This is a genomic window from Paenibacillus sp. IHBB 10380 (assembly GCF_000949425.1).
In the GTDB taxonomy this organism is placed as follows: Bacteria; Bacillota; Bacilli; order Paenibacillales; family Paenibacillaceae; genus Paenibacillus_AQ.
Map to the genome: position 1 here is coordinate 4,611,917 of NZ_CP010976.1, position 57,671 is coordinate 4,669,587.

Genomic DNA, 57,671 nt, shown 5'->3' on the forward strand with positions numbered 1-57,671 from the left:
TCATGCTCGTAACCTGGAACCCAATCATGTCCATTTACATGACGTTCAGGAGATATGAACACAATTTCTACCCCTAGCTCCCTACCTATTTGCTGTAGCCGATCCGCAAATACACGAGGTCCCTGAGCTTCAGTAAACTGAATTTTCCTCATGACCAAACCCACTTTTTTCATAAATCCCCCACCCGTTCCTAATCATTATTCGTTAGTAAAGAAGCTATATCTCTGTAGACTCTACAGGTATTCTCGTGAAATAACGTTCGATCTTTTTACTTATGAATAATGACAGACCAATAAACAAGAAGACATATAGCAATTGAAAGGGGTGCTCTACAAATCTTCTCAGATCATAACCAATATAAGAAACATAAAATATCATGATAGCTTTACCAAAACATACAGCGATAAGAAAGGAAAGAACCCGCATACGTGCTACTCCAGCAGCTATATTAATAACAACAAAAGGTCCTACGGGAAATATACTAAGCAGAAATACATAACTGAAAGCATTACGGCGTACCCATATCATACTTTTCTGTACCTTAGGCTTCTGAGCCCACCTCTGGAGATAAGGCGTTGACGCTACCTTGCGGACAACCAAGAAAGTCACCATACAACCACCGATCATACCGATCCAAGAATATAGGAATCCGAGCCAGAGTCCGTATACAGCAGCATTTACACCTACAATCACAAAGGTGGGTAGAGGGGGAATGAATGATTTCATGAACGTCAATAAAATGCCTGGCAGAGGGCCGAAATCACGGTATCTATCCAGCATCTCCTTTATATTCTCTTCTGTCAGAATCGACATAATGTCTAGCGTACCCATTTACTTTACACACCTACTTTTATCTCAATCATTTGAGTTTCTTATATTCATTATAATCATTTTATCTGTAATCATCCTTTAAAGATATCTAATTTGTGTCATCCTTGTAGCTACCCTATGTATAATCCGTTACAGCTTCACAGAAGATCATGGTAAACTAAACTAAGATAAGGCTTGTTGACCACAGGAGGTAACCATGGTGAATGATACAAACCATACGCAGCTTGAGAACCTATTAATTCTAGATCGAATGGATGACCTAACGGTAAGTGATGCGCTATATCCATTCGCTTTGGACGAGCTTCTATGTAGACATACAGGCAAAGGCGGACCGGCCATATGCCATATTTGGCGTCATCCAAGAGCCTTTATTATGGGAATTCGTGACAGCCGACTACCTCAAGTAGAGCAGTCCAGACAATGGCTAGAATCACAAGACTATGAAGTCGCCATACGTAATTCTGGCGGTGCGGCTGTTCCGCTAGACCTCGGAGTAGTCAATATATCCCTGATTTTACCCAAGCAAGAACAAGCAGATCTCCACTTCCATCGTGATTTCGAAATGATGTACAAGCTCATTCAGATGGCTTTACTAGAAACAGGATTATGCGTGGATAAAGGCGAAATCGCCGGGGCATATTGCCCAGGCGATTTCGATTTAAGTATTCATGGACGTAAGTTCTGCGGCATTGCCCAACGCCGTCAAGCACATGCTTACATTGTACAGGCGTTTATCATTGCTGAAGGCTCAGGCCAAGAACGTGCACAGCTCGTGCATGAATTTTATAAGCAAGCGGCTACAGGTGCAGAAGCTTCAGATTATCCGCAGGTAGCTGCAAGCAGCACAGCCAGTCTGGAGGAATTAACTGACTTGAAACAAGACGCGGCTCATACCTTCGCCGATGCTGTGAAACGAGTCATTCAGGCTCATCAGACTCCGTCTGTCTTATCGGGTACGACTAGCGAGCTACACTTGCCAGAGTTAGTCGAGGTTCTGAACATGACCAAGACGCTACGTTCTCGCTATGAAGTGAAGTCTTAACAATTACTGCCCTGACGCAGAAAATAAAGAATATGCTGAAAAAGAACAAATTAATTCTCAGATTAAAGTTATTGTTGTTCCCCATCCTAATCAGGACGATTTGTTGGATACAACATTGGCTTTGTCTCCTTTAAAACATCTAAGTCTGAAAGGGATAGACAACTTCAATAGGAACACTATATTTGGTTATATATGGTTTATTGCCAGCGTTCATTGTACCATAATATTCGTTTCATTGGGAAATAATGGGTATTTTTAATCCTGTTAATCCCTTTAAATCTTAATAACCTAAAGAGCAGCCCAGACTATGAAATCATAGTGTGGACTGCTCCTTGTTTCAAACGCTTCTATCTAATTTATGGCTTATCGAAATAACCAACAGCAATAGCATGATCAATCATGAGTTGAAAGAATGACTCATTGGGTTCCTGACATTTCACATTCGAGGGTAATAAATACTCAGTCGTCTGTGTACAAGTGTATCTGTATATGGAGTGTTTCGCGCCATCCCCTTCTAATTGGGCCATAGCTAACTCCAATCCAGCCTGTTCCTTCGGTTGACTACTATCAAGTACCCACGCTTCGTACTCCGACCAATCCATCAGGGTGATATCATACCCGTATTTGTGGAAAAAGCCTATCATTTCTTCATATGGAATCTGTACAGGATTGCAAATATGAAACATCTTGCCTACGGTATCATCATTGTGCATCAATGCCGTAATGGCTTGTCCCGCATAGTCAATTGGCGTAATATCAACCTGCCAACTGACCTGAGGTGCCCTCTTCAACACGAGCATTCCTTTGAGCATTCTATAGAATGCATTACTATCAATGTTACTCTGAAATGCCCCTGTGCGAGAATGACAAGACAAGTTGCCCACACGGTATACCGTTACTGCAACGCCTTCCTCCTGACAAGTTCTGACTACAAGCTTCTCTGCTTCCAGCTTGCTGTTCGTATACACATTATCAATACTCACCGTATAATCGTAGGCGCCATGATCCATAAACGTTTGCCACTGATCACTGAGCGCCAAGTCCTCAGGGATTCCAAGTGTAGATACAAAGTGAAACCGGATATGCGATTTCCTTCTGGCGATATCAAGAAGTCGATTTGTACTCTCCACATTGACTCTAGCGAAATACTCGGGTTCTCCGAAATGCTTCACTTCAGCCGCGCAATGAATGATCGAATCAATCTTATCATGCAATATAGCCATAACCGTATCATTTATTCCTAAATGTTCTTTCTCCAAATCACCTTGAACCGCAACGATTCGCCCATCCATCTTGTCTGCAATGCTACTTCCAAAATAAGACCTCATTGTGTTTGTCAGACGCTTATATGGATCTTCAAGCCCTGAAGAACGGACCAGACAGTAAATAACAGCGTCGGATGTATACAACAGCTCATGCAGTAGATGTGAACCCAAGTAACCCGTAGCTCCGGTTAACAAGATATTGTTGTAGGTATACTCATGAGTCTCACTTGAAGAATTCAGCCCAAATGAACGCGGATATTCCTCTAAATCTTGAATCATAGCATGATCAACGATGCTGTTATTGACCACAGCAGTGGACTTTAATTCGAGAACTCGCTCTGCCAATTGTGCAATGGTAGGAAAGGCGAAGAAGTCGTTGATTTTTAAATTTGGGAACTTCGGCTTCAATACAACAAGAATCTCTAATATCTTCAGCGAGTGTCCCCCAATTTCGAAGAAATCATCATGAATACTGATTCGGGTACGTTTTATCGCTTTCTCCCATGCCGCAGAGATTTCCTGCTCCAATTCATTCCGGGGAGCATCATAATGCGTAGTTTCTTCCTCCACGATCTCCACTTCATACACCGCTAGCTGTTTGCGATCTATTTTGCCAGTAGGAGATACAGGCATCACTTCCAAATAACTAAAATGACTCGGAATCATATAGGACGGTACCCTCGTGCTTAGAAATTGAACAAGTTCATGCTTAACTATCGCCGCTCCATCCTTCGATGTATAGAAAGCGACCAATATTTTCGTTCCATCCGCTTCCTCTTTGGCAATAATAGCAACGTCTTTGATATTATCGAATTTGACTAGGTTATCCTCTATTTCTCCAATTTCGATCCGATACCCTCTGATCTTAACTTGTAAATCCTTTCTACCCATGTACTGTATTCCATTCTCCTGTAAAGTGACCATATCACCAGAACGGTAATATCTTTTGCCGGAATTAGGATTCACAGGATCGGGGATGAACACTTCATCCGTCTTGACCCGTTGGTTCAAATAGCCCTTAGCCAAGCCAACAGAGCTGATAAGCAACTCGCCCATGACGTTCAACGGACAAAGTTGATCATTCTCGTTCACAATAAGCACTTCGTAATTCGAGATCGGGGTTCCGATGCAAATGTTGGATAAATGATCTGGAACTACATAATCAATAGTATGCGTAGTCGTAACGACCGTTGCCTCTGTTGGACCATAGGCATTTACGATGATGGGTCTGTGATCAAGCTTCTTCTGGAATACCCGAACGGACTCTCCAGTCAAGGCTTCACCACCAATTACAAAGCTCTTAATATTGCTATGTTTCGGAGCATCCTCATCACTGAGATATGCTGATAATTGATTGAAGAATACAGTAGGTAAAATACCAATACGCGTTGCCTTAACCTCTTCTATAGCTGCTGTAAATGATTCTATTGAGAAACGCTGTTCATTCGAAAGCAAGTGTAACCTAGCACCACTACTGATCGAACTAAATATGTCATACACCGATGCATCGAAGCTAAAAGTAGAATACTGCATAATCACATCTTCTTCGTTCAACTGTAGATGGTTAACGGTTGAAGCCGCGAGGTTTATAACACCCGTATGCGCGATCATAACGCCTTTGGGTTTGCCTGTAGAGCCAGAGGTGTAGATAATATAAGCCAGATCATCTCCATCTATCTGCACATCAATAGGTTCCTGAGGATACAAATGAAGTTCAGTATCTATACGAAAGATAGCGTCATCTGAAACATTATGATCTAATAACATGGATAACTTACCTGTATATTGATCTTTTGTAATGACCAATTGCGATTTCGTATCCGTTATAATGTAGGCGTTCCGATCATCCGGATGCTCTGGATCGAGAGGGACATAAGCTCCTCCAGCTTTCAGAACCCCCAGCATCCCTATGATGGCTTCGATACTTCTCTCCATGAAAATAGAGACAAATCCACCTTTAACGAGCCCTTTTGCTACCAACATATGAGCTACTTGATTCGATAATTGATCCAGCTGTCTGTAGGTTAAGTGCGTAAGCCCGGAAGAAAGAGCAACTCTATCGGGAAAGCGACTTAGCACCGATTGCAGCATCGCAGGGACGCTCATCGCAAGGGGAAGCTCCATCGCCGTATCATTAAGCACATCATAGGCTTCCACATCTTCTTCAGTTAGAATAGGTATACTTCCAATGGAGATATCTTCTCTAACCAATACAGCATTTACAATGTGCTGGAAGTGACGAGCAAATTTACGAATAGTGCTCTCTTTGAACAGATTTTTATGATAAGCAATGTGGATTACCCATTGACCTTTTTCTTCCTGTACAGACCAGTTTAGCGAACTAGCCTCAAGGGTGCTATCCACCCCATAGATCGTCTTCACAATGGCGGATTGTCCTACCATTTCTTCAATCACCGATACGGGTAAGCTAGCAGCATAGGTATGCTGCAGTTTATCCGTAATCTGCTTAAATAACTGTTGGAATGAAATATCCCCTTCACAAGCTATCCGAAACGGCAATACATTCCCTTGGCTATCGTTTACTCCTATAATCAGATCATTCTCACCTGTCATTCTATACAGAAACGCTATATAGCAGCTAAGCATCCAACCCTTCATATCGAACCGATCTTTACAAGTGTTAATCTGCTCTGCATGTACATCCAACAAAAAAGTCGTTTTCTGAACCTCTCTGACCGTGGGATGTTTAGGAAAATCCGTATATATATCGAATATGGATAGAGGAGCTCGGAGCTCCTCCAGCCAGTAATTTTTATTCTGCTCTGCCATCAACAGAGTGTTCATAGTATCCGCTCCTTACTTATCTCTCTATAGAAGTGAAGTGTAGAATCTAGAAACCTACACTATAGTCAACTATCATTAGCAGAAGACCCATTGTTTCTAAAGTTTCAATCCGTCGACTACGTCCTCTAATCTATCGGAAATCTGATTCAAATGCTCTGCTGATTCAACAAGTTTATCAGAGGATGAACGTTGTCCCTGAGCACTTTCCTTGATCTGATCTGCCACTACCGAATTCTTCTCTGCCAATACGGCTAGTTGCTTGATTGAGGATGTGATCTGTTCTGTCTCAGCCACCATTTCCTCCGTTGCAGCAGAAACCTCTTGAATCTGACTTGTAACTGACTCTGTAGCTGCTAGTATTCCGTCAAACAACATTCCCGTCTCTTTCACAATCTCAATACCCACTTCAACGTTCTGCTCTCCCTCGCTAATCGCTGATACGGCTACTAAAGTTTCCTGCTGAATATGGTGGATTAACTCCGTAATTTTCTCAGCTGATCTCCCAGACTGTTCAGATAACTTCTTCACCTCATTAGCAACAACTGCGAATCCACGTCCCTCTTCACCTGCTCTAGCCGCTTCAATGCTCGCATTTAAAGACAGTAGGTTGGTTTGTGAAGCAATCTCTGTAATCACTTGTACGATCTCACCGATTTCTCCCGAACGCTTCTGAAGCTGTTCAATGGAATGCACCGAATTTAGAACAGACTTTTGAATTGAATTCATCTGCGTCATAACTTTGTCTACATTGTCAGTACCTTGCTCAGATTGGTCCCTCATTTGCATCGATGTATCAGATAACGTAGTGGTACTTGCAGCAATTGTAGTTACTCCTGAGGAAATTTCCTCAAGTGAGGTTACACTCTCCGATATGGACTTACTTTGCTGAGACACTCGATCCGATATCTCCTCAATATTCGCTGTAATTGCCATTGCGTTCTCATGACTATCCTCCACAGTAGAGAATAATATTTTAGATTCCTCAGCAGATTCTGTTGATACTGTTTTGATAGTCGCAACTAATCTATTCATGTTATTCACCGTCATATTGAACTTCTCAGCTACTTTACCAAGTTCGTCAGTACTCGTCGGTAATTGAACACTAAAATCTCCTTGGCTTAGCTTATCCAAGGCAGCCATCAAGCCTTTCACAGGAGCAAAAGTTTGCTTTATGGTGAAATATTGCATAGTTAACACAACAATCAATGTGGCCAGTAAAGCTAGTATCGTATATTTAACTAATTCATGCTGACCTTGTGTAATTAAGCTTGCATCGATATCCATGGCCATATAAGCAAATACAGTTCCTTCACTATCTTGGAAAGGGTACAGAACTGTTACCCAAGTTCCATAATCATCAGAATAAGGTTTAGTGAAGCTCATCTGCTTCGTCTTCAACATATCCTTAACGCCATCTACGTGAATAGCAGCCTGTTCATACATATCTCCTAACTTCATGCCTTCTCCTTCAAATATATCCAATACTGCTGTTGGAAAAGAAATATTAGACGTCTTATTACCGTCTTCAAGTTCAGAACCATAGATATAGCCTTGCGCAACGTTAGGGTGTATAACGGATAGTTCATCAAATATCCCCATTAATTTCTTCTGAATCGGTGAATTACGATCCTTGTTCGCTTTGGCCTCAGCTGCCTCTTCGGGTGATATTTTGTTGATCCATGCAGTCATAATTTTTCCTGAATCCGAATTTAATTGGTTTGTCAGAACCTCGCCCTGAATATAATAACTGGATGCGATTAATATAACGCCCGTCAAAATGATGAATAGACTCGTCAGTAACATATTTTTAGTAACAATACTTCGTCTGGTAATAACGTTAATCATTCGTGGTAACTTCATTATCGGTCTCCTCTTATTATGTAATTTTGATTTCAAAATATGACCACCTAGCTACATAGTCTTACGTGATATTAAGTCCCCCCTTTCTTGATCTGATAGGTTTGATAGATTTGATAGGTTCTCCCTTGTGAAAGCAAAAAAAAGATGCCCATATCGCATAAATAGCCATAGGTCACCACTCCATATGCAACTGGCTGACTTTTCCTTCGAGGAAGTAGTCCCTATAGTTTTGCGTCACTACTTTTCAGTAGCTTTGCCGATATGTATTAAATGATAAAAACGCCATTACGGGAATCACAAACAAGTAGTTCTATTTTACTACTAATATGAAAATTTTTCTATATTATTTCACTATCTTCTGAAAATCTGTCGAATTGGACCCATTTTACTCATAATTTCGACAAAGTGAAAACAAAAATAGGACCTTGAAAATACTCCGCTCCTACTAATCCATCCTTAAGCACTAACCCCCGTACCCATGCTCCACAAAAATTAATGTACCTACCGCTGTTAACCATTGAATTGCAGTAGATTGGACACTTGAAGGGTTGGTTTATGTATGAGTAAATTGTGTTACCTATTAGAGGAGGTCATGCAAATGAGCCTATCGCAATCACCGGATATACAAACCTTCTACTTCGAAGATGACGCCGTAGCTTTAAAATAAATCCATACTTAAGTAACGCTCACCTGTATCAGGTGCGATACATACTACTCTTTTGCCAGAGCCTAACTTCTTAGCTACTTGAATCGCCGCATACACAGATGCACCTGAGGATGGACCGACCAGAATACCTTCCAGACGCGCTAAATCCTTCATCATTCCAATGGCATGATCATCCGAAATTTGAATGATTTCATCGTATACATCTATGTTTAGGATACTTGGTACAAATCCCGGGCTTGTTCCTACCAATTTATGTGGACCGGGTGTGCCCCCAGATAAAACGGGCGATCCTTGCGGTTCAACAACAGCGATATGAAGATTCGGCAAAACCTTTCGCAACGTCTCACCTGTACCGGTAATTGTACCCCCAGTACCTGCTGTAGCTACGAACGCATCAAGCCGATGCTCCATTTGTTCCAGAATTTCCGGCGCTGTCGTTATACGGTGAATATCGGGATTAGCTGGATTCTCGAACTGCTGTGGAATGAAACTGCCCGGAATCCCTTCCTGTAACTCCAATGCCTTAGCAATAGAACCTGGCATTCTTTCACTGCTTGGAGACAGAACTACATCGGCCCCGTAAGCTTTCAGTATATTGATTCTTTCCTTGGACATATTATCTGGCATCACAAGAATCGCCTTGTACCCTTTGGCCGCTGCAATCATCGCAATGCCAATGCCCGTGTTGCCACTCGTAGGTTCAATAATCGTTCCTCCAGCGGTTAGCAGACCTTTCTCCTCAGCCGTCTCAATCAGATTAAACGCAGCTCGATCCTTCACACTTCCCGAGGGATTGAACATTTCCAATTTCACATATACATCAGCAGCGCCATCCGGAACCGTGCGATTCAATCGCACCATCGGCGTATGTCCAATAAGCTCTGTTATACTCTGAGCAACAAGCACTGTTCATCTCTCCTCAGCTGTCTGTTTTTCTCATGATAAATTTAATTACTAGAATAACATAAAACCTATGGATGTACTAGGAATATTGGCGACGGTGAACTGGGATATGACGGATTGTCAAGCCAAGTGCGACAGAGCATCCGTGAATGATTCGTGAGCGGTCTTCCAACCCAGACATTTCCTGGGTCGGTTGTTAATCAGATTGAGGGCCTTAGCCAGTTCAATATCAGTCACCTCTGCGAAGTCTTTGCCTTTGGGAAAGAACTCTCGAAGGAGGCCATTTCCATTCTCGTTGGAACCACGTTGCCAAGATGAGTAGGGATCAGCAAAGTAGACATCTATGTTGTGAGTAAACTCAAGCGAGCTAAAGCAGGCAAACTCTTTCCCTCGATCCGTAGTTGCGCTCTTGAAAGTGCCCTGTGGGTACTGAGATGCGGCGGCACCAAAGGCAATCTCCATAGTACTACACCTAATACAACGAACACTGCTAAAACTAAAAATTGATGGTTCATTTGCTTTCATCCTCCTCAGGTACAAATACTTCATTAATAGATACATTAAATGCCTTTGCAATATTGAAAACTAACTCTAACGAAGGTGTATATTTATATTTTCCAATGGATATGACTGCTTGTCGCGAAATCCCAACATGTTCTGCCAAATCTAATTGTCTCCAGTCACGTTCAGCTCTCAAAATTTTGATTCGATTTTCAATCAACGTAACAGTCTCCTTTCTGTTTATAATCAACTAATTACATATTGTGAATAAAAGGATTAAGTTCCATAAAAAAATTCAATTACCATAAGTCAGGGATAACAAAATTAATGTTCATTTTTTAGGCGAAGTCGTAGAAATAAATGGCTATCATTTCGTTAACTAGCTCCTCCTCTTAATGAATATTCGCTCGTCAACCCCAAGTTGTTGTGATGAACCATAAAAATAATCTATATACTTATATTAATTTAATTCACATACAAAAAACGAACGAAATCTTCCCTAAAAGAAAGATACCGCTCGCTTTGATTAATATGTTATTTTTTCTCAATATATATAATTACTGAGCAACTGAAAATGTATAAGTCGGAATTAGACCATACGCATCAGATACTTGAGGTAAGCCATATCCATATGAGGTATCTTTCCCAGCGACCCCCAGATCCAGTGCTGTAGATGATAAGTCATTTTTTATACCTTCTATGGTTGGACGTTCTCCAGTCATTTTTTGATAGTAAGCATAGTAATCTGCTATTGCTGCACTAACTGCTGGAGCAGACAAGCTAGTTCCTGTACTGAACATATAACCTTGAGGAACCCCTATACTTCCAAGCATATTATCCATATCTGTTGGATACGCAGTATATATTAATTTTGTAACATCTAGATATCCATCTTCGATTACATAATCGCCTCCAGGTGCGGCAAACTGAATATTAGAACCAATATTACTATAAGATGCTAATGCATTCTCCCTTGTTAGAGCACTCACTGAAAAAACTCCTGGTATACTGCCTGGTAAATGTCGTATTCCTTCTTCTTGAAACTTTAAATCTAAATCCAAACCTTTATTTCCAGAAGAGGATACAATCATTACATTATTCTGTAATGCATATTGAACCGCTCTCTCATAGGCTTCTATAGTAATCTGCTCATTTTCATCATTACTATATTTATAGGTTCCCAAACTCATATTCAAAATATCCTGCTCATCTTGAACGGCTTGTATCATTGCTTGTATCGTGAAATAAGAATCACCCGTTGCATCTCCTATAACTCTGTAAGGTGTAATAACAGCTTTCGGTGAAATTTGAGCAATAACACCTGCAACCATCGTTCCATGTCCATTGGTATCACGTATAGAATTATCACCTTCTATATATGACTTTGCATTGGATAAATCTAATACAGGTGAAATGAGCGGATGATATATATCAACTCCACTATCAATTAAGCCAATACGTACTCCCTGTCCTTCTGAAAATTCAAATGATTGTTGATTTTTAATCATTGTATACTTATACCAAGCTAAATTATCTAAGAGGTCAAAATCGTCAATTGTATTTTGAAGAGTAAGGGATCTTGACATAGAAATGTTTCGAAGTGGAATTTTTTGATCTATTAATCTTTTATCTTCAATTAAAATCTCTGTGAGTTTCCCAGACATTTCAACATTTTTATTTTTATAAATTTCTTGCTCAATTTTTGGAGAAGGTTGATTAATTCTTAGTAAGTAGATTTCAGGAATTTCATAAAATTCAACATCACTGTCTATGGATAATAGCTTTTCTTTAAATACTTCAACACTAGCAACATCATTAAATAATACGTCAATGCTGCCTTCAGATGCTTCAGCATGAACCTCGGAAATTGACCCAAAACCAACCAAAACAAATAATATAATTACAAAGAATATTTTTTTCTGTTTAAACCACATTATCTTCACCTACATTCTCGTATTTGTAATTGTGCGAATAACATCCGTATTAGATTTACACAGTACTGCATTCTTTGTTATATAACCTTTGGTAATAAATGTTATATTTTAATAGGTAACTATGTGTACCAACACCTACTATTTCGCCGTGATCCATTACGACAATCTTATCGAATTGCTCAATCGTAGAGAGTCGATGTGCAACAACAATTAAAGTTGCCTGTATATCAAACAAAAACTCCATCACTATTTTTTCTGAAATATTATCAAGTGCACTTGTTGGTTCATCCAAAAAAATTGCCTTTGGTTTTGAAATTATCGTTCTTGCAATAGAGATTTTTTGACGCTGTCCACCAGATAAATTTTGTCCGCTCTCTGAAATATGAGTTTCGATTCCTAACGGGAAACTATTTACTAGGTCTAGTAAATTTGTAGCTTCAATACTCTTCCAAATATCAGCTTCTGAAAATTCTCTTCCCATCGTAATATTTTCTTTAAAAGTTCCACTGAAAAGGACATTTTCTTGCAATACTATTCCAATATGTTCTCGTAAGTTATGAATATTTAGATTTTTTACATTCTTATTATCGTAAAAGATATTTCCTTTTGTTGTTTGGTATAAACAGGCTGCTAGCTTCAACAGCGTTGATTTTCCAGATCCACTAGGGCCAACAATCGCAACTTTTTCATTAGGCTCAATTGTTAATGAAATATTGGATATGGCTTCCTCTGAAAACTTACTATACTGATAACCAGCATTCTCTATTGTAATTTCACCACTATAATCTGAAAGAACGCCTGCACCTAGTAATGAAGACTCATTAGGTGTATCCAAAATATCTAATAGACGATCTAAATAAATTTTCACCATTAGTAATTGATTGTAGGAATTCATTATTGACAACATAGGTGCCAAAAACGCTGAGCCTATAACATTAAAAGCAATAACTCCTCCAATTGTTATTTGGTGATTCAGAGTTAGAGTATAGCCTATCAGAAATATCATTAGTGGATAAAAGGTCTGTATGGATTGAGGGAGATTGGAAAGGATCGATGAATATTTCGCCTTTGTTCGCTCCATAACAATTTGTTCATTAAAATTACTTTCCCATTTACTGTACATATTTTTTTGAGAGTTTGTAGATTTAATGGTGAAAATATTATTTACAAGTTCATTAATCATATCCTGAGATTTCGTTAGGACTACCATCTCATTTTGAGTGATTTTTCGATTTATTTTTGCATTTATCACTGAAAATATACACAGAATTAGTGCAATTCCTAGTGTAATGAAAGACAATAACTTATTAAATGAAAACATAACGATTAAATAAAGGAAAAAGAAGAAAATATCAATAATCAAACTAATAACTTGTTCTATCAATATTTGTCGTATGTAAGCATTGGAGTTTATTCGATAAATGAGTTCACCTTTACTACGGTTTACAAAATAAGAATAAGGAAGGTCCAGTAGTTGAAAAATAGTCATACTTAACAGACCTTTATCAAAAGAAGTCTGCAAACTTGTAATTATTCTTGTTCTTGCCATGTTCGTTAAAAAATAAGCGATGAAAATTAATAAAACAGAAAAAATAAGAGGAAGCATTCCATCTTGTATCATATTATTAACTTTTCCATCTATAATAAATTGAATCACATAAGGAATTACTAAACTTAAGCACTGCATGATTAAAGCAATAATTAATGTCTTAGCTAAAACTGCTTTATTACTTTTAACGATCTTTAATATTTTTTCATTAATCTGCGGGAGCCTTAGCTTTCTCTCCCTATCATTCGTCACATACAAAGCAACCTCAGAAAATTTTTCTTCAAATTCATCATAGGAAATCTTCATTTTTCCTATAGCAGGATCTACGATGTAAACTAGCTTTGCCGAGACTTTTTCAACAACAACAAAGTGTTTTCGATTCCAATAAGCTATAAATGGTTTCGGCAAGGCTTTTACAGAAGCAGCATTAATTTTCACCGCTTTTGACTTCATCCCATGTTCTGAAAAAACAGTTTGAATTTGAGAAAGATTGTATCCCCCATTGGGTACGCCATATTCTTTTCTTAATGTTGATAATTTAGTTTTTTCAATAAAATAATCAATTAACATTGCTGCACATGCTAAACCACACTCAGAATGTTCACTTTGTTGTTGAAAGCGAATCTTCATAGTTTCTTTTCCTCTTTTCATTCTTTGCTGCTAAATAATCGCCAAAATTATTAAAATCAAGCATTCCAGTCTCTCGCCAGAATTTGGCTTCTCCGGCTTCGACATTATTATTCTTGCTGACTTCCACTTGTTGTAATATTGCCAACTTTGTAATTGAAAAAACTTCTTCGAGGAATTTATTAGACTGTGGTGGTAAATAGGCATATTTACGAATACGATTTGCTATCTGATCTGATACATCACTAAGCCATTCTTCATTATCGATTTGATGAGGTATTTGTGCTGCATTTGATGTACAAATTACATTTCCACCCATCATATTCATTATTTTACTTAATGGTTCTATAACAGTGTTATGGCCATTAGAAGAACAGGTACTAAGAATCACAACAGGTTTTCCTTGCAGGCGCATAGTATGAGCCCACCAAGGTGACTTATCTAATATTAATTTTAAATCTGCGGTCATATAGTGCAAATAAACTGGAGAAGCAACTATCAAAACATCAGCACTCAATATTTTTTCATGCAGTAAATTTAATTCATCTTTAGAAACACATTGTGTTGTAATAAAACATGTGTTACAACCAGTACAAGGTTTTAAATTATAATCCTGTGGAAATGCATATTCCACTTCAAATTCATTGTCACTTAAGCTATCAACAATGCGTTTAATGAACTTTGCTGTATTTCCTTTTTTTCGTCTACTACCTATTAACACAAATATTTTTTTCATATTTTCACGACCCTGTTTTTAGTTTAAATTACTACAATATGCTTGTTTAGCGTTTAAAAAAAAGAGGAGGCAAGCCTCCTCTTGAAATAACATTACAATATATTGCTAATTAACATTTAGCTATGGAAACGATTGCTGTTCCAACAAAACTTACAATAGCAGATACAGCCTTAGAAAGAGCTGGTGTAGCTATTGTAGTTGGAGTCGCTTCAACACCCACGTCCCCTGCTCCCTGCACTAATGTCATTTCAACAAGACTCATGTCTTCGAATGTATCTCCAACAATTGCTTTAGTATTAATTTCTGACATTTTAAAAACCTCCACATTTTATTATTATAAACACATAAGAAAAATCGCTGAATTATGAAATAATAAAACTACTTATTTTTAGCAGTGTCCTTTAATTGTTCTAACTGATAAAATTGATAAAGCAGCAGAACCAGCAGCAGTTAATAGTCCTTCACTTACTATTACAATTGTTGGTGTTGCTGGCGTGGTTTCAGGATTCACATCTCCCGAACCTTGAACTAGTGTCATTTCAACAAGAGTCATATCTTCGAATGTATCTCCAACTATTGCTTTGGTATTAATTTCTGACATTTCAAATCCCTCCATAACTTTTTATTTCAATTAGTAATAGCATCAAATGATACAAAATGCTGAAAAAGAAAAATTAAAATTTCCAACTAATGGGCGGCCAGAGGATTGTAGACAAAGGCAGCACCGTTACGGATATCGGTTCAGTAATCACTATTTCGCCTGAACCCTGAACTCGGGTCATTTCAGCAATGCTCAAATCCTCGAACTTTTCACCAACAATTGCTTAAGTATTAGTATCTTCTATTTTTTTCACCTCCAAGTAACAAGATATCTATGAAAACTAAACTTAGATGTGCACTACCTATAGTTTAGATTCCAACAACAATAAATTGCTAACAGATCCGGAGATATACAAATATATCCATCCGACTCCACTAATTCCATCAAAAATACCTTTTGCATTAGTTTCAAGGATCTTGGGTACTGTATACCCTTCAAACAAAGCGTTCATATTCATATTAGAAATCCATATTTGGATAAATTCTACCCATTTTTCTTCTTGCGTATATTCATATAGCATTTTCAGTGTCGTAATTACACTTCCACTTCCATGACAAAGGGTATCATCATTTCTCATGGTAGTTAAAGATTTATCAAACTGTTCAATCAGAGTCGCTAGTTGTTTTTTGTCAACGATTGTTGGGCATATCTTCATAAGTTCGAGTCTAGCTTGAATCATACCTGGCAATCCCCAACACCATTTTTTTATATTAGTAACAGGAATATCTAATTCAAACTCTTTTGAAAGTAAAGAACTGATATATTCTGAATCCATTATTTCTAGTGAAGCCAAACCAAGAGCAAGGCCAGAAATTCCATGAGCTATTCCTATAACTCCAATTGATTTATCTTCTCCCAAACTGATTCTTTGAATCAATACATTCACAAATTTTTGAACAGTATTTTCGGATAAGGACTCTATTCCAAATGTTAATCGTATCACTGATATTAACCGCAAAATCCCTGAAATTCCTGAAATATAATCTGTACCTTTTATTTTTTCAATATCATCCGTTTCTAAGCTTTCGAGTTTTTCTAATGTTAACTCCAAAAATGATCTTTCACTTACAGTCCCTAAGAGTCTATATTCCAAGGCTATTGGAAAAATTGGTGACAACCACCCTGTGAATGCACTTTGAAATCTATGTCTTTTTGCCTGTTCTACTGCCGTATGAATCAACTTTCTATAATAAGTTAGATATATCTCTTCATTAGTTTTTATATACAACTCCAAAAACAGAATAGAAATACCACTTAATCCGCCATACAAACTCTCATCACATGGAATCATTTTCCACTGTTTTTTATCATTACAATCTACATTAACAAATGAGCATTCCTCATTGTTCTCAAAAGCTTCATCTATCAATCTATCAGCAATCAATTTTGCTTGCTTTAAATAATCAATTTTTTGGACTGGATAATTAAGAGCTCTTTCCTGCTTTTCTTGGTTTAAATAAAAATCCGTGATTCCTAACGAGGATAGCAGTATAGATCTTTGTCTTATTATTTCCTTTTCTGTTAACCCAGATATCCGATGCTTAGATATCTCAAAACCGGATTGTTGATGAAAGTTAGGATATATATTTTGTTGACTATCAATTAAATCTCTAGAATCTGTAATAGAATAAAAGATAGGAATATCATTAAATAGTAAGTCTCTTACTTCACTCTTAATAATGCGTTTATCCAAATATGGATATGCCCAGATATTCATCATTAATCGCTCGCGACAATTCATCTCACGATTATAATTAGGATGATTCGAATAGCGAATCATTGAAGCATATCTTTCTGTTCCTTTTAATAAGGAGCGTATTTTATACCCTTGAAAAATGTTAAGTTCTTCAAGACACTCCGCTTTATTCTCCAATACGAATTTCATGAAGTCATTAAAACCTTCCAAAATTTTTAAACTATATTTTTGAAAATTAATTTCTTCGGTTTCATCAAACTTAGGGATATTGTTCCCACCAGCAAAATAGCCACCCTCGATCTTTTCATAATGAAATTCATCAGTATTAACTTCTGCTGGTGAAAGATACTTTTGAGATAGTTTAACTTCTTTTCCGTTTAAGGCGCTTAACTCGATTTTCTCTCCTAAACCCATACTTATTTGTCTCGGCAATAAGCAAGAATTTGAAACAGAATCTACTTCCAGATGCTTCATTAAGTCACTATATATTGACTCATTCTCCAAATTTAGAGAAGTCTGAAATATCGTTTCGATATCCACAATAACAGGATGTCCCCCATCTGCAATAATATTTTCCAAATGCAGATCATTCATACTCAGTAAATAGCAAAGTGCATTTAAATACCCATAACGAAGGTAAAAATTTTCAACTTCTATTTCACTTTTACAATAGTGAGGAATAACAAATTCATTAAAGGCATAATGTGTTCTATAAATTCCTTTTGGTATTTTAATTGGTAATAATTCAGAATCCCTTGTGTACCAATCTATGAATTTTTCAAAAGCCATGCTTATTTCTAAATTTTTTGGCTTATACACTAATTTTTTATCTCCAAAACTCAAAATCGAAACCGATTTCCCTTGCTCGTGAGAATCACCTGTCGAAAGATTAATTTCTGTTAAATTCAGTTTATCTAACTCTAAAAACTGTCGAATTTCGAAGGAATCCTTTTCTATGCGTTGCAAAATATCGGTGAAATTCTTTTTCAGGTACATTGTCCGAATAGTAGCAACTCTTGCTGCAACAGGATATTCTTCATATAATTTCAAATAACTCTCTTTTGAATATAAAGTTGCTTTTAAGAATTCTTGAAAACGTATTTCCTTATCTTCACTTAGAAAACTGTTCGTTTGTTTATACTCCTCAAGTTTCAAAGCAATTATTTTTCCCATTACATTAAACATTTCTATACAGTGAGCCTCTAGAAATGCTTTAATAACTTCCTGACCTACTTCAACCTCATTCAACTGATGTATCACCTGTTGTAAATGCTGAAGTAAATGTCTATTGAACGGTAAGATTGGAACTTGAACTCCAGCCTGATAATTAATATCCTCATAATCAAACTCATTTAACATTTCAATAAAATCATCAAACCAGACATCTTCTTTGTGTCCATTTGAGTTATCAATTGGTTGAAGCGAGTAAGCAAATTCTTCTTTTGTAAAACTTGTTTCTTTCAACATTATCTCGAAATATTTATCATTTAATAGAGTTCGAACATTTCGCCATTCTTTCAAGTATGTATAATCAATGTTGGAGTGATCAGAATATCCCTTTTTATTTTCATCAATCTTTCTTGCTTTTTCGATTATTTTATTCACGTTTATTATCATTTCCTTTCGCTAAGTTCAAACTTCACAATTCTCCAATTTTATCGCTATTTTAAGATGAAGTTATTAAGACTGAATGAACGGCGTTTATTAACTAACTAGCTTAAATATAGAATAAACCTAAAAATAATATTTATATACAATTAATCCCTATATGACATTTCTAATACCTCATGTTACATATTTTATTTAAAATACCTTATAATAACTCAACTTTCGCACTTATAAAAATGACTTAAGCCCTCGAACACGTAAGAAGAATTAAAATAGATTTAATCATATTGACAAAAAAACACCTCACTTGTTTGGTATCAGAGAAGTGCGACCAACCATGCCAACAAGAAAGGTGCGTAACTCTATGTTACAACCAACACAGGCAAATTTACTAAAGGTTACACGATGTTAACGCTGGGCTGGTCCGGCGGTTTTAGCTTTACTCCGCTTAATTTTTGTCACGGCGCCAATCAAGTGATGAACGGACACTGCGAAGGCTATTTTTCTTTTTTGCTGATGAAGTCCGCGATTTAGACTACCAGACTACGTTTCAACAGCTCATGAGTTTATTTCTCCAAATGTCCCAATAAAAAATAAAAAAGAACAAAATTTCTTTATTTTGTTAAATACAGAAATAGATCTCTGGTTTACCTAGCTATATCAAGGGTTTGTTTGGAGATTTGAGCTACGAAAGTTGAGTTATTAACAAATGTAATTGTGATATGAACATCCCGATATGAAAGCGAATTCATAATATGTCACGTATAATTCTATTAATCATTACGATCCATAAGGGAGGACAAAAAGGATTTTGTTTGCCAGATTACTTGGTAAGTTCCTCAGTCTTGACTTTTTACTTCATTTTAATGGAATGCTGATTTGCCTTAAAGGGGCAAAGCGATACTCGCGTTTTTTAGTTTTTTGAATTTTTCGAGCGAGTATTTGCAAGTGTAGTAATAAAATTGAAAATGATTGTTAGGGGAGTTAACATGGCGATATATATTTTAGAGGATCAAATTGTACAAGCTCTAGCATTAAAAAAAGTGATTGAACAATACTGTCAACTGCATGGGAAAAGTCGAGAAACTATTCATACTTTTAAAAAAGTATCTGATTTGCTAAGAAAGGTACAGGAAAACTCTGAGTTAAATCTGTACTTTATAGATTTGGAGATTAGTTCCGTAGAGATGGAAGGTTTAGAAGCTGCTAAAGAGCTGAGAAATATTGATAAACAGGGAATTATAGTTTTTGTTACTGCACGCTCTGAATTGATAGCTATTTCATATAAATATTATGTTTCAGCACTCACATTTATTGAAAAGAGATTAGATTATTCTTTATTAAAAAAAGAAATCAACAACTGTCTGAAAATTTATCTGGAAATGATAGAACATTCAATTATTGACGAAAAAATATTTGTTTATCAAACTAAAACTTCGATAGTTCGTTTATATTTTCGAGACATATATTTTTTTTCGACTGTATATGATCATCGGATATTGTTAACTGCAAAAGATCAAATCCGAAAATTTCAAGGGACTTTAAAAAACATTGAAAAATGTGATGCCAGATTGTTTAGAATACACCAGTCATTTTTAGTCAATCTTCAACATATTAGTAGTATAGACAAGTCTACAAGAGAGGTCATTTTGACTAAAGGTGAGCGGCTACCCATTTCCCGAAGTTACTATCAGAGGACGTTGGAGTTATTTGGAAATTATATTAGTTGAAATGTTCTAGTGCTGAATAAAAGTTGCAATTTCAAACAGTATTGATTCTAGAAAAATAAACATGAGATATATTTTTGAAAAAGGATATTCAACCAAAAGAAAAAATTTTAGCAATAGATTCAAACCATGAGTTTGAGTAAAAATAGCGGCGATTTCCCTGATAGTTTCTGATAGATATGCTGTTTTGTTTGCTGGAGAAGAAAACTTTCTTGCCACGGACTATGTTACAGAAAATAGCCAAGTGCTGTGCGATGTTTAGGATGGTGACTGGCTTGAAGTATTTGAGCGAGCTTGCCAGTAAAACCTGTGCTCGACATCCCATCGACAACATGCAAAAGATGTCGCAAAACGGGTTTAGAGAAATACAGAGGCAGTCGCCAATGTTTAAAACCTTTTTCAATTTGTTAATGGTATGTTAATCTATTCATCAGCAGATATGCTCCTTTGGTGGATGGTGGCGTAAGAACTTTCGTTTTAACCAAAAGAGTGGACTCTGTCTTTAGCACGCTAATCCATCGCACTATGGGTGACAGATTTAGATTTCAGCCATTCCAGCAATTGAAATAATTCTTTGGTCAGTGTACCACGCGTTCGTACTTTACTTTGAATGTCACCTGCTTCATGCACATTTAAGGTGCAGATCACGAACGTTTCTTGATGAACATCTTACCTGCACAGTTTTGAATTTGCACTTCCATAACTAATCCTTGCATTGGGTAGATGACATGGTGATGGATCGGTTCGAGCTGTAACATTTTTATGTTCGCAGTTCTCTAGGTAAGGGTGTACTTAAGCTGGCAATGGTTTGTACACAGAACCGATCTTTATAGTTTATTTAACGGGTAGACTATTATAAAAAGAAGCGTATTACCTCACCATGTTACTACTAGTATGGATGTTGTTGCTAGAGAAGATAAACTTGCTGATATTCTCATGCCAGGCTTGAGATCAAAAACCCATAATGGTTTATTTGAGTCTGTAAAATAGATTGTGTAAACTCCTAAACCTATTAAAATAGTAGTATACGAAAGGTAGGGGAGAACACATGGGATTATGGACAAAACAGCAACTCCGTGAGTTCATTAAAGAGAACAAATTGGTATCTGCACAGGATGCTCAAAATGCATTGAAAGAGTTGTTTGCAGAGACGTTGCAAGAAATGCTAGAGGCTGAAATGGATACTCATTTGGGCTATCAGAAGCACGACATGCAGAACAAGCAAACAACGAATAGCCGTAATGGAAAGAGCAAGAAAAGCATCATTAGCGAGTACGGTGAGCAGGAAATCACCATTCCCCGTGATCGCGAAGGTGAATTTGAGCCGCTTGTTGTGAAGAAACATCAATCCAATGTGACGGGTATTGAAGATCAGATCGTTGCCTTATATGCAAAAGGCATCAGTACGCGCGAGATTCAAGACCACCTGAACAATCTGTATGGCATTGAGGTCTCTCCAACCTTCATTTCCAACGTCACGAACAAGATTGTTCCTCTCATTAAGGAGTGGCAGAACCGACCACTCCAAGCCGTGTACGCGGTTGTTTTTCTAGATGCCATTCACTTTAAGGTCAAACAGGATGGTGCCATTGTAAACAAAGCAGCCTATATGGTCATTGGTATTGATCTAGATGGATGCAAAGACGTTCTTGGAATGTGGATCGGCGAGAATGAGTCCTCCAAGTTCTGGCTTAGTGTCCTTAATGATCTGAAAAACCGTGGTGTACAGGACATTCTCATCACATGCGTAGACAACTTAACGGGCTTCACTCAAGCGATTACAGCCTGTTATCCGCAGACTGAAATCCAAAAATGCATCATTCATCAGATTCGCAACTCTACTCGATTTGTCTCCTACAAAGATCTGAAGAAAGTAACTGCTGATAAAGCCCATTTACAAAGCCGTAAATGAGGAAATGGCTCTATTGGAATTGGACCGATTCGAGGAAACCTGGGGTAATAAGTATCCCCTGATTGTACGCTCCTGGCGAAACAACTGGGATGAACTCGCAACCTTTTTTAAATACCCAGCAGAGATCCGTAAAATTATTTATACGACCAACATCATTGAGAGTTACCACCGTCAATTACGCAAGGCTACCAAAGGTAAAAGCATCTTCCCTACGGACGATTCCTTACTGAAAATGCTCTACTTGGCCACGATGGATGTTACCCGTAAATGGACAGGCCGTGTACAGAATTGGGGGCAAATGCTCCTTCAGCTTTCCGTGTTCTTTCCGGATCGCATCGGGCAGTATCTCAGATAACTTTTCTCCCCTCGGGGAGGAGCCTATTAAAAGAGTTTACACAAAAGATTTGACAGACCCCGTTTATTTACATAAGATTCTTGACTTATATCCTTACAACGATTTATCAAAATACATCAAGAAAATTAATTCAATTGTGTATTGTAGAAACAGCAAAATAAATGCATATAACACTGCATTAGAAACACTCAAACTAATTTGAAAAGGATTTAATATATCTACAACCAATATGATACCAAATACTATTGTAATTAAACCTTGGTACCAAATTATCACTTGGTTCGCCTTATTCTGAATCAACTGCCAGCGTTCATCATTTTTATATTTTGCACTTTTAATAGCTTTGTAAAATACATTACCAAAAAGTCCTATCCCTAATACGATGAACCCAACTAACATTACTGTTTTATAAATCATTATTTATCATCCTCCTTCAGTATAAATACTTCATTAATAGATACATTAAATGCTCTTGCAATTTTGAAGGCTAGCTCCAGTGATGGTGAATATTTATATTTCTCGATGGATATAATTGCCTGTCGCGACACCCCAAGAAGTTCAGCCAAATCAGCTTGCGTCCAATTCTGTACAGCTCTCAAAATTTTAATGCGATTTTCAATCAATGTAATTCACCCCTTACTTAACGTAACTATTTGATTACATTTATATTGTAATTAAGTAGTTACATTTTGTCAAGCATTGAACTAGGAAGTGTCTGGAAACTCATCATTGAGCCAATTTAAAAATAGCCACAACATAAATAAAAGCTAAAAATAACTTTGCTAGTTTGTCATAACCCCCCTGTGTCACAATAGTTGTCGATGTCTTTTTTTCAAAACCACAAAAAAGAAGTCGAGCATCTCTCTGCTTTCGACTTCTTTCAAAATATACAGGATTGGCACATGCCTCTTCAAAGAACGTTCACTTTAGATCAGCAATATACCCTTCCATCATACCGATCAAATTATCCTCTGAAACATTCCCAGTAATTTGAAACTCAATTACTGTTTTATCAGTGGTTAGAACACTTAAGCTAATGAGTTTTTCATGTCCATCATCCGAATATAGAGCTAATATATTATCTGTATTTTTAATCATTTTCCAATTACCAACATAATTATTGGATAATGTTAGTATTCCCTAAGCCGCTTTTGTAGCGTCTGGATTCTTACCTTGAATAACTAAAACCCACTGATTTTGTTGTCTGTAAAAGTCTATAATAGAAGGCGTATAATTGATAACATTCGTATTAATATTAAGAGTTCTATCATTTGTTTCGGTTTTATTAATATCATCAGGAATATTAAGGTTTATACTACCTGCAATTCGATGATTTAAAGGAATGGGCGTTTCTTTAGCTGTAAGAAATTCAAAACCTAATTCGTTTTTACCAGAACTTAAATCATATTCTTCCTTTACAGTACCCGGTTCCTTTAACCATTGATTCACTCTTTCCATAGACTCCATTTGATTAACAGGACTTGGACTATGTTCCGTCAGTGATACCAATATCCCATTCCATTGATTTGGAAAAGCATACACCGCTCCAGCTGTAGCGGAAGTGATTAAAAAAATAATGCATGCTACTAAAAAAACTGGCTTTGGACCCCTTTTAAGTATGCCTTTTTTGATTCTTATGTCATTTATTCTATGCATTACCTTTGCAGAAACATCTATTTGCCTTAAATGCTCCTCTAGGTCTTTAACTAATCCGTTAAACTCTGATTTTTCGTTCATTTAAAAGTCCCCCTAAACTAGCTTCATTATCTTCCTTTTCTGTGATTTTTTTTTTAAAACGCTCAAACCTTTTCCGACAGTGGACGTACGAATATTCAAAATATTTGAAATTTCAACAAAGGTATACCTTTCAACGGTATGAAGAATAAGTATGGACTTTTCTGCCTCAGATAACATTTTATAATCTTCAGTTAGACAGCTACGTTTCGATAGATATACCTTTTCAGGACTTGCCTCATATTCTGTTGGACCTTTTACAAGATTCAATATCACTTCTTGCCACTTTTTTCTTTTCCTCAAAACAGTTCTACAATGATTTAAAGCAATGGTGTAGAGCCAACCCGCAAAAGACTTATCATATCGAAATGATTGAATTTGAAAGAACGCCTTTATAAATATTTCTTGTACCCCATCCTCGGCTTCTTCCTCATTTCCTAATAAAAAGTAGCAATACTTATAGATGTTATTCTCATACCGCTTGACGATTGCCTCAAAAGCACTACTGTCACCTTCAAGAATTTGTTTTATTTCCTTATCCGCAATATTCTTCTCCCCCTTCCTCTTACATATATAACTAACGGCAACGCCTTATCGTGACATGGACAATTAAAAAGATGAAGAAGTTAAAGTTAACTTCTTCACCTTAGTACGACTTATCATTTTATGGGTAAAGTGATTTCCAGGTTAGGGAAATACACCCTTCTTACTTTTCCGTTTTCATCCAACACAAATTGGCTCTTATCTCCTTTCTGTGGAATCAATTTATACGTTTTTATAGTAATAGATTTAGGAATCGTTGCAAACGGTTCAAATCGGGAATCCATTAACATAGCATTACCACGACCGGTTGGAGAAGATCCGTTACCGTCAATTTGCTGCAACTCATTCCCTTTATCATCATAAATTGCATAGCCCAAACGAGGTTGCGAAGAGGAGCTTCTCATATGTTCAGGAAATTTAATAAGAGTGGTTATGTTCGTTGTAATCGGCGTAATCTCAACCTTCTCTAGCGTCAAACTGATATTCTCATATGTTCGAGTTACAGCAGGCGTTAAAACCACATTGTCTTTGGTGTTCTTCACCACTGGAATGTTGAACTTAAATGGCTCTGAAATTCCTGACACCGTTATAGTTAATGTCAATTCAAATTGATCTGGAAAAACCTTTCCTCCTTGATTATGTAAATCTGAAAGTTGTAAAAAAGTTGTATTCTCATTCTTACCAGGAATCGTATAAGAACCAAGGGAGTGGCCCTTAGGGGCATAGGATTGGGTAGACTCTCCATTAATCGATAAATCCCAAGTACTAATTATATCCTGTACAGTATCCTCTAAAAACTTCTCCTCTGAAGTCTGACGTTCGATCCCAATGGATACGCGAGTACCAACGAACAATACACCTGGCACATTTAATGTTAATCCATCATGAGTCACACTTGCATCCATTATTGTAAGGAGACCCTTCTCATCTACAGCTCTTAAGCCAAGATCACCGGCAAATCGAAAGATCGTATCCATCCCGGGAATTTGTTTAATGGATGCTGCCAACGTTGGCGAAATGAATCCCGCACCTATCACTAGAGTAAACACTATAGCCGCTGATCCTACAGTGATCATTGCTCTACTCCATCCACTTCTCCGATGAGTGCGATTACTTCTTGTGTTTCTCAGATGGCTACTTTCAACCTCTTTCATCGTCTGTTCCACTAGATCAACCGAAATCGGTGTTTCCCGAATTAACTTTTTTAAATGATTAACCTCTTTATCCTCCAGCTCTGACCGATTGTTCATGTACTTTCCCTCCCTTTTCCTTTTGCTGAATTAATTTTTTGCGGAGCCGTTCATACTTTTTTCGAACCGTTGTCGGTTTAAGGTCCATAATAGAAGCAATTTCGTCATAACTATATTCTTCAAGAGATCGCAACAAAAGAATTTGCTGTTCTTCAACATTAAGATGATCTAATAAGTCGTGAATGACCTCCGTATAACTGTGTTCCTTCTCTTGCTCTCTGTTGACCTTGTACTCCAATAAAGATTGATAATTCTTATTCCTTTTCTTAATTAGATCCAGACAATGATTGTGGGCAATTTTATAAAGCCACGCTGATAGTGAAACAGGTTGAGAAAAGTGATCGATACGCTCCAAACCTTTTATAAATATATCTTGAGCTGCATCTTCGGCTTCTTCTTGACTCTTGAGTAGGTAATAGCAGTAGAGAAATATCTGTCTTTGAAACCTTTTTATAATGAGGGTGTAAGCCTGCATATCTCCCGTTTGCACCTTCTCAATCACAGACTTTATTTCCATATCCAAATCCAGTTTCTCATCTAAACTATGTGATTCATTCATTTCACCCCTCCTTTCTACCCATATAACTGAAAATGGTGGTACTTTGTGACAGTCCCACGTTATTTTTCTGACTATTAAATAAAGACAGTTCTAACTCTGCAACAAAAAAAGATGACTCCTGATGAATTCAGAAGCCACCTCTTAGCTACACGTGAGTTTGTTCGTTTCGACAAAAGCAATCTAACGTATGATCGTTAATCATTCCTGATGCCTGCATAAATGCATAACAAATAGTGGAACCGACAAATTTCATCCCTTTTTTCTTGAGCACAGTACTCATCTGATCTGATATTAGGGTGTTAGCAGGCACCTCAGATTTAATAGTCCAATGATTGATGATGGGCTTCCCGTCCACAAAACTCCATAAAAAGCTCGAAAAGGAACCTTCATTACGTTCGATCTGCTGATAGATACTCGCATTATGTATAATGGCACGCACTTTCAATCGATTGCGAATAATTCCAGCGTCTTGTAATAGCTGCTCAACTTTATCCTCACCATAAGCAGCTATCTTCACAGGATCAAACTGGTCGAAGACCTCCCTGTAACGCTCTCTCTTCTTGAGAATCGTGTACCAGCTCAGCCCCGCCTGCATGCCCTCTAACATCAGCAACTCAAATAACTTCTGGTCCTCAACTAACGGTCTTCCCCACTCCTCATCATGATAAGCAATATATAGGGGATCATCGTTAACCCAGGCACATCGTTGCTTTAATTGGTCCAATAACTTCACATCCTTTTTCAAGCCTCATCGGCATCCTTCTTGTCATTCGCTTGAAAAATAGCATACGCAATATGTGCGACTAAACCTAGAAATAATCCCGTCCCTGCTATGATATAAACCATCGTGAATACTTTCCCAAGCGAGGTTTGAGGCTCAAAGCTAGGATGCCCTACCGTACTCAGTGTAACGACACAAAAATATAATGCATCTACAATGGACAGGCCTTCTTCTTTAACATAAAAAATAGTTCCGGATAATAGCATAAATATGATCAACACGAACAAGACTTGAAAATTCTTCTTCTTGAAGGCATGCCAGAGACCTCCAAGCAAACGTTTGAGCGTAATTATAAAAGATAGCATTCTCTAGTGACAACCCTTCTGACTTCATTGAATTGAGTAGTATTTTTTAAATCTACACCAAACCACTTATACTTACTTATATTTGAAAAAAGACCATCGCCGAGCCGATTGGCATGCAAATCATAAAAACTAATTTTTATTATATAACAGCAGCTCTATCATGTCTTTCTATGGATACTGTTATAGGTTAAAATATTTATATACCAATAAATAAAGGGAGTCGATAAGAAGATGAAACAAGAAATAATTGAACGATTTACTTCCTATGTGAAGGTCGATACACAATCCAATGACGACATGAATACCTGCCCTACTACAGCTGGACAGCTAACGCTCGGACATATGCTAGTAGAAGAGTTGAAGACAATCGGTATGAAAGAAGTGACTATGGATGACAATGGCTACGTGATGGCTACTCTTCCTTCCAATACAGATAAGACAGTACCTACCATCGGGTTTCTAGCGCATCTGGACACAGCAACTGACTTTACTGGTACTAACGTAAATCCACAATTGGTTGAGAACTACAATGGACAAGATCTGACCTTGAATGAACCGTTGCAAGTTATTCTTTCTCCACGTCAATTCCCCAATCTCGCCAATTATATCGGTCATACGTTAATTACAACAGATGGAACAACACTACTGGGTGCTGACAATAAAGCGGGAATCGCTGAAATCATGACGGCTATGGCTTATCTCATAGTTCACCCTGAAATACAACACGGTACGATCCGCGTTGCCTTTACGCCTGATGAAGAGATCGGTAGAGGACCTGCCAAATTCGATGTTGCTGCATTCAATGCAACCTATGCCTATACAGTCGATGGCGGCCCGCTTGGTGAACTAGAATATGAGAGCTTCAATGCAGCGGGTGCCAAGATTACAGTTAAAGGGAATAACATTCATCCGGGGACAGCCAAAGGGAAGATGGTCAACTCCGCCAAAATCGCTATGGAGCTACAGAGTAAACTTCCCGCTGAGGAAGCGCCGGAGCTAACAGATGGTTATGATGGTTTCTACCATTTACTCTCCATCCATGGAGATGTTGAACAAACCACTCTGTATTACATTATTAGAGACTTCGATAAAGACCAATTTCATGCTAAAAAAGAAAACCTTAAACAAATAGTGACTGAACTTCAACATCAATACGGTCAAGAAAATATCATTCTAGATATGAATGACCAGTATTACAATATGAGAGAGAAAATCGAGCCTGTGAAGGAAATTGTCGATATTGCCTATCTGGCTATGCAGAACCTAGGCATTGAGCCTAAAATCTCTCCAATACGCGGAGGTACTGACGGTTCACAACTCTCTTATATGGGGCTGCCTACACCTAACATTTTTACAGGGGGAGAGAACTTCCACGGCAAATTCGAATTCATCTCTGTCGATAATATGATCAAGGCTACACAGGTTGTCATTGAGATCATTAAACTCTATGAGGAACAAGGCACTAACTAAAACATTAGTTACACATAACCATTAGATAGGGAGCTGGAGAAATTATGACTGAACAGACGCGTCTAGGAAGAACTGATTTGCTAGTCAATCCGGTTGGATTGGGTACTAATGCCGTAGGTGGACACAATATATATCCGAACCTAAATGAAGAGGTCGGCAAAGATGTTGTCCGCACTGCTTTGAGGAATGGTATTAATTTTCTAGATACAGCGTATATTTATGGTCCCGAACGTTCAGAGCAACTCATTGGAGAAGTGCTGAAAGAAACAGGCCGCAGACAAGATGTTGTTATTGCCACAAAGGGCGCCCATAAATTCGTTGACAATAAAATTGTACTAGATAACTCTCCTGCCTTTCTGAAACAATCGGTGGAAGATAGCTTGAAACGGCTCAAAACAGACTACATCGACCTGTACTATATCCACTTTCCCGACGAACATACACCGAAGGATGAAGCGGTAGATGCCCTACAAAGATTAAAAAAGGAAGGCACCATTCGAGCGATTGGCGTATCCAACTTCTCTATTGAACAACTACAGGAGGCTAATCGTGATGGATACGTGGATGTATTACAGTCTGAATATAATCTATTTAAGCGTAGTGCTGAACAAGATTTATTACCTTATACCAAGCAGCATGGAATCTCATTTGTCCCCTATTTCCCACTAGCTGCAGGACTACTCGGTGGCAAATACACTAAAGATACAACGTTTGAGGATGGAAGAGCTAAGAATCCACTCTTTCAAGGGGATGCCTTCATCCAGAATCTACAGAAGGTTGAACTACTACGTGAGATCGCTAATAGCAAAGATGCGGAAATCGCCCATATCGTACTCGCATGGTATCTTACCCAAGATTCTATAGATGCCTTAATCCCTGGAGCTAAGAAACCGGATCAAGTACTTAACAATCTAAGAACCCTAGATGTTCAATTGACCTCCGCAGAAATTGAACATATCAATCAAATTTTTGAGGTCTAAACACATACCTAAGCTATGCGAGGATACACGATTTCCTCGTCCCAAAATTCAGTATTCGTTACCCGATCAAATAGAGACGAACGTGTATCCCTTCTAATATTTTTATAAAAAAGGACTTTCAAATCCAACATGATGGGTTTGAAAGTCTTTTAATTATGAATAATGGAGTTGATTCATCTGCCCCGGGTTTCTCGGTGATTTCTTCAAAAAAGGGAACTTATTGGTCATCGAGGACCTGTTCCCTTTTTTATTTTTCAGATTTAGTAGGCATGGTAAATGATGTTCAATATGGATTATAATCGTTTCTACGCAACACTAGCGATTACGGTCATTACATTTCCTTCTTCGTAATACGGAAAGAGATTATAAAACAGAAGAGTAAGCAAAGGAACTGGATTGATAAGGCCAGCATGATTCCTGTCAATACTCCCCATCCACAAGTTTCACTTATAGCGATTAGAGCACCGCCTAATCCAATGCTTAATCCAGGACCAAACGCATCAATAAATTGAATATTCGCCGAAACCGCACCTGCTTCCCCTACTTTCGCATGCTGTAGAGCAATGGCTCCCGTTGTTGGATGTGCTAACCCTATGCCAAATCCGGTGAGTGTTTGTGATAATACCGCGAATATTATTCCATTACCTGGAAGTCCTACAATTATTATGACCAGCATAACTCCGACAATCATGAAACCAACGCCGACGATTACCCGCTTTTTTCGGCCATTCCCATGGTCTCTTTCATCAAGCTTGGATTGGAACCAAGCTGCTGCTGACCAACTTATTGCTCCAGCGGCAACAATTAAACCCGCAACGTCCGCCGATAAACCTTTAACTGTTGTTAGAGCTAAAACAACGTAACTTTCAACAGCAAAGAAGCATGCAACAAACATCCCTCTTGAAACAATGGTTGCCGGTAAACCTTCTCTGACTAATAAAGCGCCCTCTGGTAGCAGCTTTCGCAAAGGTTGAATCATAATCAATACCCCTACAACTGAAATCGCAATTCCCTTCCAATCGGGTACAAATCCTAAGCCGGTTAACAACAGACCCGTTCCGAGAGTCAATAAAATGGCATAGATTTCTTTATAGTTTCCTCTTTGGGTAGAGGGTGTACATGTGTTTTCAGCTTGTAATTTACGAAACGACGGGAGCGTTAAAAATACAGATAGAACAACGAAAGGCAGAACAAACCAGAACACAAACCTCCATGATAGAAATTCAGCTAAAAGTCCTGCTATATAAGGGCCAATCAATGCAGGAAGAACATAAGCACTTGAAAATGCTGCAAGAATTTTAGTTCTAAGCTCGTCAGGGTAACTTAATGTAATGCTGTAGTATACGCAAGTTAAAAGGGCACCTGCTCCGAAACCTTGAAAAGCTCTTCCTCCAATCAGCATGTGCATATTGAAGGAAGTTGCTGCAATGACGATACCTGCAACAAAAACTAGAATAGACACGACATAAGATTTAAACACACCATTCTTATCAATCTGATTACCGATAACCATTGTGCCAATAATTTGAGATAAAAGAAATGCGCTAAAAATCCAGCCATATAAAGGGATACCATTTAAACTTTGCGCCAACTTCGGTGCAATAGTCGTAATCGCTAGTCCCTCGAATCCTACGGTTGCAACAGCCAAGATAATACCTATTGTCATCGTTCTATACTGGACATCAAAAATCCCTATTTTATTATTGTTTTTTTTCATCATTGCAACCTCCATATAATTGTTAAACCTAAATTAATAGTCTTGATTATAATTGTCATAGCAACTAATATACGCATTGAATTACATGTTAATACAAACAAAATCCGTTATAAAAATTTTACATTATCATACATTTTAGAAAGTGTCCTTCTAAATGTTTCAACTTCTTCATCCGTTAATCCATCAATGGTCTTTCTATACGCTTCAAGCGATGGAACAAGAATTTCATCTTTAATTTCTTGACCTTTAGAAGTTAGATATAGGCGTAAGGATCTTCTATCCGTCTCATGGGTTACACGATAAATAAAACCTTTCTTCTCAAGCTTGAATAGCATTCGGGCAATGTTCGTCTGATCTTTAAAAAGTCTTTCTGCAAGTTCTTTTTGAGTAATCCCCTCCCTTTCCCAAAGTATAACCAGTATCTCCCATTGATCCACTGTAATATCAAACGGGGTAAGCACTTTTTGATAATAATTATTAAGTTTCAAATCTGCTCGGTGGACAATAACACCTATATATTTTTCTAATTCCAATGGTATACCTCCAGAATAATTGACTTGATGATAGTTGTTGTGACCATTATATTTCCAACCCCTTATAATGTCAACTCTTATCGATACGGTGATAGGCACCCAAGAAAAGACGACTCTAAATCAAATCAAAGGAGAGTCGTCTTTTTTGATACAACTATTTAATTCAGTTGGGATGCAGTCATAGGATGTGAATGTCTAACGTGGATCCTTTGCAGCTTCTAGCCATGTTCTCAATAATGTATAGTCCGTCACTTCGCCAAGAACAACTTTTCTAAATCTTCCTGTCTTATCAATGATAAAAGTTGCAGGCAACCCTGTAATCCTATACAGACTCGATACCTTTCCTGTAACGTCTATAATAACGGGAAACGTAAATTGTTGTTTTTTCATAAATTCATTAACGGTACCCTTGGCTTCTCCAACATTGATAAATAACGTCTCTATATCGTTATCTTTTGATTGAAAAACACTATGAATAAGCGGCATTTCCCTGACACAAGGTTTGCACCATGATGCCCAAAAATTAATCAATACGACCTTTCCACGATACTCAGTAAGGCGAACTTGTTGTCCTTCCGTATTGGTTGCTGCAAAGTCAGGAGCGGCCGCTCCAACCTCTATCTTGCTTGACCCTGAATGTTGGCTGGACCGGTTAGACTGAACTATAGTCCACGCCAACGCTATGAGAGCCACTACTACGATCAATATTGTAACTATACGTCGAAATTGTATCCTGTTACTCTTCAAGTAACGCACCTTCATTTCAGACCAAGACTATGATTAAATGCAGCGTGAGTGGAGCCATATTTATCACGGAAATGCTCAATAGAGCCTTCCCCAACGTTTCTGCCACGGTTCAAAAAAACAATGTGATCAGCTACATCATCCGCTATTTCAAGTTGATGCGTGGAGAAGGCAACCGTATGCCCCTCCTGCTTGATATTTTTTAATAATCGAACAAACTCTTTCATCCAGAACGGATCTAATCCATTGGTGGGTTCATCCATAATAAGCAGTGGTGGTTTTGCTAATATCGCCTGAGCAAATAAGATGCGCTGACGCATCCCCTTTGAGAAGGTGTTTACCAATACTTTTCCTTTATCCTCTAAACCAACCAAAGTGAGAACCTCTTGTACCCTTTGTTTAGGAACTCCTCGAAGTGCCGCCCAAAAGGATAAAGCCTCTTCTGCGGTCAGCCCCTGATTAAATTGATAATCATCTGGCATATATCCGATTTGTTGAGAAAAAAGCTTCCTTTCCTTGCTCCAGCGTAAGTTGTTTACGATGATGTCCCCCGAAGTAGGTTGCATAATCCCAGCAAGCATTCGCAGAACAGTGCTTTTTCCCGCTCCATTCCCGCCACATAATGCCAAAACATTGCCTGAGGCGATATTAAAACTTATATCTTGAACTATGGTCTGCTTCTTTATCGTTTTGGATAGCCTAACGACCTGAGCTACAACATCATCCACGGGAACGTCCCCTTTCCCAAATCCAATACACAATGATAATGGAACCTACAATCCAAAGTAAGCAAACCGCTGCAAATAGCAAGCTACCGCTCGGCTTTTGAATCCACTCTACCCACTGGAAATATTCAGGTCCTAATATGGAACCTCCCCCAAGCTTAATTACGACAAATAGACGTACCAGTTCAGCAGGATTGATAAAAGTCAAAGCCACCAACAATGGCTTAATCCATAAATACGGCAATAGTCCTAATACCGATATAAGAATGGTCGGCCAGCCAATGATGGCAAAGAACCATATCGATACAGAGATCGTTAATGCCTGCCAGCGATTTTTAGACAGAGATCCAATAAACAAAGCCACAGTTAAAAATAACATCACTAATCCACATGAAAAAACTAAAAATAGAAAATACGTCGTTGAATCAAAACTTGTCCCAATGAATCCGCTTAAGAATCCCATAAGGCCATATCCGAAAGCTACGATAGTCAATAACACGATGGATAAACCTACGTATTTTCCAACAATAAAAGACATGGTTCCCATAGGATAGGTTGATAATAGCTGCCAGCTTCCCTCTTCCTTTTCTGAGGTTAAGGAAAAGGATCCAAGGAACAGGGTCATCAGCGGTAAAAGATATAAAATAAGACTTAACATGGAACCTGTAATTCCTGAGTATCCCTTAACGATATTTTGAGAATTAATAATCAATAAACTCAAACTAAACGTACAAAAGAGGATCAGGAAGGAATACGCCCAAGGATTACGAAATCCCATTTTAACTTCTCTTCTTGCCACTTGCATCATATCTATCATGATCACATCTCCAGCTTCTTTTGTTACTTGTGGCTTGAATCCTCGGTCATTTCACTATGACTGTCCATCTCTTCGCTCATATGCCCTTCTCCATCCATCATTTCCATCATGTTCTGACTTTGTTTCCAATCATGGGCCGCCAGATCTTCAGCTTTCATGATTTTCCCTACACCTTGCTCTGCAATAAAAGCTTCCGCAGACTTTGTATCCTTGAAGTTGACTATGCCATAGGCCATTGGAGTACGAAGTGAATCATCGTATACATAAGTTGCCTTATTAAACTCGATCCACTCTTTGTCGTTATAGTCACGAACGTAATCCATACCTATATTTTCAGTTCCATTTTGTTTTTTCCATTCATTCATACAACCAATATCATCAAATTTATAGTTTTTACCGTCTTTTGTCGTCAATTGTGTCGCAAAGGCATCATCCTTGATCTGCATTTTGCAAATAGCACAAATATCAACTTCTTCGTTAATCGGAAGCGCCTCGTATTTTTGCCCACAGGCAGCCAATACTAACATCCCAAGTACCAGTACCAACACTGTTTTAATTTTTTTCATGAACGTAATACCCCCATATAGATAATTATAATAATAGACACAAACAGTAGCATCCAACTGGTGACCATAACAGTCCCGTCCTTCTCAGCAGTCTCCATTGGAGTCGTTGTATTCAATTTCATTAACGGCGAGCTATCCGCAGACCAATGCTCACTGCCACTCGTAAACATATCACTTAAAAAGGTCATCCCAGGTGACTGAAAAAACAGCTGGTACGCAGAATTTCGACTAATTAAATTCTGGTAGAACGGGTTAATCTCATAAGGGATATCACTTATTCCATCCTGATTCAAATCTAATCCCTGAAAGGAATCCCAATAGTTCCCCTTCATTTCGTTATCTTTGCTGTCAATTGCCTCGGCTTCAATGACATTAGCAATAAATGCGTTACTATGAAATTGGTTACCCTCAGCACCCTTGAGCTGGATGCCTATGAAATTTCTAAGCACAGCGTTGTCTCTTAATTGATTCATAGATGATTGTTCCATGTAAATACCCACACGGTTACCTTCAACAATATTTCTCTCAATAGATGACTTATGCACGTCATACAACAGAATACCTTGCGCATGAACATTCTTACTTTGTTTGAGGAAGGAATTATCGGACACCACTACATTCGTGACTCCCATAACCATGGCACCCGTAATATTGTACTCTCCTTCATTGTCAGTGAGATGAGAACCATCGACATACATACAATGAATGCCGTAGCGCAAATGAAACAATTTGTTCTCGTTCACCACTGTATTGCGGCTGTTCTCTAGATAGATACCATCCCGTAAATAAGAGATTTCATTGTACTCAATCTGATTGTCATGGGAGTTGTAAAGATCGATCCCGTTGCCCCTGTTTCCAGCCCCCGCACCTTTAGGTATAAACCACTTAATGGCGTTATTCTGAATGATTCCCTTATTTGCATCACGAAGCCTGATTCCATATCCTCGTGTAAGGATTCTAAGATTCTCTAATGTTACTTCGTCCCCAGTCACTTCGATTGCCGTTGATTCACCATCCGTATTATGCTGAATGTTTATTCCTTGTAGCTTAACTCCATTCGAATGAATCGCGATGGCTGATTCTTGGGTATTGTTTAACAGAGTCACAGATCCATCCCCACGAATAGAAAGTTTCTTATTAATGATGACTGGTCCTTGATAAGTACCAGAGTCAAGAACGATGGATGCCCCTGAACTGGACTGATCGATAATTTCTTGTAGGGAAATCATAGGTTCGCTGGAAGATGAGCTTGCAAAAGTTTTAATAGAAAAAACAGGTGTTATAAATGCTACATTGAACAAGATCAAAAAAACGACTATATGAAGTATGTATCGGCGATAATATTTCATATCAATGGTCATTCATGTGGCGCTACCGTCGATAGGACTCCCAAATATCGCCACCAGACATCATATAAAAAATTTCCTTTCAAAGTGGATTCCTCCTCTGCTTTATTGGCTGTCCCGAGGGATTATCAAAAGCGTTATCATTTATATTTAAGTGTACCTAATAAGCTATTTTTTCCATATAGCTCGATATAGCTATAGTCTTAAAGGAATTGTGTCTAATTTGTAGCATTCACAGAAAACTTATTCCGTCCATTTGTTATCGTCTGGAATAAGCCCCTGTTCTAAGGCGTATCTGGTAAGCTGTACGCGATTTTGAACTTGTAACTTCTTCAATATATTTTTCAAATGATTCTTTACGGTATACTCTGAAATACTGTATTTTTCAGAAATTTCTTTATTGGTCCAGCCAGTAGCAACACCATATAAAATATCCTGTTCTCTCGATGTTAATCGAACAATCGGTTCTCTTTTCTCAGTTAAAGAGACGTCTCTTAATATTTGATAAGCCACCTCTCTGCTCAAGGGTACTTCTTCATTTACAATAGAATGAAGGTATTTTAACCAGGTCGAAGGCTCAAGATTTTTCAGAAGATATCCTTGCGCCCCTCGTTTCAAGGCCTCAAGCAGATGAATCATATCATCAGATACGGTGATCATTACGATTTTGACATACGGTAACATAAGCTTTATTCGTTGGGTTGCCTCTAGGCCATCCATAACCGGCATTTGAATATCCATCAGTATTAAATCCGGAAGCCACTGTTCTGTAAATTCAATGGCCTGTTGACCACTGGTCACAACTCCAATAACTTCAAAGCTCTTATCCATCGACAATATGTCACATATAGCCTCTCTTGCATGTGAGCTATCGTCCACGACCAATACACGGGTGTGCGTCATCCTATTTCACCCTCTTTGGTCAATTCGACAATAGTGTATTGATGATCTCTTTCTAACTGCAATCTCCAGTTCATATTTTCAGTTCTTTCCTTCATAATATTTAATCCATATCGATCCTTAAGTTGGAATTGATCCATCTCAAATCCTTTACCATTATCTTTAATTGTTACTTTCCAGCTGTATTCGTCTCCTTCTCCGTGTATCCACCCTTTTGATGCCACCGCGTGCTTCTCAATATTCACGATAGCCTCTTGGATGCAGGCAAGAAGCTCTACCTTTTCTTTCGGGTTTAATGCATAATCGGGAATGCTCCAATCCACATCCATATCAAGAAGTACTTCATCAGCCATTCTCCGTACTTTATTATCCAGGGATTCGTTAGATATAAGTGCCTCATCTGCTGCAGGGTCGTATCTTAAATTGGCAATAGCCTGACGAACATAACAGTTCACTTCGTGAACAGTTTTTCTAATTTTATAGACCTCCTGAAGGTGATGCTCCCGTTCTTCATGAACTTCCAATCGATCTACCTTTACTGACAATAAAAAAAGTGATTGTGCAATACCATCATGAAGCTCTATGGCCAATTTTTCCCTTGCTTCAAGTGCACTTTTAGCTGCTCGTTCGTGCTCCAATTCCCGTTGAATCTGCTCCAGCATGTGAAAGAGTTTATTCAACAACGTTATACTTAGCACATAGACAATTAAGGGAGTAATCCAGTTGCCAATTTCCATGGATATGTAGGATAACAAATACTCATGTCTGACATATTCCCATACACCAAGTGTTACTGTAGGTATAAATAAAATCATCCATTTAATTTGCTTGTATGTCATGTTTCTTCTCCTTTAAGAGTAACTAGCAATCTCTTTATATCTATTTCAAGCATAACTTTCTTTAGAGAATTGGACATGACTCAATAGAGCTATAAATATAGAAGATACAATTATCAATTGTAGACATTTTATGACAACTAAATGGAACTGAGCACGCATCAACATAACCTCTTGTCGATACGACAATAAAGACCGATTTTTTTGTCGGCCCGAATGAAGAAGTTAATATTCTTTTCGCTGACACGATCAATTCTGCTAGTGACTACCAATAACTCTGACTCTTAAACCGAAAAATGATTAATACATCTGTAAATTTAATGAAACACTCCACCTCTAAGGCGGAGTGTTTCATTAAAAACCAACTTACCCTATTCATTCCCAGTTCTTATTCCCAATTCGCACCTTCAAAACTTAGTATATCGTCCTATATTCCGTCTATAATTTACTAAACGACCTTACGGGTGTAATCCGAATACTCGCGAATAAACTCATTATTATTAACAAGAGATGAAATCCCATCGTTACAATCAATCCGGATTGCATCGTCATTCCTGCAACCTGACTAACAGCAAGAATGGCACCGCCTATACCGATGACCACACCCGGTGTAAAAGAATCCGCAAATTGCAGATTGGCAGAAGTCTCACCAGCGCCTTCTTCTCCAGTATGAGCAAATGCTACCGCTCCGCTAGTCGGATGTGCCAATCCCATTCCGATGCCCGCTATGATTTGCCCAATAACGGCTAAGATAGTCGTTACGCTTGGAATCCAAAACACGACTGCAATTCCAAGTGTAAGCAGTAGCACACCCACGATAATTCTTCTATTACGCCCACGACCCTGATCTGCCGAATCCCATCGTCCTTGCAGATAAGCAAAGACACACCAACTCAGTGCGGCGCTGGCCACAATTAATCCGGCCTGATCGGGAGTCCTACCTTTCACATCTATCAGAGCTAATACTAAGAAATTCTGTGTGCTGACATATGCGGCGAAGAACAGCCCGCGTGTTGCTAGAATAGCTGGCATACCTCTTCGAAATATAAGAGTTCCCTTAGGTAGCAGCTTGCGTAGTGGATATGCCATTAACGCTAAGCCGGCAATGACTAAGACAATCCCCGTAATTTTCGGCAGCATGCCAAGACCAACCAAGAACATCCCTGTACCCATCGTTAATAATACGGCCCTCCATGTATCGGCAGCTCCGCTTCCCTCTTGTGCACCCTGTGCCCTTAATTTCCTAAAGGCCGGTAGGCTAAGCAGTGCTGACAGAATCAGGATAGGCAATATTCCCCAGAAAACAAACCGCCAAGACCACTGCTCTGCAATAATACCGGCCACGTATGGACCGAGCATGGACGGAAGAACATAGGCAGTACCGAATGCTCCGAGTATCTTGGCACGCAATTCATCGGGGTAACTTAATGATATCGCAGTGTACACGCAAGTCATCATAGCACCGGCACCCAAGCCCTGCATCGCTCGTGCGCCTATCATCATATACATGTCGCTTGCAATCGCAGCAACGACCAGCCCTACGATAAACAACAGAAGTGCGAAAGTAAACGGTGTAGCAAGTCCTTGTCTATCAATGATACGACCGACGACCAAGGTGCCAATGATCTGGGCAAGGAGATAAGTACTGAATATCCAACCAAACAGGTCAATGCCGTTCAAGTCGCCCGCGATAGAAGGGGCAATCGTGGTTACCGCTAAGCCTTCGAATCCAACCGCCATCACTGACAGAATAATCCCTATCGATAGTGCAAAATAACGTGTGCTGAAAATACTTTGATGGTTAGACATAAGAGAAGATAAGACCTCCAAAAATAGTTTTTATATGTATACAACGTATCCGGATACTTAGTAAACATATTTGTTTATAAAGTAAACATACAACTTCACTTTGACTTTGTAAACATTTTTATTTAAAATATAGGAAGTGGTGCAAATCAGCTCGTAAGGAGGAGGAGCCCCAATGAGACGGAATGAAACGAATAAGGATTCTTCAACTCGAACCCGAAGAGGGATCATCGATCTTCTAAAGCAACAGGGAGCGATGGATGTCATGGCACTATCCTCCGAATTCTCGCTATCCGGGATGGCTATTCGTCAGCATTTAAATGCCCTGAAAGAGGAAGGATTCGTTACACATGAAGAAGAAGCCCGCCCCATGGGCCGGCCGGCAAAGCTTTGGAGACTTACTCCTGAGGCTAATCAATTTTTTCCAAGTGGGTATTCGGAGTTATCGGTCAGTCTGATCGATTCTATGAAAGAGGCTTTCGGAAATACCGGGTTAGACAAGCTGCTGGCTGTCCGCAATAAGAATATGCAAGAACAATATCGTCAATACCTTGGTAGCGCATCGGGCCTGAGGGAAAAACTGGATAAACTAGCCGACATTCGAACAAATGAAGGCTATATGGCTGAGGTTCAGGATCAAGATGATGGGAGTCTCTTATTCATTGAGAAGCATTGTCCGATCTGCGAAGCTGCCGCTGCCTGTACTGGGTTATGTAAGAATGAGTTAAATCTATTTCAAACGATTCTTGGACAAAGTGTTCTTATAGAACGGGTAGAGTATATTTTATCGGGGGAAGGGCGCTGTGTATACAGGGTTATGGAAGGCGAACAAGCGATAGATGCTGCCTATACTGTGGACTGTGGAGAATAAGCAGTAAACAAACAATTCATTGTATTGATCGGTATGTTCAGACTGTTGTATCTTTCTGCAAATCAGTAACAATATCCGGGCTTGATCTATGTTGTATCCTAAATAAAAGCAGACTGCCCGGTGAAGTGCTCCCTGTCAAGTGGACAGTGTAAAAAACAAAAATAGTTAGACCTCGATTCCTCGGCTGGTTTGAACAGAGCTGAGGTTTTTTGTTATACAGTTCGGCGGTATTCATTAGGTGACAAACCACCCAAACACTCTGTATAGCGGTAGTTGTTGTAATAGCGAATATATTCGCTAACGTCTTTAAAGACGTCTTCATAGGTGTGAAACTTTGTAAGATAATAGCTTTCTGATTTGTAAGTACCCCAAAATCGTTCAATAGGTTGGTTGTCCAAGCATCGGCTCACACGAGACATGCTTTTCATATATCCATATTTTACGTGGAGTCGATTATACTCATGAGATGTGTACTGGAAGCCTCTGTCGCTTTGGAGGAGTGGGGTTACACTGGGATTCTTCTTGTAAGCCTTCTTCAGCGTATCCATCACGAGTTTATTGTTGTTGGAATGGCTTAATACCCATGAAACAATGGCGTTATCGTATACATCGATAATAGCGCTTAAATAGGCCTTGCGACCATTCCCATACTTCAACTCGGTGACATCCGTACACCACTTTGAATTAGGAGAATTGGCATCAAAGTTACGTTTCATTACATTTTCAACGACATGGATTTCAGAGGCTTTCACGTAGCTCGGCCGTTCCCTACGGATGACTGCTTTGAGTCCAAGAGCACGCATGATTCGATAATAGCGTTTTTTGTTGTAAGTCTTTTTGAGTTTTCGGTTTAGCTGAGTACGCATTTGACGATACCCAAGTATCCCTTTTCGCTTGTCATAACGAAGCTTCACTTCTTTAGCTAGCGCATGAATTTCAAGTTCCCTGGCAGATGGCGTCCAGTTTAACCACTTGTAATAGGCAGATCGAGCAACCCCTGCTAACGCACACAACTTCGTAATTGCGTAACCTTTTTCTTTGTTCAGTTCTTGAATCGCATGATACAAGTCTACTTGTCGAACGAGGGTTAGCGTGTATTTCGTTGCTTGATCTGTGCCAACTTTTTTGCGAAGGAGTTCTCCATCTCCAGGTATTCGTTCCGAGCTTCTAATTGCTTGATCCGTAGCTTAAGACGTTCATGCTCATCTAGTTCCTCTACAGGCTTTTTGCGACCGCGATTGTCCTTGAGAGCATCCTCACTGCCTCCTTGATATTTCCGAACCCATGCGTACACTTGCTGATAGGATACATCGTACTTTGCGATCGCTTTCTGATAATCCAAATCATTAGCGATGGTATATTGTGCAATTTCAATGCGTTCTTCAAAAGATGTTTTACGTCCATTATTCATATGAGATAGTCCCTTTCCTTTACGAGTAGGTTTCAATTCTATCTCACTAGTATACTTGGAAATCCAATTCCTCAGGACACTTGTACTTGAAATATGGTACTTTTTTGTTACCGCTGATAAGGAGTAATGACCAGACAATAACTCTTTAATAGCAGCAAGCTTCGCTTTCTTTGAGTATGTTTTCCATGTCTTTGATTCCTTTAGCCCTTCCAAACCATCTGCCTTATATTTTCTTATCCAATCCGTGACGGTTCCCTTACTTACCCCGAGCTGTTTTGCTTCATAGTTTGGATTTGACTTATGCCCAAGACACCGCTGAACGGCGTGTAATTTTACTTCTAAAGAAGTAGGACTTCTTTTAGACATTAGAAAAACTCCCATCATTGTAGTAGTAGAAGGTTTGTTTTTTTCTACTGTCTACTATGATGGGAGCGTATCACCGGGCAGTCTGCTTTTATTAGGAAAGAACCCCTTCCTGAAATTGATTGCCATGTAGCTCGTAGTATAAACCCTTGTGATCCAAAAGTTGTTCGTGACTCCCCTGCTCCACAATCTGTCCATCTTCAATGACAAGAATCTTATCTGCATTTCGAATGGTACTTAAACGATGGGCAATCACAAAGCTCGTCCTACCCTGAAGCAGGGTGTTCATCGCCTCTTGAATATGTATTTCCGCTAAGGTGTCCACACTACTCGTTGCTTCATCCAATATCAGTAATGCAGGATCGGACAGAATGGCACGGGCAATGGTAATGAGCTGACGCTGTCCATGACTGATGTTGCCGCCCTCCGCAGACAGCTCCGTATCATATCCTTGTGGAAGCTGCATGATGAATGTATGAGCATTGCCCTGAACCGCCGCTGCTACCACTTCTTCATCCGAAGCATCGAGCCGACCATAGCGGATATTATCACGGATGGATCCAGAGAAAAGGTGCGCATCCTGTAGCACAATTCCAAGCTGGCTTCGCAGACTATTCTTCTCCATATTACGAATGTCTACTCCATCAATGAGAATCTGACCTTCATTAATCTCATAGAACCGTCCGATGAGGTTAATAATCGTCGTTTTCCCTGCTCCAGTGGGTCCTACCAGAGCGATTGTCTCACCTGGATTGGCCGTAAAAGTAATATGCCGCAAAGCCGCATTCCCTGTCCCATATTGAAAGTGAACATCATTGAACTCAACCTTACCCCTGATGGATGTTACGTTACTTAACGATTGGTCTTCATCATACTCAGATGGAATCTCCATGATTTCAAATACACGTTCCGCCCCTGCTACTCCCGATTGGATCATATTATATTGATTCGCTACTTCGTTAAGCGGTCCACTAAATTGTTTCGCATAGGCTAGAAAACTGACGATAACCCCAACAGTCGCCATCTCATGGATGGCGAGAAAACCACCGACTGCGGCAATCAGTAAATAGCTACAATGGCTGAATAGATTCATGAAGGGACCCATCATTCCTGAGTAAATCTGTGCTTTAATTCCTGCTTCTTTTAGCTTCGTATTGGTGGTATTGAACTCCTCAGCAATTCTCGCTTCCTGATGAAATAACGTAACCACCCGCTGGCCCGATACTGTCTCTTCAATGAAGCCGTTTAATTCACCGAGCTTTTGCTGTTGACCTTTGAATTGACGCTGCGTGAACTTAGCAATCTTCTTCGTAATGATCGTAATCAAGGGGATCGTCACCATAGCTACGAGTGTTAACCAGACATTCAATATCAGCATCATGGTCAGAGAACCGATAACCATCGTCACACTTGAAATCATTTGGATTAGACTCTGATTCAGCGTATTGGAGACATTATCAATATCGTTGGTTGTACGGCTCATCAGCTCGCCATGACTCTTACTGGCAAAGAACGGAATGGGAAGCTTCTGAAGATGACTGAACAGGTCTCCTCGTAGACTCCATACGGTCCGCTGTGACACATCCGCAAGAATGATAGCTTGTAGCCATGTCACCACGCTACCTAGTCCATATATCATTAACATCATAATACATAGCTGAAACAATCCCTCGTAGGCCCTTGGAATAATATATTGGTCCAGCGCCATTCCGATTAGATAGGGTCCAACTAGCGCAAATCCTGCTGCAATAATAGTAAGAATAATAACCGAGAATAAGCGAAAAGGCTGGCGCAACAAATAACGTCCAAGTTTACGTAATGAAGATAGTGTAGTATTCATACCTTAGGCTCCTTGCTGGGATCTAGCAATATCCCGATACAGTTGGCTACGTGAAAGTAGCTCATGGTGTGTACCTTCTGCCGTAATTTCACCATGCTCTAGAACAATAATACGGTCCGCATGCTCAATGGACGCAATTCGCTGTCCTATAATGATGCAGGTACTATCCTTCATAATGTTATTCAGTGACTGTCGTATCCGCAGATCGGTATTTAAATCTACTGCACTGGTGCAGTCATCAAGAATAACAATCTTCGGTTTCATGAGTAATGTCCGTGCGATAGCGAGGCGCTGCTTCTGACCGCCCGATAAATTAACGCCTCGCTGTCCAAGCATCGTATCGTACCCGTCCTGTAAATTCATAATGAAATCATGAGCCTGTGCAGCATCGGCCGCTGCTTCCACCTCTTCCTGTGAGGCTTCGGGCTTCCCGTAGCGAATGTTATCACGGATTGTACCGCTAAATAGTAATGCTTGTTGAAGCACCATCCCAACTTGATTATGAAGCTGCTCTGGTGCAAGGTCATTGACATTGATCGAATCGATCAGAATTTCCCCTTCGGTCACATCATAGAAACGCGGTATTAAACTTACTAATGTTGATTTACCCGCGCCGTTTATCCCCACTATTCCAATCGTCTGACCTGGCTCCGCAGTCAAATTAATATCATGCAGAACGGGATGCTTGGACACTCCCTCATAGCTAAACCCCACATGTCTGAATTCTAGTCGACCCGCATGCAAGGTAGCTACATTTGCTAGAATCTTGTCGGCAACAGACTTATCTGAAGAACTATCTAATACTTCATTCACACGGTCAGCGGAAGCCTTCGCCCGAGAGATCACCATTAATTGGTTACCTAGTCCAAGGGTAGATTGCAATAACTGTGTAATGTAGGTTAGGAATGCCGCCAGGTTACCAACTGAGAGCGAACCTTCTTCAGACAGAACTCCTCCATAATACAACGCACCCACAACGCTAAAATTAAGAATAATAGACATAATCGGTGTGTTTAATGCCACCACTTTAGCAGCCTTAAGACTCGCATGAAGAAAGTTGGTATTACTCTTACTGAATCTAGCTTCCTCATAATCTGATCGTACGAAAGCCTTCACAACCCGTATACCAGACAGGTTCTCCTGCATCACTGTATTCACATCATCCAACCTCTGCTGCACGGTGGAGAATAGAGGAATGGTAACTCGCGTTGTCACAATAAGGAATACAACTAGCAACGGAATCATGGCTAACAGAATCAACGAGAGCTTAGGATTAATCATGAACGCCATAATTAAGCTGCCGATAATCATAAATGAGCCACGCGCAAAGATACGAAGCACCATCATAACCACGGTCTGAAGTTGAGTAATATCGCCCGTTAACCGAGTTACAATCGAACCTGCCCCGAAACGGTCTAAGCTTCGAATAGATAACGATTGTACTTTTTGAAATAACTCTTGCCGTAAATCTGCACCGAAATTCTGTGAAGCAATTGTTGAATAAATGGTACAACATGCGCCACCAATTAAACCGATTATCGCAACAACCAACATGACTAATCCTGTTCGCGCGATATGCCCAAGATCACCAAGCATGACACCTTCATTAACAATACTGGCCATTAATCTCGGCTGAAGAAGATCCATACAGACCTCAAGTAGCATAAATAACGGACCTAGAAGAGCAACGAACCAATAAGGCTTAATAAACCTAGTAAGTTTAAGCAAATAAACACCTCAATCCTTAATCAATTTACTCAGGAAAATAAGTCCATTTCAGTAACAATCATGAATTTACAACTTGTTTTCTGTTTTAAATGCAAAATACTCTTTTCTAAAATGTCAAATTGCTTTACAATATGGCAAGTGTGTCCGGATTCGGCGGATTCCGTTACTTATGATTACTGGAGGCTTTCAATTGCAGAATGAATCACATTCCTATTCTAACGTTAAAATGATCAGTGCTGACCCTAGCGCCATAGGCTTGTTTGGACTAGCCATCGTTACGCTCGTCGCTTCATCTCAAAAACTCGGAATCACAACGGGTCTAAGCTATGCTATTCCTTGGGCTATATTCCTTGGAGCTTTCGCACAGCTGTTCGCTTGCATCCAAGATGCTAAGCATAATAATACTTTCGGATCAACTGCTTTTGGCGCTTTCGCGTTCTTTTGGTTCGGGATGGGTGCCAGTTGGCTCATCAAACTTGGCGTCTTCGGCACGATTCTTGCATCTAACATAGACGGTAAACAGCTTGGATTCGTCTTCGCTGGCTACCTGGTCTTCTCGCTATTCATGACCCTTGGGGCTATGGAGACGCATAAAGTATTGTTCATCATCTTTGTACTGATCGATTTCCTATTTCTTGGTTTAACTTTCGACGCATTTGGTATTGCAGCTGAATTATTCCATTCGATTGCAGCTTATGCAGAATTGGGTATTGGAATCATGTCGCTATATGGGACAGGCGCTGCCGTCCTAAATGTACATTTCGGTCGGACCTTCTTACCTGTTGGCGCACCCTTCGGCATCTTTAAATCGCATAATTAATACTACATTAACCGCCTTTCGCGCCAATCCGCGTACAGGCGGATTTTTGTATCAACTGAGGTACCTCAGTCATCATTCGAACAATCGACGCAAAAGGTAATTTATGTAATGGAGTGTTTAACGCAGGCAACACCAAGCCCGCTTTGCTTTAGCGAGTTGGTGTTGTCTGATGACCTATCTGAGAAGTCCCTACTTTTTCCTAAGCAAAGCCACCGTAAATTGTAATGCTTCATAGGTTTCCTTCACATAAGCAACGTTCTCCCGTTCCCATTCATCAGGACTATCCATGCCATACTCGTCTGCGAATTCTTCTAACTGTGCAGCTGCTTCTTGTAATTGAGCTCCTTTGGCTGAAGATTTGCCCTTAAGCACTTGTACAGATAACCGAATAGCCTTCGAGGTACTCTGGATAAAAGGGTACTCTCCCGGCTCCCAAGCCGATTTGTCGTCCATATCGTTAAATGAAATCCACTTCTCTAGTAGTTGTGCTGCTTTTGTTGCATCCATGTGAGCCATATTGTTGTTCTCCGTTCTTTATCGTTTAGTCGTAGTGTATCCTACTTATCTTACCATCTCATAAGCGAGAAATACGCATTATTTTTGCTTTTCTACACTTTTACAGATATGGTGGTGAGACGAATATAAATTTAACTGCTATAAAGGATGGGATAAGATTGAACACAATTAGCCTTTTACCGGACTATATATACACTTATGCATATAACGAGGACGAACGCTCCCTATGTCACTTAGAGATGCGCTCTTTTTTTGGAATAGACACAACATCGAACATAATAAGAAGCTCTATTGACATTGATCCTAGCAGAAGCCCGTTCATGAAAGAACGGATTGAGATCATGTACGAAGGGGATAACTTACCCGAAATATTACAGCAAGTAGAAGCCATCCAATTGAATGGGTCGACGTTCAAAGTGATATTCAACAAAATCAACGATCTAGATCCTTCAGTCAAAATAGAATATGACGATCGCCGTATCATTGAGCGAGATCTAGGATTACATATCGATGGTGAAGCCGATGTACATCATCCAGATCATACCTTTGGCATCATTACGCTTGGTGGGCGTTGGTACTTTGGCAAATACATGAAGAACGAGCCCATCTGGTTCCAACATATGAAGAAGCCTCGTAACTATTCCATTGCCCTAGGTACACGTCTAGCTAGAGCTGCCGTTAATATTGCGATCCCGAAGACGCTTGGCATTACTGCCATCGATCCCTGCTGCGGTATTGGAACTGTCGTGATAGAGGCCCTCTCCATGGGGATCAATATAGTGGGTCGTGACCTCAATCCTCATATCATTCAAGGCGCACGTGCCAACACTGCCCATTTCGGCTACGAAACAGAGTTAACGTTAGGAGATATCTCTGATGTTCTTTCGAGTTATGATGTAGCTATATTAGACATGCCGTACAATCTATTCTCATCAACGACGCCCGAGGAGCAACTCTCCCTTCTTCAACACACTCGCCGTTTTGCCAGTAAAGTCGTTATTATCACCATTGAGACGATGGATGAGATGATTGCTGAGGCTGGATTCGTTACTACAGACCGATGTGTGGCGAAGAAAAGATCATTCTCAAGACAAATTATCGTGTGTGAGTGACTTATTTCCATCAAGCTGTCACACGTTCACCTTTTTCAGGTAATCATCTATGATTTGATAACTATATAAAGAGGATACGTGGTTGTTACCCGAAAACATGTAGCATAAAGTTTATAACTTGGGAGGCATGCGTATGCAGGAACTTGTTGGCCACTGCAAGGAATGTAAAAAGGAAATCTTCTGTAATGATGGATTTCTTAACGGCATAGTATCGGAAGACAAATCCTTAGTATGCTTGGATTGTTCCGATAAAGAACAGATTCAGGTTGTTTTTGCTAATAATTAGCTCAGTATTCATTTACATTAGCCCGCTCTTGGTAGCAGAAATACTTATATAGAAATAGGAAATAGCCTATATTTCACAGAAATATAGGCTAAAAAATTGAATCAATCTGTTATTAATTTTGAATACATATTAAGATCGATAAACTTTCCTTCTGATCGCTCACACTGCCTTAGTGTTCCCTCAAACTTAAAGTTCAATTTTTGTAAAACCTTTATCGAATTCACGTTTTCGGGTTCAACTTTTGCTTCAATTCGATTTAGTTTTAAACATGAGAATGCGTAATCTAACAAAGAGCAAATGGCTTCTGAAGCATATCCTCTGCCCCAAGATGCTTTTGCGATGTCATAACCAATTTCTGCTTTTCCATTGTCAAAATCTAAGGAGTTATAACCACAAGAACCTATAATTTTATTAGATTCTAATTCAATAATAGCGAAACGAACAGCTTTGTTATCCTGAGCAAGTTCATCAAGAAGTTCGATCATACCTTTTGCCTGATTTTCATCACTGAAAGAACTTATATTCATGAACCTAGTCACATCTGGATCAGACCATATTTGAAACAAGCTCGACGAATCTGACACTTCCATTTTTCTTAAATGCAGCCTTTTCGTGTGTAATTCTGTAATCAATAGTTTTACCTCCATTATATTTGTTATAGTTGGATTAAAAATATTGATATCTGTGCATAGTTCAGTCCCTTCATTTTCCGGAATATCTTTATTATACAATATAAAAAGGATAAAGGAGCTGTCAAGATGAAGTATGTAGCAGTTTTTCTATTGAGTGTCATGCTAATGGGGTATACCAGTAATTCATCAAGTGCAGCTGTGAAAAGCCAAACGCACTCTGTTTCTTCTGTTCAAAGTCATGCTAAAGAGGTTTTCTTGGAGACTTCTTTGTATCAATCCATAACCAAATTTAAAAAGACAGTGAGCCAAAGCAAAATAATCTGGAAAGGAAAAGATATTACATTAACAGCGAATAAAATAAAATTAGATCACGTTGCTACTTTTGAACAAAATGTCATAACTACAATGGTTATTACGAATGGAAGTAAAAAGTATACGATACCGTTTGATGAAAGTGATGAAAGACCGCTGGACATTTCAAGCGTATCTTTAGCCCCCTCCCATACATTTCTGGCTGTGCACGTAAATCATAGTGCAGGATATTATTTGTTACTCGTTGATCTTAAAACCGGAAAATCCACGATGTTAAATGATCGTTTAAAGGCCGAAGGTAAAGGATTTATAGAAACGATTAGCGCTTATAACTGGTCACCTAAAGAAAATAAAATCGCCTTTGCTTACGGAGATACATCCAAAAAATCCATAGCTATATACAATGTTAACAATGATACATTTTTCTATCTACCCAGAGAAACCAATTACATCAGTACGGCTCTGGTTTTATGGCATAAAAACGGGGAAATTCTCGATTTTATTTGTGAGTACCCATCTGACCAATGGAAATTGTATAGATATTCTACGAACAGTAAGAAAGTAAAGACAATCAAGAGTATCAATAGGGAAGAACTTTCAAAATTGTTTCCTGTAATTGTTGCGAACCCTCCGTTTGCTTCAAGGACCTCAAATAAACACCTTTGATCACCAAAAAAAACAGGCCCGATTTTAAAATTCGGGCCTGTTCTTCATCATACAAATTTAATTATATTCCAGCGATCCATTCGTTAACCTTAGCTTCATTAGTTTCGATCCACTTCTTGGCAGCCTCTTGTTCAGACATACCTCCAGATATATCAACCATCACAGATTCCATATCTGCTGGTGTCCATTCGAATTGATCTAGAAGACGATAAGCAGTAGGTTGATCTTCTTTCAGACCTAAGCGCACAAGTGTATGAATTTCTTCGCTTTCACCATATACTTTCTTTGGATCTTCAAGATATTTCAATTCCAGATCAGCGAACATCCAATGAGGAGTCCAACCTGTAATAACAATCGGTTCTTTTTTGGCATAAGCATCTTGAAGTACTTTTACCATCGCGGCGGAGGAGCTTTCAAGAAGATTCCACTTTTTCAGGTCGTATTCTTTGACCGCTTTTTCCGTTTGAGTCATAAGCCCCGCACCCGGTTCAATCCCCGTAATCGTGTAATCAACCAATTTCCCTACTTCTTCTTTCTTTAAATCCTCAATCGACTTAATATCCATATAGGTTGGTACGACCAGACCAAGCTTAGTTCCTTTTAAATTAACACCGAGATCTTCCAGTTTATCTTTGTTCGGTTCATAGTAGTTCTCACCATGTGTGCTCGGTAACCATGCAGATACCATCGCATCTGCACTACCATCTGCAACACCTACGTACATAGGTCCAGCATCAACCTGCAGCATCTCCACTTTATAGTCTAATTTACTCTCCAATACTTCCTTGACGACATTCGTGCTGGCAATTTCTGAATCCCATGCAACATAAGCCAGCGTAATTTTTTTATTCTTATTTGCCGTTGACGTTTCTCCGTTCCCCGCATTGTTCTTGTTACTAGAACAACCTGCAAGCACCAAAGTTATCGCCATGAACGCCATCAACAGTATACTCATTTTCTTTTTCATCAACAAATACATTCACCCCTTCTTATTTTTCTTAGCTAATTTCTGTGTCATTCGATCCAGCATAATTGCCAGAACAACGACAGCCAGACCCGCTTCCGTTCCAATACCTGTCTTCGCCTGTGTCACCGCTTTATAGACGTCTGCACCAACACCCTGCGCTCCAATCATCGAAGCAATAACGACCATCGACAGTGAAAGCATAATCGTCTGATTAATTCCAGCCATAATAGTTGGAATAGCAATCGGTAGCTGTACCTTGATTAGCTTCTGCATACCTGTTGAACCAAAAGCATCTGCCGCCTCCACTAAGTCCTCGGGAACCTGACGAATACCCAAGCTGGTTAACCGAATGGTTGGCGGAATTGAAAATATAACCGAGGCAATGACACCAGGCACAACACCCAATGAGAAGAAAGCAACGGCTGGTAGTAAATATACAAATGCTGGCATGGTTTGCATCAAATCCAGTATTGGCGTTATTATGCTTTGGACTCTTCTGTTTCCAGCACATAGAATACCTATCGGCACACCTAATACAATAGAAATGAATGAAGCTGTCAACACCAACGCAAGGGTATCCATGGTATGTTCCCAGTAACCTAAATTAAGCACTAACAACAAACCTAGAAGTGTGAATGCTCCGAGTCTAAACCTTCCAAGCCAGAAGGCAAGGATCGTAAATATAACGATCATAATAAGTGGAGGTAAGAAGTTAAAACCATCTGCCAAACCATTAACAATATTACCTACAACAAGCTTAACGCCTTTAAAAAAGGGTTCGAAATTCGTTTCCAACCAACCCTCTAGCGATTCTACCCATTCCCCAATGGGGATCTTTGGTACATTCATTGAGGTTCACCTGCTTCCGCCTCATTATTTCCGCTTAACGCTGCGAGAACAGCTCCTCTGATCACAATTCCAACTAAGCGATTCCGTTCATCTATAACAGCAACTGGAATTTTTGCGCTACTTACCACATCGAAAAGCTCCACAAGAAGAACATCCGGTGACACTGTTGGGGTATCTCCAATGATAATATCCTCTAAGGTTTGGCCCGATTTAATAGCAGCAGAGGCATCCTCAGCCGTAACGACACCAATGAGTTGCCGTGCTTTATCTACGACATACAGGTTAGAAATTCCACGCTCTTTCATAAGCTGCAATGCAACCCTTGGCCCACGGTCCATGGTAATCGTCTCAGCACGAATCATCACATGAGCTGCTGTAAGGACTTTGGATAAATCTACATTCTCTACGAATCGCTCAACATAAGCATTAGCAGGGTTCATGAGAATTTCCTCTGGTGAACCAATCTGAACGACGGCACCATCCTTCATCAACGCAATGCGATCTCCAATACGTAATGCCTCATCAAGGTCATGTGTAATGAATATAATTGTTTTCTTCATGTTCGCTTGGAGCTCAAGTAATTCATCCTGCATATCTTTACGAATAAGCGGATCAAGCGCACTGAAAGCTTCATCCATCAACAGAATGTCAGGATCGTTAGCCAGACCTCGAGCTAGTCCAACTCGTTGCTGCATTCCACCGCTTAGTTGATCCGGTTTACGATCCTCAAGACCTGCCAACCCAACTAAGGCTAGGGATTCCTTCGCTTTCTTTACTCGTTCCTCTTTCCCTATCCCCTGTACTTCTAATCCATATTCAACATTCTCTAATATCGTACGATGAGGAAATAGAGCAAATTTCTGAAAGATCATACTCATTGTCTTTCGTCTAACTTGCCGTAGTTCTTCCCGATTCATTTGAACAATGTCCTTACCATTAATAAGAACTTGCCCCGCTGTTGGCTCAATGAGACGGTTCAACAGTCTAACCACCGTTGATTTCCCGCTACCCGATAAACCCATAATGACGAAGATCTCACCAGGTTCTATAGAAAAGTTGACCTGATTAACCCCTACTGTCAATTTCGTTTCTTTAGCAATACGCTCCTTAGACCAACCTTGCTCTAGCAAAGGAAACGCCCTCTTCGGATCATTGCCAAACACCTTACTTAACGATTTGACTTCTATAATCGCCATCTTTATCCCCCTTTCAAATCATCCGTAGCTACTATATGGCACTTACTTAGTCTAGACTTCTTTAAAAACAGGGTCAAAATGTAAAATTAACCGTGTAGTCTGTACAGTTTTAACTTTACGTACTATATTAACTGTATACTCTGTTTAACATACATTTCCTCCAAGGCTTCATTCTTTACTTTTCAAACACTTTTTCCTACAATGGATGCTGTGGATATTGTTTCCGCTCATCGCAAGCGTTATTCAGGGGAGTGTACGACATGACAACATTTGATGGATTAAATGAAGAGCAAATTAAAGTGATCGAAAAATCGCGCCAACGCGTCATGGATTCTATTGGAAATAATATGGATCTTTATGGGGTCACGATGTCCATTGGTCATTTGTACGGAAATATGTACTTCCACGATGGTCCCGTTACACTGGACGGAATGGGTCAGGAAATGGGAATGAGCAAAACGAGTATGAGTACAGGCATGCGTGCATTAGTGGACTTAAAGATGATAAATAAAGTTTGGGGAAAAGGCTCGCGCAAGGATCTGTATGAGGTAGAAGGGGACTGGCATCAGAATTTTGTTGATTACTTCTCCATTAAATGGCGCAAATCCATGGAAATGAACCTTCATTCTTTAGGTAAATCAAGAACAGAGTTACAGAAACTACGTGAGGATCACATAGATAACGAAATATTGGTTGCGCAAGTCGATATGGATATTCAAAAAATGACTCATGCAATCCATTACTATAAATGGCTAGGTCGTTTTATCGATGCTTTAGAATCTGGGCAAATTTTCGATTGGATTCCCAAAGATGAGAAAGAATAGCAGATTAATATCGTATCCAATATGTGAAATGCCGTAAGCTATGTAACGATAGCCTACGGCATTTTTGTTGTTTATCCACATATCTATAACCACTACTACAACAACTGCGTTAACTCCGCCTTATAATCCTTGATCTGCTTCTTCGATGGAAGTGTCATTTGGGCATGCCGCATTGATTTCTTTCGTCTCACTGCCCTTATGATGGGGTAAGGTACAAGCAGTAATGTATATAATAAATGCAAATCTTCCTTACTTAAAGAACGCTTATGATCATAATACTCAATACAACGTAATGTCTCACGGCCCTTCCAGGGTAAGTTACGATGTAAAATATGAGAGAAATCCTGCATCCGCACATTCAATGATGTGTTATCAAAATCAATCATATGCATAGATTTCGATGTGTCTAGAACGAGATTCGGATAATTATAATCTCCATGCACAAAAGCTACAGCAGCTTGTTCTTTGGCAATGCCCTTAATGACTGTCGAATGGTGTAACTGCTCCAGTGCTTCATCGCACAGAGCTGTCATACGCCCCATTCTCTGATATTTATCAAGTTGGCGACGATACGATGTGATCAAACCCCGTAAACTGTTGTACCTTATTCTTTCAGGGATATGCGGGGTTTGTAACCCCTGAGCGATCGTATGGAATCTGGCAAGAAGACGTATGCCCTTCTTGAAATGTTCCTTTCTCTTGAATTGGGGATGTTGGCCGATTACCCAATTAGTTAACATGTAATGGACACCATCTTTTGTAATCCAAGGTAGTTGTGCCGTGGTTAGAAGGATTCTAGGAGAATGTACAAAATCATGACCGGCTAAATGTGTAAATACTTGAGTGATAAAGACCATCTCTGATTCCGCAATATTATAGCCCTTCAAACATAACACGCCGTGATCTCGGGTAAAAATCTTATAGACGTCACGTACACTGTCCTGTCTCACGATGCGAATACCATATTCTTGTTCAAGATTCATCCATGCGAACATCTTATATCACCTTATTCACGTCATATTTAACTCATGGTTATCCCCATTTCCTCTACTCACGAGCCCATGCATCTAGCAGGGATATAGCATTTAAACGTCCTTCCCATGTTAAAGCTAATAAAGCTAGACCACGGTGACTTCTCCCCTGTGAAATTCTCTGCGCCTCGACCCATGCCTCTCGTGGCAAACGAAAAAAAGCACTGATCAAGAACCGTTCAGCCGGATTTAACGGGTGTATTCCTACATAGCCACGCAACAACCCATGAATAAACTCGGGATTAAATTGTGTGGTATTGGAGAGCGTTTTGGCAATTTCGTAATAAATAGATCCTTTTCTTAAACAATCCCAATCAACTAGGAACAGCCCTTTTGAATTGATTACAATATTAGGTATGGTGACATCACCATGAATTAATGCAGGGTGGTTCGGCTCATCTGCAATGATGTGTCTAACTTCGGGCGTGTTCATCATACCCCATGCTTCATGAGCTAAATGAATGCACTGATGACCATGTTTTCTAAACCATTTTTTAGGAATCGTGTTCTTAGAGTTAATTTTACGCAGGCGTGATTGAAAGAGGTGGCCTTGAATTTGAAAGTTTTTAATTTGTTTTTTGGTAGATGAGGACATCTTTGCGTGGTCATGTTTATATAGCGTGTGAAGGGTAGCCAAAGCCCTTCCCAAAGCTTCGTAATCCTGAACATTATTTTGCAAACTACGGCCAGTAATCCATTCTGTTACATAGTATCGCTTGCCATTGCTGTTCACAGAATACTTACCGGATCGTGTAGTGAGCCATTTTGGACAATTGGGATAATGCGCTTTTTTTAATTTCTTGATATACGAAAAGAGTTGTTCTTTGGTCAATCTCTGATCGAGCTTGCGGATATACAACGCTTTAATTAGAAATCTGCCTTTATCTGTCGACGCACAATAGACCGCATTTTTTTTGTATAAAGAATCGTGCGTCTTAACACGACGTAAATGCAGCCCATATCGGTCGGTGATGCTCTTAAACTTAGCATGCTGATATCGATTTAGCACCCCGCGCTCCTCCATTTCTTACAATAATGAAGCCTATGGATCATTGTATTCAGCATAGGTTGTGAAGTTTCTAATTCACTGCCATTTGTTCACCATAAGCTTCAATTGCAAGTAGGCATTACGTAGGGTACGGCTTGTCCTCTTAGGATTCCACCGCGATATAAATCTGTACCACAGCATCCTCAGGACTGAAATCATTCACATCATATAGCTCGAAATCTCCGCTAAATGTTCTCTTGATTGTAGAGTCTTCGAAAGTCATCCAAATCTCCTGCCACGCCTCTATGACCACTTGTTGAAAGGGGCCCCTCTTCGTCTCAAAAACCATATAATGAGCTTCAGGGATCGTAGCCTGCTCCAACCCCTCAGCTAGACTGCTATTGTCACCACACTCATGTCCAATAATAACGTTGTATTCACCTGTCGCATCACTCTCATAGTCTGTGTACAGCGCATAAATCAAATGTGGATGATCCACATCAATCTGTGATGCCATGTCGCTCTGGAAATAACGCCCCCACAACCCAGGTATCAGACCCTTCGGTCCCGTCTCTTGTCTATTTGTTGTTCTTGCACTTACACCTGTAAGTGTCATTTGGGGCTTGTGCTCTTGGCTGGTCTTCATCATTTATGTTTCCTCCTTTCATCGTTTTCACTATTGTACCGTGAGGAAGTTGACAACTGTATGTCTAGTTCCTATTAATAAAAAAAAGAGATTGAAATGCCCAGAGTAGACAATCCAACCTCTTGTTATATACCTAATGAATGTCACTTCTCACTTGGATACCGATCATACAACTTTTTTTGATGGGCTTGAAAAATATCTTCAAGATTGATGTCATACTTATTTGCAATAACCGTAATATTCCCTAAAACATCGCCAAGTTCTTCTACTAATTCTTGTTTTTGCTCAACGTATGTTCCACTATGTTCATCTGGTCGATCTCGACCAATCTCCAATGCTCTTATTGCTCGTGCTACTTCCCCTGTTTCCTCTGCTAGAAATC

55 protein-coding genes, 3 pseudogenes and 1 riboswitch (2 of these 59 running past the window's edge) are annotated in these 57,671 nt (G+C 39.3%); of the genes and pseudogenes, 12 read left to right on the plus strand and 46 right to left on the minus strand.

Annotated elements, in window-relative coordinates:
- Both UB51_RS20925 and UB51_RS20930 read right to left on the minus strand, forming a co-directional pair.
- Nucleotides 1-173: the 5' end (the start) of a glycosyltransferase gene (locus tag UB51_RS20925; protein ID WP_044878959.1), read on the minus strand. Its footprint begins 829 nt before the window's first position; the window shows 173 of its 1,002 coding nt (coding positions 1-173); its start codon is at nucleotides 171-173; its stop codon lies beyond the left edge, outside the window.
- A gap of 43 nt (nucleotides 174-216) precedes the next feature.
- Nucleotides 217-831, minus strand: a complete 615-nt coding sequence (locus tag UB51_RS20930; protein WP_044878960.1) for a TVP38/TMEM64 family protein — start codon at nucleotides 829-831, stop codon at nucleotides 217-219.
- Between the two features lie 196 nt (nucleotides 832-1,027).
- Here UB51_RS20930 and UB51_RS20935 point away from each other — a divergent pair, with 196 nt between their 5' ends.
- The gene (locus UB51_RS20935; RefSeq protein ID WP_044878961.1) at nucleotides 1,028-1,873 is read left to right on the plus strand and encodes a lipoate--protein ligase family protein; all 846 of its coding nucleotides are present in this window, start codon (nucleotides 1,028-1,030) and stop codon (nucleotides 1,871-1,873) included.
- A gap of 356 nt (nucleotides 1,874-2,229) precedes the next feature.
- Here UB51_RS20935 and UB51_RS20940 read toward each other — a convergent pair whose 3' ends face one another.
- The 12 genes and pseudogenes from UB51_RS20940 to lanM form a co-directional block, all read right to left on the minus strand.
- Nucleotides 2,230-5,943 carry a non-ribosomal peptide synthetase family protein gene (locus UB51_RS20940; RefSeq protein WP_052676025.1) on the minus strand — a complete coding sequence of 1,238 codons (3,714 nt, stop codon included), beginning with the start codon at nucleotides 5,941-5,943 and terminating at the stop codon, nucleotides 2,230-2,232.
- Nucleotides 5,944-6,039: 96 nt separating this feature from the next.
- Nucleotides 6,040-7,803 (minus strand): methyl-accepting chemotaxis protein, encoded by a 1,764-nt coding sequence (locus tag UB51_RS20945; RefSeq protein WP_044878962.1) that lies wholly within the window; start codon nucleotides 7,801-7,803, stop codon nucleotides 6,040-6,042.
- Between the two features lie 182 nt (nucleotides 7,804-7,985).
- Nucleotides 7,986-8,071: riboswitch (cyclic di-GMP riboswitch) on the minus strand.
- 390 nt (nucleotides 8,072-8,461) lie between these two features.
- The gene (gene cysK / locus UB51_RS20950) at nucleotides 8,462-9,376 is read right to left on the minus strand and encodes a cysteine synthase A (RefSeq protein ID WP_044878963.1); all 915 of its coding nucleotides are present in this window, start codon (nucleotides 9,374-9,376) and stop codon (nucleotides 8,462-8,464) included.
- 117 nt (nucleotides 9,377-9,493) lie between these two features.
- Nucleotides 9,494-9,838: pseudogene (locus tag UB51_RS20955) on the minus strand (IS30 family transposase); the annotation flags it as partial.
- 46 nt (nucleotides 9,839-9,884) lie between these two features.
- Nucleotides 9,885-10,094 (minus strand): helix-turn-helix transcriptional regulator, encoded by a 210-nt coding sequence (locus UB51_RS20960; RefSeq protein ID WP_044878964.1) that lies wholly within the window; start codon nucleotides 10,092-10,094, stop codon nucleotides 9,885-9,887.
- 337 nt (nucleotides 10,095-10,431) lie between these two features.
- Nucleotides 10,432-11,808, minus strand: a complete 1,377-nt coding sequence (locus tag UB51_RS20965; protein WP_052676026.1) for a S8 family peptidase — start codon at nucleotides 11,806-11,808, stop codon at nucleotides 10,432-10,434.
- Between the two features lie 55 nt (nucleotides 11,809-11,863).
- The gene (locus UB51_RS20970) at nucleotides 11,864-13,987 is read right to left on the minus strand and encodes a peptidase domain-containing ABC transporter (RefSeq protein ID WP_044878965.1); all 2,124 of its coding nucleotides are present in this window, start codon (nucleotides 13,985-13,987) and stop codon (nucleotides 11,864-11,866) included.
- A complete protein-coding gene (locus UB51_RS20975) occupies nucleotides 13,959-14,720 on the minus strand; it encodes a flavodoxin family protein (RefSeq protein ID WP_044878966.1) in 762 nt (253 codons plus the stop codon). The genes UB51_RS20970 and UB51_RS20975 overlap by 29 nt, the downstream gene beginning before the upstream one ends.
- 109 nt (nucleotides 14,721-14,829) lie before the next feature.
- A complete protein-coding gene (locus UB51_RS20980) occupies nucleotides 14,830-15,030 on the minus strand; it encodes a lichenicidin A2 family type 2 lantibiotic (RefSeq protein WP_044878967.1) in 201 nt (66 codons plus the stop codon).
- Between the two features lie 78 nt (nucleotides 15,031-15,108).
- Nucleotides 15,109-15,321: a mersacidin family lantibiotic gene (locus tag UB51_RS20985; RefSeq protein ID WP_044878968.1), complete on the minus strand. Its 213-nt coding sequence runs from the start codon at nucleotides 15,319-15,321 to the stop codon at nucleotides 15,109-15,111.
- Between the two features lie 73 nt (nucleotides 15,322-15,394).
- Nucleotides 15,395-15,541: a lichenicidin A2 family type 2 lantibiotic gene (locus UB51_RS29825; protein ID WP_144407127.1), complete on the minus strand. Its 147-nt coding sequence runs from the start codon at nucleotides 15,539-15,541 to the stop codon at nucleotides 15,395-15,397.
- Nucleotides 15,542-15,622: 81 nt separating this feature from the next.
- Nucleotides 15,623-18,622, minus strand: coding sequence for a type 2 lanthipeptide synthetase LanM (gene lanM, locus UB51_RS20990; protein WP_160297289.1), 3,000 nt, complete (start codon nucleotides 18,620-18,622; stop codon nucleotides 15,623-15,625).
- Nucleotides 18,623-19,086: 464 nt separating this feature from the next.
- Here lanM and UB51_RS29830 point away from each other — a divergent pair.
- The 3 genes and pseudogenes from UB51_RS29830 to UB51_RS21000 form a co-directional block, all read left to right on the plus strand.
- Nucleotides 19,087-19,263 (plus strand): annotated as a pseudogene (locus UB51_RS29830) (IS4 family transposase); the annotation flags it as partial.
- A 351-nt stretch (nucleotides 19,264-19,614) separates the two neighbouring features.
- A complete protein-coding gene (locus UB51_RS20995; protein ID WP_044878970.1) occupies nucleotides 19,615-20,355 on the plus strand; it encodes a LytR/AlgR family response regulator transcription factor in 741 nt (246 codons plus the stop codon).
- A gap of 1,045 nt (nucleotides 20,356-21,400) precedes the next feature.
- Nucleotides 21,401-22,619 (plus strand): annotated as a pseudogene (locus UB51_RS21000) (IS256 family transposase).
- A gap of 93 nt (nucleotides 22,620-22,712) precedes the next feature.
- Here the strand turns inward: UB51_RS21000 and UB51_RS21005 are convergent.
- The 9 genes from UB51_RS21005 to UB51_RS21040 all read right to left on the minus strand — a co-directional run bounded on the left by UB51_RS21005 (nucleotide 22,713) and on the right by UB51_RS21040 (nucleotide 27,791).
- Nucleotides 22,713-23,036 (minus strand): hypothetical protein, encoded by a 324-nt coding sequence (locus tag UB51_RS21005; RefSeq protein WP_044878971.1) that lies wholly within the window; start codon nucleotides 23,034-23,036, stop codon nucleotides 22,713-22,715.
- Entirely contained in the window at nucleotides 23,036-23,242 is a 207-nt protein-coding gene (locus tag UB51_RS21010; protein ID WP_044878972.1) for a helix-turn-helix transcriptional regulator, read from the minus strand. Before UB51_RS21010 ends, UB51_RS21005 begins: the two co-directional genes overlap by 1 nt.
- A 298-nt stretch (nucleotides 23,243-23,540) precedes the next feature.
- Nucleotides 23,541-23,717, minus strand: coding sequence for a hypothetical protein (locus UB51_RS28360; protein ID WP_160297290.1), 177 nt, complete (start codon nucleotides 23,715-23,717; stop codon nucleotides 23,541-23,543).
- Between the two features lie 42 nt (nucleotides 23,718-23,759).
- The gene (locus tag UB51_RS21015) at nucleotides 23,760-24,356 is read right to left on the minus strand and encodes a hypothetical protein (RefSeq protein WP_044878973.1); all 597 of its coding nucleotides are present in this window, start codon (nucleotides 24,354-24,356) and stop codon (nucleotides 23,760-23,762) included.
- Nucleotides 24,357-24,368: 12 nt separating this feature from the next.
- The gene (locus UB51_RS29835; protein ID WP_082063216.1) at nucleotides 24,369-24,926 is read right to left on the minus strand and encodes an RNA polymerase sigma factor; all 558 of its coding nucleotides are present in this window, start codon (nucleotides 24,924-24,926) and stop codon (nucleotides 24,369-24,371) included.
- An 86-nt stretch (nucleotides 24,927-25,012) separates the two neighbouring features.
- Nucleotides 25,013-26,146 (minus strand): DUF4179 domain-containing protein, encoded by a 1,134-nt coding sequence (locus UB51_RS21025; RefSeq protein ID WP_044878975.1) that lies wholly within the window; start codon nucleotides 26,144-26,146, stop codon nucleotides 25,013-25,015.
- Nucleotides 26,118-26,705 carry an RNA polymerase sigma factor gene (locus tag UB51_RS21030; protein ID WP_044878976.1) on the minus strand — a complete coding sequence of 196 codons (588 nt, stop codon included), beginning with the start codon at nucleotides 26,703-26,705 and terminating at the stop codon, nucleotides 26,118-26,120. The genes UB51_RS21025 and UB51_RS21030 overlap by 29 nt, the downstream gene beginning before the upstream one ends.
- Nucleotides 26,706-26,850: 145 nt before the next feature.
- Nucleotides 26,851-27,450: a DNA-3-methyladenine glycosylase I gene (locus tag UB51_RS21035; protein ID WP_234405481.1), complete on the minus strand. Its 600-nt coding sequence runs from the start codon at nucleotides 27,448-27,450 to the stop codon at nucleotides 26,851-26,853.
- Nucleotides 27,447-27,791, minus strand: a complete 345-nt coding sequence (locus UB51_RS21040; RefSeq protein ID WP_044878977.1) for a potassium channel family protein — start codon at nucleotides 27,789-27,791, stop codon at nucleotides 27,447-27,449. Before UB51_RS21040 ends, UB51_RS21035 begins: the two co-directional genes overlap by 4 nt.
- Nucleotides 27,792-28,022: 231 nt before the next feature.
- Here UB51_RS21040 and pepT point away from each other — a divergent pair, with 231 nt between their 5' ends.
- Both pepT and UB51_RS21050 read left to right on the plus strand, forming a co-directional pair.
- Nucleotides 28,023-29,261 (plus strand): peptidase T, encoded by a 1,239-nt coding sequence (gene pepT / locus UB51_RS21045; protein WP_044878978.1) that lies wholly within the window; start codon nucleotides 28,023-28,025, stop codon nucleotides 29,259-29,261.
- Between the two features lie 44 nt (nucleotides 29,262-29,305).
- Nucleotides 29,306-30,241: an aldo/keto reductase gene (locus UB51_RS21050; protein WP_044878979.1), complete on the plus strand. Its 936-nt coding sequence runs from the start codon at nucleotides 29,306-29,308 to the stop codon at nucleotides 30,239-30,241.
- Nucleotides 30,242-30,572: 331 nt separating this feature from the next.
- Here the strand turns inward: UB51_RS21050 and UB51_RS21055 are convergent, their stop codons facing one another.
- The 10 genes from UB51_RS21055 to UB51_RS21100 form a co-directional block, all read right to left on the minus strand.
- Nucleotides 30,573-31,958, minus strand: a complete 1,386-nt coding sequence (locus UB51_RS21055; protein WP_044878980.1) for an MFS transporter — start codon at nucleotides 31,956-31,958, stop codon at nucleotides 30,573-30,575.
- Nucleotides 31,959-32,065: 107 nt separating this feature from the next.
- A complete protein-coding gene (locus UB51_RS21060) occupies nucleotides 32,066-32,491 on the minus strand; it encodes a MarR family winged helix-turn-helix transcriptional regulator (RefSeq protein ID WP_044878981.1) in 426 nt (141 codons plus the stop codon).
- 195 nt (nucleotides 32,492-32,686) lie between these two features.
- Nucleotides 32,687-33,238, minus strand: a complete 552-nt coding sequence (locus UB51_RS21065) for a redoxin domain-containing protein (protein ID WP_445322340.1) — start codon at nucleotides 33,236-33,238, stop codon at nucleotides 32,687-32,689.
- 11 nt (nucleotides 33,239-33,249) lie between these two features.
- Nucleotides 33,250-33,963 (minus strand): ABC transporter ATP-binding protein, encoded by a 714-nt coding sequence (locus tag UB51_RS21070; RefSeq protein WP_044878983.1) that lies wholly within the window; start codon nucleotides 33,961-33,963, stop codon nucleotides 33,250-33,252.
- On the minus strand, nucleotides 33,956-34,777 hold the full coding sequence (locus UB51_RS21075) for an ABC transporter permease (protein WP_199924956.1): 822 nt from the start codon (nucleotides 34,775-34,777) through the stop codon (nucleotides 33,956-33,958). Before UB51_RS21075 ends, UB51_RS21070 begins: the two co-directional genes overlap by 8 nt.
- A 23-nt stretch (nucleotides 34,778-34,800) precedes the next feature.
- Entirely contained in the window at nucleotides 34,801-35,343 is a 543-nt protein-coding gene (locus UB51_RS21080; RefSeq protein ID WP_044878984.1) for a nitrous oxide reductase accessory protein NosL, read from the minus strand.
- Nucleotides 35,340-36,704 (minus strand): right-handed parallel beta-helix repeat-containing protein, encoded by a 1,365-nt coding sequence (locus UB51_RS21085; RefSeq protein WP_234405483.1) that lies wholly within the window; start codon nucleotides 36,702-36,704, stop codon nucleotides 35,340-35,342. Before UB51_RS21085 ends, UB51_RS21080 begins: the two co-directional genes overlap by 4 nt.
- Nucleotides 36,705-36,932: 228 nt before the next feature.
- Nucleotides 36,933-37,592, minus strand: coding sequence for a response regulator (locus UB51_RS21090; RefSeq protein WP_044878985.1), 660 nt, complete (start codon nucleotides 37,590-37,592; stop codon nucleotides 36,933-36,935).
- Complete coding sequence (locus tag UB51_RS21095) at nucleotides 37,589-38,428, minus strand: sensor histidine kinase (RefSeq protein ID WP_044878986.1); 840 nt, start codon at nucleotides 38,426-38,428, stop codon at nucleotides 37,589-37,591. Before UB51_RS21095 ends, UB51_RS21090 begins: the two co-directional genes overlap by 4 nt.
- A gap of 435 nt (nucleotides 38,429-38,863) precedes the next feature.
- On the minus strand, nucleotides 38,864-40,234 hold the full coding sequence (locus UB51_RS21100; protein WP_044878987.1) for an MFS transporter: 1,371 nt from the start codon (nucleotides 40,232-40,234) through the stop codon (nucleotides 38,864-38,866).
- A gap of 172 nt (nucleotides 40,235-40,406) precedes the next feature.
- Here UB51_RS21100 and UB51_RS21105 point away from each other — a divergent pair, with 172 nt between their 5' ends.
- Nucleotides 40,407-41,102, plus strand: a complete 696-nt coding sequence (locus tag UB51_RS21105) for a helix-turn-helix transcriptional regulator (RefSeq protein WP_044878988.1) — start codon at nucleotides 40,407-40,409, stop codon at nucleotides 41,100-41,102.
- A 212-nt stretch (nucleotides 41,103-41,314) separates the two neighbouring features.
- Here UB51_RS21105 and UB51_RS21110 read toward each other — a convergent pair whose 3' ends face one another.
- The 4 genes from UB51_RS21110 to UB51_RS21125 all read right to left on the minus strand — a co-directional run bounded on the left by UB51_RS21110 (nucleotide 41,315) and on the right by UB51_RS21125 (nucleotide 46,444).
- Nucleotides 41,315-42,274, minus strand: a complete 960-nt coding sequence (locus tag UB51_RS21110; RefSeq protein WP_144406940.1) for an IS3 family transposase — start codon at nucleotides 42,272-42,274, stop codon at nucleotides 41,315-41,317.
- Nucleotides 42,190-42,879 (minus strand): helix-turn-helix domain-containing protein, encoded by a 690-nt coding sequence (locus tag UB51_RS21115; protein ID WP_044876000.1) that lies wholly within the window; start codon nucleotides 42,877-42,879, stop codon nucleotides 42,190-42,192. Before UB51_RS21115 ends, UB51_RS21110 begins: the two co-directional genes overlap by 85 nt.
- A gap of 91 nt (nucleotides 42,880-42,970) precedes the next feature.
- Nucleotides 42,971-44,716: an ABC transporter ATP-binding protein gene (locus UB51_RS21120; RefSeq protein WP_044878989.1), complete on the minus strand. Its 1,746-nt coding sequence runs from the start codon at nucleotides 44,714-44,716 to the stop codon at nucleotides 42,971-42,973.
- A gap of 3 nt (nucleotides 44,717-44,719) precedes the next feature.
- A complete protein-coding gene (locus UB51_RS21125) occupies nucleotides 44,720-46,444 on the minus strand; it encodes an ABC transporter ATP-binding protein (RefSeq protein ID WP_044878990.1) in 1,725 nt (574 codons plus the stop codon).
- Between the two features lie 190 nt (nucleotides 46,445-46,634).
- On the opposite strand from UB51_RS21125, the gene UB51_RS21130 reads away from it, so the two are divergent.
- Entirely contained in the window at nucleotides 46,635-47,264 is a 630-nt protein-coding gene (locus UB51_RS21130) for an acetate uptake transporter (protein WP_044878991.1), read from the plus strand.
- 189 nt (nucleotides 47,265-47,453) lie between these two features.
- Here UB51_RS21130 and UB51_RS21135 read toward each other — a convergent pair whose 3' ends face one another.
- Nucleotides 47,454-47,780, minus strand: a complete 327-nt coding sequence (locus UB51_RS21135) for a hypothetical protein (protein WP_044878992.1) — start codon at nucleotides 47,778-47,780, stop codon at nucleotides 47,454-47,456.
- Nucleotides 47,781-47,938: 158 nt separating this feature from the next.
- Here UB51_RS21135 and UB51_RS21140 point away from each other — a divergent pair, with 158 nt between their 5' ends.
- Nucleotides 47,939-48,892, plus strand: a complete 954-nt coding sequence (locus tag UB51_RS21140) for a TRM11 family SAM-dependent methyltransferase (protein WP_445322341.1) — start codon at nucleotides 47,939-47,941, stop codon at nucleotides 48,890-48,892.
- Between the two features lie 133 nt (nucleotides 48,893-49,025).
- Nucleotides 49,026-49,178 (plus strand): hypothetical protein, encoded by a 153-nt coding sequence (locus tag UB51_RS28580; RefSeq protein WP_199924957.1) that lies wholly within the window; start codon nucleotides 49,026-49,028, stop codon nucleotides 49,176-49,178.
- A gap of 101 nt (nucleotides 49,179-49,279) precedes the next feature.
- Here the strand turns inward: UB51_RS28580 and UB51_RS21145 are convergent, their stop codons facing one another.
- Nucleotides 49,280-49,810: a GNAT family N-acetyltransferase gene (locus UB51_RS21145; RefSeq protein WP_044878993.1), complete on the minus strand. Its 531-nt coding sequence runs from the start codon at nucleotides 49,808-49,810 to the stop codon at nucleotides 49,280-49,282.
- A 126-nt stretch (nucleotides 49,811-49,936) separates the two neighbouring features.
- Between UB51_RS21145 and UB51_RS21150 the strand changes: the two genes are divergently transcribed.
- Complete coding sequence (locus UB51_RS21150; protein WP_044878994.1) at nucleotides 49,937-50,788, plus strand: hypothetical protein; 852 nt, start codon at nucleotides 49,937-49,939, stop codon at nucleotides 50,786-50,788.
- 61 nt (nucleotides 50,789-50,849) lie between these two features.
- Here the strand turns inward: UB51_RS21150 and UB51_RS21155 are convergent, their stop codons facing one another.
- From UB51_RS21155 to UB51_RS21165, 3 genes are read right to left on the minus strand one after another with little or no spacing between them, the layout of a single operon-like run.
- Nucleotides 50,850-51,755 carry a glycine betaine ABC transporter substrate-binding protein gene (locus UB51_RS21155; RefSeq protein ID WP_044880345.1) on the minus strand — a complete coding sequence of 302 codons (906 nt, stop codon included), beginning with the start codon at nucleotides 51,753-51,755 and terminating at the stop codon, nucleotides 50,850-50,852.
- Between the two features lie 12 nt (nucleotides 51,756-51,767).
- Complete coding sequence (locus UB51_RS21160; protein ID WP_044878995.1) at nucleotides 51,768-52,604, minus strand: ABC transporter permease; 837 nt, start codon at nucleotides 52,602-52,604, stop codon at nucleotides 51,768-51,770.
- Nucleotides 52,601-53,800, minus strand: coding sequence for a quaternary amine ABC transporter ATP-binding protein (locus tag UB51_RS21165; RefSeq protein WP_044878996.1), 1,200 nt, complete (start codon nucleotides 53,798-53,800; stop codon nucleotides 52,601-52,603). Before UB51_RS21165 ends, UB51_RS21160 begins: the two co-directional genes overlap by 4 nt.
- 260 nt (nucleotides 53,801-54,060) lie before the next feature.
- Here UB51_RS21165 and UB51_RS21170 point away from each other — a divergent pair, with 260 nt between their 5' ends.
- Nucleotides 54,061-54,624 carry a GbsR/MarR family transcriptional regulator gene (locus UB51_RS21170; protein ID WP_044878997.1) on the plus strand — a complete coding sequence of 188 codons (564 nt, stop codon included), beginning with the start codon at nucleotides 54,061-54,063 and terminating at the stop codon, nucleotides 54,622-54,624.
- 95 nt (nucleotides 54,625-54,719) lie between these two features.
- Here the strand turns inward: UB51_RS21170 and UB51_RS21175 are convergent, their stop codons facing one another.
- The 4 genes from UB51_RS21175 to UB51_RS21190 form a co-directional block, all read right to left on the minus strand.
- Nucleotides 54,720-55,619 (minus strand): aminoglycoside phosphotransferase family protein, encoded by a 900-nt coding sequence (locus UB51_RS21175; protein ID WP_044878998.1) that lies wholly within the window; start codon nucleotides 55,617-55,619, stop codon nucleotides 54,720-54,722.
- A 52-nt stretch (nucleotides 55,620-55,671) separates the two neighbouring features.
- A complete protein-coding gene (locus tag UB51_RS21180; RefSeq protein WP_044878999.1) occupies nucleotides 55,672-56,664 on the minus strand; it encodes a phosphotransferase in 993 nt (330 codons plus the stop codon).
- Nucleotides 56,665-56,806: 142 nt separating this feature from the next.
- Complete coding sequence (locus UB51_RS21185; protein ID WP_052676027.1) at nucleotides 56,807-57,292, minus strand: GyrI-like domain-containing protein; 486 nt, start codon at nucleotides 57,290-57,292, stop codon at nucleotides 56,807-56,809.
- A gap of 140 nt (nucleotides 57,293-57,432) precedes the next feature.
- Nucleotides 57,433-57,671 carry the 3' portion of a MazG nucleotide pyrophosphohydrolase domain-containing protein gene (locus tag UB51_RS21190; protein ID WP_044879000.1) on the minus strand. Its footprint extends 85 nt past the window's final position, so 239 of the gene's 324 nt are visible here — the last part of the coding sequence; the start codon falls outside the window, past its right edge — the gene reads right to left on this strand; it ends in the stop codon at nucleotides 57,433-57,435.

Excerpts from the sequence above, each read along its gene's own strand:
- UB51_RS20930 (WP_044878960.1), bottom strand. The coding sequence starts at position 831 with ATGGGTACGCTAGACATTATGTCGATTCTGACAGAAGAGAATATAAAG.
- UB51_RS20935 (WP_044878961.1), top strand. The coding sequence starts at position 1,028 with ATGGTGAATGATACAAACCATACGCAGCTTGAGAACCTATTAATTCTA.
- UB51_RS20940 (WP_052676025.1), bottom strand. The coding sequence starts at position 5,943 with ATGAACACTCTGTTGATGGCAGAGCAGAATAAAAATTACTGGCTGGAG.
- UB51_RS20945 (WP_044878962.1), bottom strand. The coding sequence starts at position 7,803 with ATGAAGTTACCACGAATGATTAACGTTATTACCAGACGAAGTATTGTT.
- UB51_RS20965 (WP_052676026.1), bottom strand. The coding sequence starts at position 11,808 with ATGTGGTTTAAACAGAAAAAAATATTCTTTGTAATTATATTATTTGTT.
- UB51_RS20970 (WP_044878965.1), bottom strand. The coding sequence starts at position 13,987 with ATGAAGATTCGCTTTCAACAACAAAGTGAACATTCTGAGTGTGGTTTA.
- UB51_RS20975 (WP_044878966.1), bottom strand. The coding sequence starts at position 14,720 with ATGAAAAAAATATTTGTGTTAATAGGTAGTAGACGAAAAAAAGGAAAT.
- UB51_RS20980 (WP_044878967.1), bottom strand. The coding sequence starts at position 15,030 with ATGTCAGAAATTAATACTAAAGCAATTGTTGGAGATACATTCGAAGAC.
- UB51_RS20985 (WP_044878968.1), bottom strand. The coding sequence starts at position 15,321 with ATGTCAGAAATTAATACCAAAGCAATAGTTGGAGATACATTCGAAGAT.
- UB51_RS20995 (WP_044878970.1), top strand. The coding sequence starts at position 19,615 with ATGGCGATATATATTTTAGAGGATCAAATTGTACAAGCTCTAGCATTA.
- UB51_RS21005 (WP_044878971.1), bottom strand. The coding sequence starts at position 23,036 with ATGATTTATAAAACAGTAATGTTAGTTGGGTTCATCGTATTAGGGATA.
- UB51_RS28360 (WP_160297290.1), bottom strand. The coding sequence starts at position 23,717 with ATGATTAAAAATACAGATAATATATTAGCTCTATATTCGGATGATGGA.
- UB51_RS21015 (WP_044878973.1), bottom strand. The coding sequence starts at position 24,356 with ATGAACGAAAAATCAGAGTTTAACGGATTAGTTAAAGACCTAGAGGAG.
- UB51_RS21025 (WP_044878975.1), bottom strand. The coding sequence starts at position 26,146 with ATGAACAATCGGTCAGAGCTGGAGGATAAAGAGGTTAATCATTTAAAA.
- UB51_RS21030 (WP_044878976.1), bottom strand. The coding sequence starts at position 26,705 with ATGAATGAATCACATAGTTTAGATGAGAAACTGGATTTGGATATGGAA.
- UB51_RS21040 (WP_044878977.1), bottom strand. The coding sequence starts at position 27,791 with ATGCTATCTTTTATAATTACGCTCAAACGTTTGCTTGGAGGTCTCTGG.
- pepT (WP_044878978.1), top strand. The coding sequence starts at position 28,023 with ATGAAACAAGAAATAATTGAACGATTTACTTCCTATGTGAAGGTCGAT.
- UB51_RS21050 (WP_044878979.1), top strand. The coding sequence starts at position 29,306 with ATGACTGAACAGACGCGTCTAGGAAGAACTGATTTGCTAGTCAATCCG.
- UB51_RS21055 (WP_044878980.1), bottom strand. The coding sequence starts at position 31,958 with ATGAAAAAAAACAATAATAAAATAGGGATTTTTGATGTCCAGTATAGA.
- UB51_RS21075 (WP_199924956.1), bottom strand. The coding sequence starts at position 34,777 with ATGATAGATATGATGCAAGTGGCAAGAAGAGAAGTTAAAATGGGATTT.
- UB51_RS21080 (WP_044878984.1), bottom strand. The coding sequence starts at position 35,343 with ATGAAAAAAATTAAAACAGTGTTGGTACTGGTACTTGGGATGTTAGTA.
- UB51_RS21085 (WP_234405483.1), bottom strand. The coding sequence starts at position 36,704 with ATGACCATTGATATGAAATATTATCGCCGATACATACTTCATATAGTC.
- UB51_RS21090 (WP_044878985.1), bottom strand. The coding sequence starts at position 37,592 with ATGACGCACACCCGTGTATTGGTCGTGGACGATAGCTCACATGCAAGA.
- UB51_RS21095 (WP_044878986.1), bottom strand. The coding sequence starts at position 38,428 with ATGACATACAAGCAAATTAAATGGATGATTTTATTTATACCTACAGTA.
- UB51_RS21100 (WP_044878987.1), bottom strand. The coding sequence starts at position 40,234 with ATGTCTAACCATCAAAGTATTTTCAGCACACGTTATTTTGCACTATCG.
- UB51_RS21105 (WP_044878988.1), top strand. The coding sequence starts at position 40,407 with ATGAGACGGAATGAAACGAATAAGGATTCTTCAACTCGAACCCGAAGA.
- UB51_RS21115 (WP_044876000.1), bottom strand. The coding sequence starts at position 42,879 with ATGTCTAAAAGAAGTCCTACTTCTTTAGAAGTAAAATTACACGCCGTT.
- UB51_RS21120 (WP_044878989.1), bottom strand. The coding sequence starts at position 44,716 with ATGAATACTACACTATCTTCATTACGTAAACTTGGACGTTATTTGTTG.
- UB51_RS21135 (WP_044878992.1), bottom strand. The coding sequence starts at position 47,780 with ATGGCTCACATGGATGCAACAAAAGCAGCACAACTACTAGAGAAGTGG.
- UB51_RS28580 (WP_199924957.1), top strand. The coding sequence starts at position 49,026 with ATGCAGGAACTTGTTGGCCACTGCAAGGAATGTAAAAAGGAAATCTTC.
- UB51_RS21150 (WP_044878994.1), top strand. The coding sequence starts at position 49,937 with ATGAAGTATGTAGCAGTTTTTCTATTGAGTGTCATGCTAATGGGGTAT.
- UB51_RS21155 (WP_044880345.1), bottom strand. The coding sequence starts at position 51,755 with ATGAAAAAGAAAATGAGTATACTGTTGATGGCGTTCATGGCGATAACT.
- UB51_RS21160 (WP_044878995.1), bottom strand. The coding sequence starts at position 52,604 with ATGAATGTACCAAAGATCCCCATTGGGGAATGGGTAGAATCGCTAGAG.
- UB51_RS21165 (WP_044878996.1), bottom strand. The coding sequence starts at position 53,800 with ATGGCGATTATAGAAGTCAAATCGTTAAGTAAGGTGTTTGGCAATGAT.
- UB51_RS21170 (WP_044878997.1), top strand. The coding sequence starts at position 54,061 with ATGACAACATTTGATGGATTAAATGAAGAGCAAATTAAAGTGATCGAA.
- UB51_RS21175 (WP_044878998.1), bottom strand. The coding sequence starts at position 55,619 with ATGTTCGCATGGATGAATCTTGAACAAGAATATGGTATTCGCATCGTG.
- UB51_RS21185 (WP_052676027.1), bottom strand. The coding sequence starts at position 57,292 with ATGATGAAGACCAGCCAAGAGCACAAGCCCCAAATGACACTTACAGGT.